Here is a 55,395-nt window from a genome sequence, read left to right as displayed (position 1 = left end):
TAGCACGTGGACAAGAAGTAAAACTTCACATTGATATGGATAAAATGACCCACTGGCAAAAAGTTGGGGCCAAGTTATCAGATCGAGTCAGTGCCTTGTTAAAAGAACATAGTAAAAACTCAGGAACAGCTGCTTAGTCAAAGTGAATAACAAGACAAATTGGGTGGTCATCGGTCGTTTTGGCAGACCGCATGGTATTAAAGGTTTTGTCACAGTACATTCCTTTACAGACCCTGCTGATAATATCTTGCGGTACAACGACTGGCACGTTTTTTTAAATAAACAGTGGCAGCCCGTTAAATTTTTGGCAATAGAAGTAAGAAGTAAAGCGATTATTGCTCAAATTGAAGGGTATCCTGAACGTGAATTAGTTTCTGCATTGACTAATTTAGATATTGCTGTGCAAAAATCACAGCTTGCTGCTTTGGCACCAGGTGAATACTACTGGTACCAGCTGATTGGCATGAGTGTCATAAACGCCAAAGGTGAATTTTTTGGAAAAGTTGTTGAAATCATGCCTACTGGCTCGAATGATGTGCTTGTTGTGGAAGGTGAAAAAAGACATTTAATTCCCTATCTTCCAGGCCAATTCGTAATTGATGTGGATGAAAGCCAGCAAGTAATCACTGTTGATTGGGATATGAATTTTTAAGTGGCATTACATCTTGGAGTCATCACGCTGTTGCCAGAAATAATGAAAGGTATTCATTATGGGGTAACCGGCCGAGCTATTGAACAAGGCTTGGTTAAAATTGATTGCTGGAATCCCAGGGATTGGTCATCAAAACCTTATAAACAAGTTGATGACAAACCCTATGGCGGTGGACCAGGAATGGTTATGATGTATGAGCCATTGCATGCCGCAATAAGGCATGCCCGTGCTGAAATGAAGGAAAACTGCAAGACAGTTTATTTAAGCCCTCAGGGCAAGGTAGTTAAACAAAACGATTTAAAACTAATAGCTACCCAAAAACAATCCCTGCTATTTGTTGCAGGAAGATATGAAGGAATTGATGAGCGAATCATTAGTCATCATATAGATGAAGAATGGTCGCTAGGAGATTTCGTGTTAAGTGGTGGTGAACTGGCTGCAATGGTATTTATTGACGCGATAATTCGCTTGATACCTGGCAGCCTTGGGCATTTGGGATCAGCTGAACAAGATTCATTTATGAATGGATTATTAGACTGCCCACATTATACCCGACCAGCAACTATAAATGGACTGGATGTACCTGATGTTTTATTAGGAGGAAACCATAAAGAAATAGAGCGCTGGCGTAGAAAACAATCCCTGGGTAAAACCTGGCTCAAGCGCCCGGATTTACTTGAGAAATTACAATTAAGTGAAACAGACAGGCAATTGCTTGCTGAGTTTAAATGCGAACACGGTGATTCCTACTGAGGATAAGCCAATTTGAGGAGTAGTCCATGACTAATATTATTGACCAAATAAATGCCGAACAAATGCAAGGCAAAGAAATTCCTGATTTCAACCCAGGCGATACTGTTCTGGTTCAAGTAAAAGTTATTGAAGGTAACCGTGAGCGTTTACAAGCATTTGAAGGAGTTGTGATTGCCAAGCGCAACCGTGGACTAAACTCTGCTTTCACTGTACGTAAAATTTCCCATAATGTTGGTGTAGAGCGTGTTTTCCAAACATACAGCCCTATTGTTGATAGCATTACGGTGAAAAGACGTGGGGACGTTCGTCGTGCCAAATTATACTACTTAAGAAATCTTGCCGGTCGCGCAGCTCGTATTAAAGAAAAATTATCTGGAAAGAAAGGCGATTAATTCTTGAATGGTGAAATGCTCCTCGTGTCTATTTTTAATACCCCTGTGGGTAACCTGGAAGTAGTCCATGATGAGCATTTTATTTTCAATGCCTCCTTCACAGACAAATCAGGCGCCCCAGCCCCAAACCAATTGGCTCATTTAATCGCCTGTGAATTAAAAGCCTATTTCGACAATCCCCATCACCGTTTTCTACTTCCGCTAAAACCTCAAGGAAGCCTCTTCCAGCAAAAAGTTTGGAATACGCTGTTAGTGATTCCCGTTGGCAGAACTGTCACTTATGGAGAACTCGCTATTAAACTGCAAAGTAGTCCAAGAGCAATTGGACAAGCCTGCAAATGCAACCCTCTGGCTTTATTTATCCCCTGTCATAGAGTAGTGGGCAAAAATGATCTGGGAGGATACATGGGCAATCCAAACGCTATTTCTTATAAAAAAAATCTGCTCACTCATGAAGCAAAAATCACCTGATTAATTGGGCTTACAATAATCAATATTACATTGAGACAGGACTTACGGCAAACCCCAAGGTCAAGGCAAACAATGTTTTTAATGAGTGAGTTTAGATAAACTAAATGACCGAATTAAAAACATTTTTAACAAAGAGATTGAGAATTTCTTAAGTCCTTTGAGATTACACTTTGGGATTCTTATCCACATCTGAATTGATATTCACAGGAGGAGCAGGAGCTTGTAATATACTAAAAAATCTGGCACTCAATCCCGTTAATATTCGCACAGTATTATCTATAAACGATAGCGGGGAAATTTTCTTTAAAAATTCTTCTTCAAACTCAGCAGGCTGCATTTCCCAGAGCTTTTTTACATACACTGCTATTTCATCGAGGACATCTTGAGTTAATTCAGTTTGCTCGTTGAAATACTTGGCTAATCGAATAATCAGGCTGATGCGAGAAGATTTTAATTGATCATTGGGCAAGTGTGCAGACTCTAACAAATTAAGATAATCTTCAATTAGATATTTCAGATAAGTGACTGAATAAATTTGATCAAACGCTTCATAAATCGCAGAAGGATCTGACTCTTTAACCCAAGTAAAAAATTTATCTTGCTCTTGCCCTAATAACTCAACAAATTGTCGCTTCTCAAGATAAGTATTATTCATGGTCATCAATTGGAGCACTTCCTTACTTGATAACTTTTTTGAATTAATATAGTGCTTTTGCAGATTATTTGTTAAATACACCATACATGGAAAAAGAGCGATGGAAATTGTAGTGAGCGCATAGGATAATCCCTCCCTTAAAGGCCTGGACTCCATTTCATGGACAGCATACAAAATAGCAAATTTTTTAATATCCTCCTCACAAAAACCATTATTTAACCATTCAAATATGATCAAATTCACCATTTCATCAGCTTCTTGATTCTTGTCGTTCTTACCATAATATTCTGCAATAAATTTTGGCCACTGCAGAAAAAGCAGGTATTTTCCATCACGTAGAGCTTGAAGATATTCCTTTGTTGATGAAAGCATAGTTATCCATTACCAAAATCTGATTATTCAATTTATAACATTAACAATACTAAAAATCTTGTGAAAATTTATTTCATGTTAAACAACATACGCTCATCAATTGTTATTCTATACTTAAAGAAAAACTACGACATCGGTGGGGAATTCTATGAAAAATAAATCAGTTATGAGTGTATTATTATTCCTGTTACCAACAGCTGCCGCCATGGCTAATTGTGATTTAACCAAGTTTCGATGGGATTGTGATATTCCAGTACAGGTTAAACCCACCTCAGGTGCCTCATCTCTAGTGTATTGCGGCAGTTCTTACGGCTATATCACAAAGCAGCAATATGATATTCTGGCCCGTTATCAACGCGCCAGTGTCAATATGGTTTTGGATATTAATGGTGAATACATTGATAGCCCATGTATAGGGGCTGAGCGTTAAACAATAGTCGAAATGCCATTCAAGAATTTCGATAAATTGCCATGAAGGCAATTATTGAATGCTCATAGTGAGCATTCAAATTATTGTGACAATAACTTAAAAACAAACAATGAGAAAAAGAATAGTATTATTTCTTGCAAATCGCTTATACAGATCCCGTGGATATTCAATGAACTCAATTATCAATATCATAAACATTGCTTCTTCTGTATAATCGAAAAACAAAACCAATAAGCTATTTTGCTATGCACATTCAAATTGATGGCATTCCCATAGAAATACTGAGAAAACCCATTAAAAATTTAAATTTGAGAATTTATCCTCCCGACGGCTTAGTCAAAGTGAGTGTGCCTTTAAAGTGCAGCGAACAGCTAATAAAACAACAGCTGCAGGAAAAAAGTGAATGGATTCGTGTCCAACGCGAACGAATTCGCACACGGTCTTTTTCCCGTGAACAATCACTTCAAACCGGTGCAACCATTCTATTTAAAGGTAAAAGTTATTTATTAATTGTTGAAGAGCATCACGGCCCTTCTCAAATCCTAATGAAAGATGAATTAATTTATTACTATACAAAACCCAATTTAACTCCACAGCAAAAGCAGATAGTTCTGGATCGCTGGTATAGAAAGGAAATGAATCTTGTCATTCCCAGGCTTATTCAACAATGGGAACCAATAATGGAAATCAAAATTAATCAATGGGGTACAAAAAAGATGAAAACCCGTTGGGGTTCATGTAATCCTCGCGCGCAAAGAATCTGGCTTAATCTTAATTTAATCAAAAAACCTTTGGAGTGCCTTGAATACGTTCTTGTTCATGAGATGGTACATATTTTGGAAGCCAGTCATAACAAACGATTTTATGCGCTCATGACACATTTCATGCCCAAATGGCAAGAATATCAAAGGATACTGGAAGGTACATCTAATACCAGTACGTTCGCAAGACAATAACCAAATTCATTTTCTCATTGTTTTCAAAAAATAATTCATGGCGTACAATACATTATCACTTTGCTTGATTGGTGTAGACAGGTTGTTTAATCCGGACTTAATCGCCCACAATATTGGCACTCAACGATTTCATATCATTGATGAATTTCTGGAAGAGGAGCACTACCACTCTTTACGAAATATGGCTAATGAATTGAAACAGCAAAATTTATTCAGAAATGCCAAAATTGGCCAGCATTTACAAGCTCAGCAAAATGACAAGATTAGAAGCGATCAAATTTTCTGGATAGATGCAGACTCTCCTTCTCCGTCCATTCAAGCTTACTTAAAAAAACTTGTCTGTTTGGGCAATATTCTGAATCAAACCATGTATCTTGGTTTAGTAGAATTTGAAACCCATTTTGCAATTTATCTCCCTGGAACCTTTTACAGAAAACATGTTGATCAATTTGAAAGCACGAAAACCCGGAAAATATCATTCGTCTATTATTTGAATGAAACTTGGCAAACAGAATTTGGCGGTGAATTGTTACTCTATAATATTGAAGACAAGCTCATTCAAAACATATCTCCAGTGGGAAATCGATTAGTCTGTTTTGATAGTGAATTACCGCACGAAGTCCATCCGACTCATCAAACGCGTTTCAGTATAACAGGGTGGATGAAAACGCGCTCAACCTCCGTACTGATCGACAATAAACTGACCCAAATAACTCAGTAGCACTTTGCACCCTGTATAAAACAAAAAATTAGTTTATAAGGTCACAAGAACTATTGAACTTTAAGTTAAGTTGATATTAAATGAAACACTATCAGGACTTAGGAAAAACCCAAGGTCAACGCAAAAATATTTTTTAACGAAGAGATTGGGAGGTTTCCCAAGTCCTGAAAATGGTTCCATGGATCAGGAGTTACCACCATGCCTATCAGTAATGCCTTTCTTAAGTTATTCAGTGAATTTGTTGATAATTATGCACGCAATGGCACCCCTTCATTTTATCATTGGGCAAAGGAACAAAATCATGAAGTAATTAACAAATTTTTCCATGAACTCTTGGAAATTATTAAATCAAACACAGAAACATTTCACGATGTCAGTATTATAGAGCACCTTAATGCTACAGTACTATTATCAGCAAAGACCAATCCCTACTTACTCGATTGTTGGATTTCATTTATTACCAAATACAATACTGAAACCAACAGCTTTACCCCAATAGGGGCTTCGATGCACATTAAAATCGGGCCAGAAGGCACCCCATCCGAGCGGATAATAAGGGAGCTCAAAGAAAGTCTGGCCATGACGCAACAAGCGTTTATTTTAGCTCAAAAGGCCAATGCTACGGAAGTTGACTCTTTAAAAAGACAACTTGAGCAAACAAAGCAAGAAAACGAGCGCTTAGTCACACAAAATCAGTTTCTAAAAGATCAAGTCAGGGCAGAAAAAACATTCACAGACCTTAACCCACAGATTAACAATGCCCGGCAACAACTCAGTGCTTTAACCGAATTAATACAAACTCTAAGCGAAATCACAAATGCCAAACCCAAAATAGAAACTGTATCTTCCTTATCCATTCCAGTTGTTACAGAAAATAAATCTGAACTTCTAAAGGAAAATTCATGCTCTGTCGCTTCTATATCCAAGGAAGTTACTCCTGCAATCAGTCAAGATCCGAAAAAAAGACCTGTTCCACCGCCCCCCAATGATATGGATGGTCAAGCATTATCCCCCAATATACCCCCTAAAGAAGATGTGTCTATAAAAGTTACAATACCGTCCATGCCCAAACCAAATTCAACCCAGCCTGTTACAAAAAATTCAGGTTTCTTTTCAGGCGATGGTTTTTTAAAAGAGTTAAATGCAAAAATTAAAGAAAGAAAGGAACGCCCAAAAGATGAGCCACATACCACTCCCGTCGAAAAAAAAAATCTCTAGTTAAGCCAACATCTGTTCCTCCTGAATATAGAGCGCTCTTAGCTAAAATGGAGGACATTAGAAAAGCAGTGACAGGCAAATACCCTCATACTGATGATTCATCACCAGAGTCAACTCCTCCCTCATCCCCGGAATTAACCCGTTGGAAATGAGGGATGAATTAAAATCCATAGGCTACTGTAGAATAAAAATTATGGTGTATAATAGCGTTTTTGCTTAAATAATAAATCATGCATGCCTTAGAAATTAAACAACTTTCAAAAACCTATTCAAATGGAGTTGAAGCGTTAAAAGGCATTGATTTAACAGTGAATACCGGTGATTTTTTTGCCCTGTTGGGGGCAAATGGCGCCGGCAAATCGACTACCATTGGTTTAATCACCTCTTTAGTCAATAAAACCTCAGGAAACATCAAAATTTACGGCTTCGACCTGGATACTTCTCCTGAAAAAGCCAAATCTTGTTTGGGATTGGTACCTCAAGAAGTCAATCTGAATATTTTTGAAAACTGCGAGCAAATTTTACTGAATCAAGCTGGCTATTATGGCATTTCACGGAAAAAGGCTTTGCCCAGAGCGGAATCCTTGCTAGTACAACTAGGACTTTGGGACAAGAGACGTTCTATAGTACGCCATTTATCAGGTGGAATGAAAAGAAGGCTTATGATTGCCAGAGCGCTGATTCATCAACCCAAATTACTGATTCTGGATGAACCCACCGCCGGTGTTGATATAGAAATAAGACACAGCATGTGGGATTTTCTAGCGAGAACTAATGCAGAAGGAACAACGATTATTCTGACGACTCATTACCTGGAAGAAGCGGAACAATTATGTAAAAACATCGCAATAATCGATAAAGGTCAAATTATTAAAAATACCTCGATGAAAGCTTTATTACAAACATTGCGCCATCAAACCTTTATCTTTAACACAGAAAACCCCATTGATTATTTACCAGATATACACCCTTTCAATGTGACACCTATTGATGCGACTACTTTTGAGTTGCGTGTAGACAATAACTTCAGTTTAAATGAAGTATTTGCGGTATTGACAAATCAGGGAATAAAGATTCACAGCATGCGCAATAAAACCAACCGCTTAGAAGAACTTTTTATGGATCTTATTAAAAATGGCGTTTAAATATCAACTCATTGCCCTTTATACTCTGGTAAGACGCGAACTGGTCCGTATGTTTCGCATTTCGAGCCAGGTGTTTTTACCACCAGTCATCACTACAACATTATATTTTCTAATTTTTGGCAGTTTGATTGGGCCTCGTATTGGTGATATTGAGGGCGTGGATTACCCACAGTTCATAGCACCCGGATTAATTATGATGTCTGTTATTATTAATTCCTATGGAAACGTCTCTAATTCACTATTCAGTGTAAGATTTCAAAAAAGCATAGAGGAAATGCTGATTAGTCCCATGCATCACGGGCTTTTATTATTAGGTTATGTGATAGGAGGTGTGCTTAGAGGCTTAATCGTCGCAATTCTGGTTTTTGTTATCTCTACCTTTTTTCTACCTGTTGAATTAGACCATTTACCGATGACCCTGGTAGTCGTCGTGCTTGTTGCAGCCATATTCTCTCTGGCTGGATTTACCAACGCCATGGTTGCTCGAAATTTTGATGACATCATGCTGATACCTACCTTTATCCTGACCCCTCTTACTTATCTGGGAGGAGTATTTTATAGTATTAATATGCTGCCTCCCTTTTGGCAAAAAATCTCTCTTTTCAATCCAATTTTATACATGGTAAACGCCTTAAGACACACCATGATTGATCAGGAAGAGGTTAGTATGACTCTGGCTATGATTATTATTTTCCTGATGTTAATTGCATTGACGGCAGGGAATATGATTCTTTTAAAAAAAGGGGTTGGATTTCGCGAATAAAAATATTTGGATTTCTTACAAAACCAATCTATTTGCGTTTAAAACCTAATGCTTCCAGACGCTGTTCTATACTAGGATGAGTTGAAAAGGCATTATTTAGCGATTTTACTGGGTCAATATGAGAAGGATCAAATAGATAGGAGGCTTGCCTTACCTGCTCATGAGGAGTATCCCCATAAGCTTTCGCATATTGTTCTGCATTCTCGACATGATCTTGATTAATTTTAAGCAAAGCCCTGGCCATAGGCTCGTTATCTCTCATTAATTCCACACAACCGGCGTCAGCCATGTATTCTCTGGTTCGACTTAGAAAGAGAGCTAACAAAACAGTAATAATGGGTAAGACATATCTTAAGATGATAATAATCATTAACAAACGGTTATCCCCTCTTCTGTCTCGTTTGAAAATTACGGAATAAAACAGGATATCGATGACTATCAATAAAATATTACTTAGCACGGCAACCATGAGAGTCAATTTAATATCATGATGTCTGATATGACTTAACTCATGAGCCATTACAGCCTGCATTTCAGCCCTGTCCAGCTTTTCCATCAAGCCACGCGTAATCGCAACCATCGCCGATTTCTCACTATAACCGCTGGCAAAAGCATTCATGTAATTGGCTTCGATAATGTAAACTTTGGGCATATATTGCAAGCCTGATGCTACTTTCATCTCTTCAACAACGTTGTATAATTGTTTTTCTTGTAAGGTCCGGGCCGTTTCTGGTGTTATTTCATAGTATTCCGTTCCCAATAACATAATGCGGTCATAAAGAGCATAAGTAATTAACAAAGAAATACCTGCGAATGCGATCATTAATAAAGTAGCAATAGGCACCACTTTAAAAGTGATTAAAGCATAGATAATCTTTTCCAAAGAGGCATGAGAATACATACCTTGTAAAACAAAAGCATCGACTATCAATCCCACAAGGATATAAACTAAAAAAAAGACCACAATCACACTTCGGGTCTTTTTCTCATTCCGCCTCAATTGTGCACGCCAATCTCCTGCGGTGGCATGATAATCTGCAATCCCCATGGCTTATGGCTCAAAGTTTCACAGTGTAATTTTCTTTTGCCTGAATTTGTTCTTCTGGAAGCCCCCAATAGATAAATTCTTTATCCAAAGCAGAAGAAAACATTGCCACAACCATGGATTCAAAAAATGATTTTTTCTTTGCGTTATAACGTTCTATTCCATCGTTATAAGCTTGTTTCGCATAAGCCAGTTTGTTTTCTGTATTAACAATTTCCTCTTGTAATTGCATGACATTTTGGCTTGCTTTCAAATCAGGATACTGTTCAAAAACCAAATTCAAATTGGATGCAATTTTTGAAATTCCATTTTCTGCAGCAATTCTTCCTTGCTCATCTCCGGCTTCTTTAGCGGCCTGTGCCTGATTACGTAATGCAACAACATCCTTGAGAGTGGTTTTTTCATAATCCATGTATTTTTTAACTGCTTCGATCAGTGATTCAAAAACTTTAAATCGCCTATCCAATTGAATATCTATTTGTTTTTTATTGTTATTAATTGCCTCAATTAATCCAATTAGAGTGTTATATATGCTAATTGCCCAAATAAAAGCAAGTGCAATAATAATTAAAATTGCGATAAAAAATGTTTTCATCTTCTTATCCTATGAAAGATCCTTTCCTTAATTTATAGCCTGAAATTTCAAAAAATAACAGGTAAGATAAGAAAAAAGAAACTACTGGATACAGTGTCTTTTGTCGAAAAATACATTCAGATTGTCTAAAAACAACCTGAATAAAACATCAAATATAAAGACAATTTGAGAATTAATGAATTATTTGACTTTTAGAAACTAATTTGATTTAGAGAGCATTTGTTTTAAAAACTGGCCTGTAAAAGATTGAGAAGTTTCGGCAACCATTTCGGGCGTCCCTGTTGCAATAACCTTTCCTCCTTTACTGCCTCCTTCTGGACCAAGATCAATGATCCAATCCGCCGTTTTTATCACATCCAAATTATGTTCAATAATGACGATGGTATTTCCTTGCTCGCGCAAGCGAGTCAACACCGTTAATAACTGTTTAGTGTCATGAAAATGTAACCCCGTTGTGGGTTCATCAAGAATATACAGTGTATTCCCAGTATCCCTTTTTGATAATTCTCTGGCCAATTTAATTCTTTGTGCCTCCCCTCCAGAGAGAGTAGTTGCACTTTGTCCAAGCTTTATATAAGACAAACCAACATCCATTAATGTTTGACATTTTCTGGCAATAACAGGAATGGCAGCAAAAAAAGTGCATGCGTCTTCCACTGTCATATCCAACACTTCATGAATATTTTTGCCTTTGTAGTGAATTTCCAAAGTTTCCCTATTGTACCTTTTGCCTTGACACACATCGCACGAAACGTATATATCAGGTAAAAAATGCATTTCAACCTTAATAAGACCATCGCCTTGGCAAGCTTCACATCGTCCACCTTTGACATTAAAACTAAAACGTCCAGGCTGATATCCTCGCGCTCGCGATTCGGGAGTCCCTGAGAACAAGTCTCTTATATGAGTAAATAAACCAGTATAAGTTGCAGGATTCGAACGCGGAGTTCTGCCAATTGGACTCTGATCAATGTCAATAACCTTATCACAAAGATGCAGTCCGGAAATGTCCTTAACCTCACCTGTAGTCATTAAGCTGGCTCTGTTTAGTGCATTGGCAGCAATAGGATATAAAGTATCATTAATCAAACTGGATTTACCTGAACCAGAAACACCAGTAATGCAAGTAAACAAGCCTAAAGGAATACTGACATCAACACTATGTAAATTGTTACAAGTCACTCCTTTTAAATGAATCATCCGATCATAGTTAACCGGGATTCGAGCTTTTGGAATTTCTATTGCCTCTTTACCAGACAAATATTGACCAGTGAGAGACGCCGGATTGTTCATGACTTCTTCTGGAGAACCGCTAGCAACTACTTCACCACCATGAACTCCAGCGCCAGGACCTATATCAAGAACAAAATCAGCACTTCGAATAGCATCTTCATCATGCTCCACAACGATTACAGTATTTCCCTGGTTACGTAAATGCATTAAAGTACTCAATAATCGATCATTGTCACGCTGGTGCAACCCTATTGAAGGCTCATCCAAAATATACATGACACCTACAAGTCCTGAACCTATTTGACTGGCCAGGCGAATACGCTGAGCTTCTCCTCCGGATAAAGTCTCCGCGCTTCGAGCCAGAGACAAATAATCCAAACCGACATTCACCAGAAATCCCAGTCGTTCTACAATTTCCTTATTTATCTTTGCTGCAATTTCACCTCTATACCCTGATAACTTCAGCTCTTTAAAAAACTGATACGCTTGTTCAATAGAGTAGCTGGTAATTTCTGGTAGATTTTTATCCTTAATAAATACATGTCGAGCTTCTTCACGTAATCTCGCCCCCTGACAAGATTGACAAGGGCGTGAGGATAAGTATCTGGCAAGTTCCTCCCTGACCATACCAGAGTCTGACTCGCGATAGCGGCGTTGCATGTTGGGAATTATTCCCTCAAAACTATGCCGCTTCACCATATATCCTCCATTGGGTCTATGATATTGAAACTCGATTATTTCACGGCCACTACCATACAAAACGATTTGTTGCATTGCTTCACTTAAATCACAAAAAGGCGTATTGGTATCAAAACCATAGTGCCGAGCAAGCGATTCAAGCATACTGAAATAATAAGTGGTTTTCTTATCCCACCCCCTGATTGCCCCTTCTGCCAAACTGGCGGTTGCATCGTGGACAACTCTTGCTGGATCAAAAAACTGATCCACACCAAGACCATCACAAGAAGAGCAAGCTCCCACAGGATTATTAAATGAAAACAGCCTTGGCTCCAGTTCACTTAAACTGTAACCGCATTCAGAGCAGGCAAACCGGGAAGAAAATAAAAGTTCCTTGAAACTCCCATCCATTGACGCAACGATGACAAGGCCATCTGCCAGATTGAGCGCATTTTCAAAAGACTCACTCAAACGTTGAGCCAAATCAGAGCGCACTTTAAAGCGATCAATAACTACTTCTATAGTGTGCTTGGTGCGTAATCCTAATTTAGGGGGAGAATCCAGCTCATAAAGCTCCCCATCAATACGGGCACGGACATAACCCTGGACTTGTAATTGTTGCAGAAGCTGGACATGCTCTCCCTTTCGTTCACGAACAACAGGCGCCAGAATCATCACTTTACTGTCTTCGGGTAAAGCCAACACCTGGTCAACCATTTGACTAATAGTCTGAGCATGTAAACTGGTATGGTGGGTAGGACACCTTGGCTCTCCTACTCGGGCATAAAGCAAACGCAAATAGTCATAAATTTCGGTAATGGTGCCTACAGTCGAACGCGGGTTATGGGAAGTTGCCTTTTGTTCTATAGAAATCGCAGGAGATAGCCCCTCTATTGAATCAACATCAGGTTTTTCCATCATGGATAAAAACTGCCGTGCATAGGCAGACAAAGACTCCACGTAACGGCGTTGTCCCTCGGCATAGAGAGTATCAAAGGCTAAAGACGATTTCCCAGAACCGGACAATCCAGTTATTACTATTAATTTATCTCGAGGAAGATCCAAGTCCAAATTCTTGAGATTATGGGTTCTTGCGCCGCGAATGGTAATGGTATGCATAAAATTCGTTAATTTGACTTAAAAATAGGTGAGTATATCTCTGCTATAATAATAAAACAAATTGCACACTATGATGAGAAATAGGGATTTTAATATGAAATCACTAATAAAAAACTTGCTTTTCATTGTGGTTCTCTCAATCAACTCGCCTGCTCTCTATGCCGCTAATGGTAATACCAGGGTGATTCAATGGGCTCAGCAAACCCTTATGGATACTTTATCTGTCAGTTATACTTCAAAACCACAAGATTTTGCCACTGTTCGTAAAAATTATTCACTTAATGCCTGGAGTGGAATAACCGGATTTTTAGGTGGGAATATGAAAGACATTCGTGAAAAGCAATTGACTCTTCATCCAGTTTTACTGTCCGACACTCAAATTCTCTCAACAGGTCTTTATTCAGGTATGAGTTATTGGATTATCAGACAATCCGTAGCCATAGACGAACTCAATATCAAGTTAACCTTTACCTTAACTATCCTGGGACGATCTGCAGCAGCGGGCTCCCCATACATAATTCAAAGCTTAAGTATTTTTCTAAATGCATTATAATTACGAATTAAACAGGAATCACCCGAAATATGGATTGTCCCCATAACCATACGTAATTCACTTGTAAATCTATACTCCCGCTTTAAATTCTGCTTCAATATAAACAGGACTTACGAAAAACCCAAGGTCAAGGCAAAAAATGTTGTTAATGAGAGAGTTTAGATACACTAAATGACCGAATTAAAAACTTTTTTTAACAAAGAGATTGGGGTTTTTCGTAAGTCCTGATAAAAGCAACAACAGGAGGACTCAACCATGCCTAAGTGTATGCATTTTATTTTGGCTACTGCATTAGTTTTTGTTACAAGTACATTTTATGCCAGCAATCTACAGGAAATAGAACAAGAAGTAAGTGATTCAGTGATTACTGCCAAAATTACTGCAAAGTTTGCCGAAAGCAGGCACTTGAATCCATTAAAAATTTCAATTGACACAGAAAAGGGAGTTGTGACCTTAAGCGGCTATGCTCCTGACAAACAGGCTTTCATCGATGCCTTGCAGATCGCGAAAAGCACGAAAGGTGTCAAGGCGGTTCATGCCAACGATCTTCACATAAAGAAAGTCAACACGGCATTCACAGATGCCTTCATCACAGCAGAAGTTGAAACAGCCGTTCTAAAAGCCAAAGTTCTTGATGATGAATCAATACCATTGGTTGGAATTAATGCCAGCACAACGAATGGCGAGGTTACCTTGTCTGGGCATGTAAAAAGTGCGCGCTCCATTGCAGCCATCATTAAACGAGTTAATGAGATACACGGCGTCAAAAAAATCGTTACCAATTTGGAAATTCAGGAAAATACATGAGCCCATTAACCCAATTTAAATTCTTTTTATGGTTTTTTAGCCACTTTAAAGTAGCCTTGATTGGCTATTTAAAGCCTAAATTAATTCAGCTGACCGATAATGAAATTGTTGTGCGACTACCATTGACAAGACGCAGTCGCAATCATCTGCATTCTATGTATTTTGGTGCCTTGGCAGTTGGTGCGGATATAGCTGGAGGATTACATGGTTTTTATCATGCCAAACAAGCAAAATGCAAAGTATCCCTCGCATTTAAAGCCTTTCAAGCGCAATTTCTGCGTAGACCTGAATCCGATGTTTATTTTATGTGCACAGAAGGAGAGGTAGTTAAAAAAATGATAGAAGAATCAAAAAAATCCGGTGAACGCATTAACAAACCAATTCATATCAAGGCCTATATCAATTATTTGAGCCATCCAGAAGAGATTGCTGATTTTATCCTTGAACTCTCTGTAAAAGTTTTAAAATAACAGGCTTCAATTCTTATATTAAAAATATTAACTCTGCAAATGATTATTATTTTTTCAACTTCATTTCCTTAAACATCATACCATGATCAGGCTCCTAAAATGACTTGTTATTGAATTGATTAGACCATTTGACAAAGAAGATACCCGTGTCTAATTTTAAATCATGAAGGCACTATTTTTACCGCAAGGACTTGCCTATGATTGACCTGATAATACAAACTCAACCTGATGATGAAACTTGCGGACCAACCAGCTTACACGCCATTTATTTATATTACGGTTTGGATTTACCATTAAACGAAATCATTCAAGGAGTGGATAAATCGCTTTCAGGTGGGACTTTAACACCCATGTTGGGAAAACATGCCCTGCTTCATGGATTTAGAACAACTGTTTATATCTATAACCTGAATATATTTGACCTGACCTGGTTTCATAATGGTGAAGTCAATAATTCCTTTTTAATGGATAAACTTGAAGCCCAGATGAAATATAAAAATGATCCCTATATTACCAAAGCGTCTCTAGCTTATTTAGACTACTTAAAACTGGGGGGGACTATCCGCTCCAAATCACTTAACGTGGACTTGTTAAAAAAATATTTTAATAAGAAAATCCCCATTTTAACTGGTTTAAGTGCTACCTACCTTTATCGCAGTGCAAGAGAATACTTTACTCCGGAAGGCAAATCAGTTTACGATGATATTCGTGGTGAGCCTTGTGGGCATTTTGTTGTACTGTGCGGTTATGACGTAAAAAAACGCCTTGTAATTGTTGCTGACCCCCATACAGAAAACCCACTGTCTCATAACAATTATTATAAAGTAAGCATCAATCGCTTGATTAACTCTATAATGCTTGGTGTGCTAACTTATGATGCGAATCTACTCATAATTGAACCTAAAGAGTAATAAATGCAAACAGTTATTGTTACCGATGATCTGGACAGCTGGTCTTTTTTAAGTGAACTTGCCCCGATAGTACATGCCTTGGAATATCTTAGTGGCGATGAGTATCATCAAAATAAATCATTTCGGGTCATTAACTTATGCCGATCTTATAATTACCAATCGATTGGCTATTATGTATCTTTACTTGCTCAAGCCCGTGATCACAAAGCATTACCCTCTGTACACAGTATTCAGGATGTTTTAAACGTCAGTTTATCCAAACTGATCTCTCAGGATACTCATGAAGAAATACAACACAGTCTCCACGATATCAAAGGCAATGAATTTGTTTTAAGCCTCTATTTTGGCCAAAATCTGGCAAAGCGATATGCAACATTGGCAAAACAACTCCATGGTCTTTTTCCTTTACCACTCATTCGTTTTTATTTGGAAAAGAAAAAACAATGGCGGATTAAGACAGTCGTTCCCTTATCTTTGTCAGATGTACCAGAGCATCATCTCGAGTTTATGCGTCAATCAGCCGACAATTACTTATCAAAAAAACGGGTTCATCAGTGGCGTAAAAAACAACGATTTCATGATTTGGCCATTCTTGTCGACCCATCCGAACCCAATGCGCCCTCCAATAAAAAAGCCCTTGAACTGTTTGTTTCTTGTGGCGAAGAATTGGGATTAAACGTTGACATCATAGATAAAAATGAAGCAAAAGCGATTGCTGAATACGACGCCCTTTTTATTAGAGCGACCACTTCAGTGAATCATTATACCTATCGTGTGTCACGACGCGCAGCCCAGGAGAATTTGGTCGTTATTGATGACCCACAATCCATTATTAAATGCTCGAATAAAGTTTATCTTGCAGAACTCTTAAGCAGTCACCAAATCATGACGCCAGAAACCTTATTTATCAGCAAATATGACAAGGAATTACCCAAGATTGAATTCCCCTGCGTTTTAAAAAAGCCGGACAGCGCTTTTTCTCATGGGGTGGTTAAAATAGATGATGAAAAATCTTTGCAGAAATCTCTAAACCAGTTTTTTAAAAATTCTGATTTGGTAGTGGTTCAACCTTTTATACCGACTGAATTTGATTGGCGCATCGGCATCCTTGATAATAAAGCACTTTTTGCCTGCCGCTATTTTATGGCAAAAGGCCACTGGCAAATCTATGATTGGCATTGCCAGGAAGAAAACAAAGAAGGGGATAGTGAAACGCTGCCCCTTCATGAAGTACCAGAGCAGATTATTAAAATAGCTCTGAAAAGTACGCGCTTGATTGGTGACGGGTTATATGGTGTCGATATAAAAAGTCATGGTAATAAATATTACGTCATCGAAGTGAATGATAATCCCAATATTGATCATGGCCTTGAAGATAAAATACTCGGCCAAAATCTGTATGAACAGATTATGAGCGTCTTTTTACAACGAATTCGCAGGAAACATGGTTATGTCTGATTTTCCTATTTTTTCTGTCTTAGGGATAGAAATAGAATACATGCTAGTGGATAAAGAGAGTTTGAATGTCCAACCGAAAAGCGATCTTATATTACGTGCTTTGGCTGGCCATCAGGTTAATGAAATAGAATTAGGAGATATTGCGATAAGCAATGAATTAGTATTGCATGTCCTTGAATTAAAAAATAATGGTCCCAAACCACTACATGCTCCAGTAGCCGAACATTTCCAGAAAACCATTAGAGATCTCCAGCCACTTCTCGCTCAACACAATTTGCTATTATTACCAACTGGAGCCCATCCCTGGATGGATCCAAATACCGAAACAATTCGCTGGCCTCATGGTAACCATGATATATATAATCAATTCGATTCGATTTTCAACTGCCAGGGGCATGGCTGGGCAAACCTGCAAAGTATGCATGTCAACCTGCCTTATTCCAATGAAGAAGAATTTGGTCAATTGCATAACGTCACTCGTTTGATTTTACCATTATTACCCGCCATTGCGGCAAGTACTCCATTCCTTGATGGTCAAGCGACAGGATTACTGGATTCCAGATTGTACTTTTATAGCCGAAATCAGCAACGGATTCCGTCTATCAGCGGCGATATTATTCCTGAGTTTATTAGAACAGAAAGGGAATACCAGGAACAAATTCTCGAACCCATGTATCGCGATATTAGCCCTTATGACCCCGAAGGAATATTACAATATCAATGGTTAAATTCTCGTGCTGCAATTCCCAAGTTTGACATGAAAGCTATTGAAATTCGGATTCTTGACAGTCAAGAATGTGTAGAAGCAGACATTGCCATAGCAAAAGCAATTAATGCCATTTTAAAATACTGGCAAAGCACTTCAAGTTTTTATCTTGATAAGCCATGCGATACCAAGAGTTTAAAGTACGTTTTTGATCAAACAATAAAGAATGGATTAAATTGTCATATCGATAACAAACAATTACTGGAACAATGGCAATTACCTCGCCAAGAAATGTCCGTCAATACCATATGGTCACTATTGATTGAAAGAATTAGTCATGAACTGGACAGGAAACAGCAACTGGCCCTGGAACTTATTTTAAAACAGGGAAATTTGAGTGAAAGAATACTCAAGGCTTGTAGTTCCCATCTCAATCATGATTCTTTAAAACAAGTGTATAAACAATTAACACATTGTTTGCTTCACAATGAACAATTTACCCCCTGATATAATGAAACATATAGCCCTTCTGATCAGTTGTGAACATGCTGTCAATACAGTCCCTTATGACTATCAAACGCTGTTCGAACGCCATAAAGAATTATTAGAGTCACACAGAGGAATTGATTTTGGGGCGCTTGAAATCGCACAGTCGATTCATAAAAAAAACCATTGCAGTTTGTTTCAGGCTACCTGTACAAGGCTCTTGGTTGATTGCAACAGGAGTATTAATCATCCCCATTGCTTTTCAGAGATTACAAACAATCTACCCTCAGATGAAAAGAAAAAAATACTGGATCAATTCTATTTTCCATTTCGCAATCAAGTCATGAACCATATTCACCAACTGATTAGTCAAGGACTGCAAGTTTGGCATCTGTCCACACACAGTTTTACGCCGGTAATGAACAACATCATTCGCACTACCGACATTGGCGTTCTATATGACCCACAGAGTCATTCAGAAAAAATCCTGGCCAGGCAATGGCAAAAAGAAATCAACATCCTCCACCCCCAGTTAAAGGTACGTATGAATTATCCTTATAAAGGAACCAGTGATGGGTTTACTACATCCTTGCGTAAAAAATACAGTCATCATGAATACGTAGGCATTGAACTGGAAGTCAATCAAAAACTTGTCTTTAACAATCACAGCCTGGACGCAGTCAAAAATACAGTATCATTGAGCGTATCAAACACGATTAAGGCATATCAAAAATCAGAGATGTGACCAACAATATTTTTTTCAAGTTGCAATTTAAACAAACTAAATGGCTTAATTAAATTTTTTTTTTACAAAAAAGATTGAGTTTTTACAAGCACTGATCATGTGTTAATATTTGCTTAAGTATTTTTCTTTATAATATCACAAGTTAATTTTTTTAATATTGAAATGATTTCAGAAAAGATCAAGCTTTTAGAATCCTTTAAGCAAAACCAATTCTCTAAATTAATTGAAAAAATTAATGCAAAAATTCTTGCGACTTTAAAAAGTAGACATTTCAATCCCAGACTGGCGCCCTACCTGGAAAAAATGAATAAAGAAGGGGTTCCATTCACTGATTTTGATCTTGACCCGGAAAATATTTCTCAAATCAAGAAACTGATTAACGCCCTTTACCATGCCCGTTTAGCTTTCCTGGATTTAGAGAATATTGATATACGGAACATCAAACGAACTATCCCCGATCTCAAATTACTTTATAGCAATACGATTCACCAGGCCTATCAAGCCGGTTATCTAATCACTAACCTCGATGTTGATTTGCAGGAAATGTTCAAGGAAGAGATTGATCTTATTCTCCCTGTCATTGGACAACTACAAGCCTTTGCTGGTGAACACCAGGAATGCACCAAGCGTTTGGCAGAGTCTTGGAAGGATTTTCCTATAAGCTATAAAGCAGGAGAAGTTACAGGCATTGCCTTAGAGCAAATGCAACCGAGAACAGGAGATTGGGATTACCAATTCCTCACTCAATTCAGTGCCGTATTACCTGGTTATATAGAAAAATTAACTCAATACATTCAACAATACTCTTCGCAAATCAAAGAAAAAGAGCCTACCCTAAATAATGAAAAGCTGGAAGAGTTACAAAACGCATCATTAAAATTACTAAATGACCTGGAACATCTGAAAGGGAATGACTTTTTTATATCCCTTAAAGTTTTAAAATACATTCACATTATCCGTAATATCATCACATTGGCGACAAGCTCTGTTGAGCAAATGGGACATTTCAGTGATTCATCCCAAGACGTCATTCGTGATAATTTGGCTCAATTAAAATACGTTGTATTACCTACTTTATTTGGGTTAGTGGATAAAATTGAAGACAATGCCATGCTGAAGCCTGGTACACTGTCTATTCCGTTAATGGAAAAAATTAAACCTCTATACCAACTTTTAATTTATTACGCATCCAAACCCGTCAATTTCAAAGAAAAGGGAGAAGAGTTACTCAGTATAGAGGACTCCCGTTTTCTCGCTTTAAGACTGGAAAGAACATATCAACGAATTGATGAAGCCAATAAAGCCCTTTTTAAAATACAAAAAGCGCAAGAAGCCTTGGATAATTTTTACAAGCTATTGGACACCCCCCCCTATAATAAGCAACCCATACATCAATTACCGAATGAAATTAAAAAACAACTGGTTACCCATTACAAAATAATCAGTCCTTATATGATGGATTTGGATCCCGATCTCAATATTTTGTTGATCGATAGCTTGCAAAGCCCGGAATCCTGGTCTTCTTATTTAACAAAGCCGTGGCGCTGGTTAAGAGGTACACTCCCGGCGGACCATGCCCGTTTTGTTTTGGCACAACAGGAAGCATTACAAACTTTAATTAGCAAAAAGAAAGCAACCCAGCAATTTCATATCGAGTTGAATAGAGACCTCATCGAATCGGTCCATAAACAAACAAATCTGGTTTTATTCCCTTATAGTGAAAAAACAAACGTCTTCCTCATTGATGAATCAAAGGCATTAAACCCTGCCAATGGCGCTACTGAGAAACTAAAATTCAGGTCGGAGAAAGGACATAATATACTGGTTAATCCTGAGGATTTAACATCTGAACAGGCTCTTGACCTCTATCAATGGTATAGAAACAAACGTGAAAAATTCAGAGTTGCCAGCAAAGCATATAACGAATTTATTACCTTATTAAAAAAACAAACTAAGACAATCGCTGAAACAGAAGGCAGGATTCTCCATTTAAATAATCTTGATAAAGAGACCAAAACTCGCTGCCGTAATTTATATAATATATTTCAACCTTATTTTATCGATGGGATACCCCCTGAACTCAGAGCGTCCGCAATAAGTTTTGACAAATTTTTGGTCCATTCCTTTTCTAATGAGTCATCCACCTATGATGCTCCGGCAGTTGATCTGTTTGAAAAACTGGATGAACATTTTCAAATTTATTTTACAGAAATTGATTTACAATGGGGTAAAAAGAGTAATCAATATTTAAAATGGGCCCAGGAAAAATTTGCCAGTGAAAATAACTCAACCGAGCTTGAACATGATGAAAAACTGGAAAGCAGAGCCCATCATTTAATAAAACATACCAATTTCTCTAAATATATACATGAGTTCAGAACCGAGTTAAATCAAATCATTTCATTATTTAATAATGCAATGAAAGCCCAACTTAAGCAGCAACCCAACGGAATTCCTTACCCTGAATTGCAAGATAAAAATAAAGAGCTTGCCCAGAGCGCGCAGGTTATCGCAATAAAACGCATATTCAACAGTCTTTATCATGTTGAAAAAATTGTTGTTGAACTGGAAAAGCTGGATACCAGAAGTTACGAAAGCGTCTATGTTTATCACTTAATACAAGCCTATGATCACATTAATGAAATTAAGAAGCTAGCGCTAAAACTTGCTGTGGATCCTCATTTTAAGCTCATCGCAAGCGAGTTACTGGAAAAAGCGCAAACGCTTATTGCAACAATACAAGAACACAGTGATGCGTATCAGGTGTCTCCGTTAGAAGTACCTTATAACCATGATATTAAATACAATGCCCTTTGGTATACACTCAATGCTTTTTATATTTCACCAAAACACATTAGAAGCTTAAGAAATACCAACTATCTCACGACAGAAGAACTCAACGACTTACACTTAAAGGCAAAGAAAGCAACTGTTACTGTAGAAAATATTATTAAGAGTTCAAACTCCTATTTCAAATTATTCTTACAAACGCCTGCCATGTATTCTCTCTATAGAGAAATGACTAATAAACTGAATGAATTTATTAGCACATCACATGACGCGGTAATGAATAATCTGGATCAATTCCGCTCCAAGATTTTCACCCCCATGCTGATGGAAGCTGATGCATGGGAAGATAAACTAGGCTTGGTACCAGGCACTATCTCAGGACCATTAAAAACAATAACGGATGAATATTATAAAGGCCTGTTACATCCTTTAGCTCTGCATTCCAAAGCCCATATTCGAATGATATGTGATAAAACGCCAATAGATCAAAGAATAAAAATAACACATAAAAAACTCGAAAATGCAACACAACATTTGGATAAAATAGAAAAAAACTATAAACATATCATCAAGTTATATGAAATTATTAAAACAAAAAGCGGTAAAACCACTGATGATGAATTAATCGAAACTTATAAAAAAGCTCTGTACAAATTGGCAAAATTACAAAAGCGATTACCAGAGAATACAGATCCTGATCCTAAAGATTATGAACTAGACACTCTTTTAAATTCAGAACTGAAAGAATATGAACCTAAATTAACGCTCATTAAGCCTCTCATTATCGCAAGTTACCACCATTACGAAGGCTTAAAAGCCACCTATCTTATGAAGGCAAACACTGCCAGAGAAAAGCTGAATTATCTTAAAGAGTTACGATCGACTCAGGAGCAAGAAGATCTCCTTTATATAGAAGAATACACTACAGAATCATTTAATAAACAATTAGATGCCTTCTGCAACCGTCATATAGGCTTACAATACACTGACAAGGAATATCGCACAAAACTTAGAGAATATTTACTGGCATTCAAAGACAGTATTATTCAACACTCAAAATTCGCAGAAGATATTAATTTAACTATAAAAAACTTGCTAAAGGAAAAAATTAAAAATTTTGAAAGGGATAATTTTGAGAAATATTATCACCTTGATGCCGTAAGAGTTGCTTTAGCCCAATTTAAAAATTACTTTAGTCTTTCCACCGCAGCCATCGAACAAAAGAATTCGACGTTTGAAAGCGAGGAAACACTGGCGAAAAAGACGGAACTCATCAATAAACTGGTTGATATCAGTGAAGATGGAACTCTTACGCCAAAAGAACGTGTCGACCAAATATCTTTTCATGTTAAAAATCCTAATTTTGAAAGAATCATCATGGATTACAAACAGGAAAGCTATTTTAGTTTTACCTATTTAAAACAATGCATCTTATCCTTATTGGAAGCGCTTTGCTTGTACACCCCGGAGAGAAGAAAACTATTTAATAATTTGGAAAGCTCTGTAAAAACTCAGCCCAAAATCAATGAGCTGACCAAACGATTTGGATTATTTGCTGGCAATGAGTCGGCCATGTCCACAAAATCCGAATCCAGGGCGCTTACGTCAGTTTCCTCTGTTGAAAACAATGAGACAATAGAATTAAACCCATTAGCGCCATCAGCATAAAAATATTTGACTTAATCTTTCAATCTATACCATAACCATGTCTAGGTATTGAATGCGATAGTTTCTTGTAATGCGACTCCAATAAATTTCTCTATTTCATCAAAATGCTCCAAACTCTCTGGATTTGCTAACAAAGTGTTGTAGCCTAGTTTTTGCACAGGATCGAGGTATTCTTGAATGTCATCGACCAGTAAAATCGATTCATTAGGTAAATAACTGTATTTTTCATGATGTACTGATTGAATAACCTGAGCCTTTGTCATCATTTCCTTTCGAACAAGTATTCCCTCTTCCATTATCATTTTACTGATAAAAAACAAAGAGTCCTTTTTAAACCCGCCAATACCAGGATGAAAGCCATCGACGCTTGCAATAAAATCAGTCATTAAATCAACACAAGATTGAAGATCAGGACGTCCGCTCAAAAAGTACAAAGGAATATCGGCGTGAATAGCAAACTTCACTAAACGTCTAAATTTTTCCTTATCCAGATGGGAAGCGCCAATTGACCCATCAGGCTGAATATCATATTCTCCATTTGCCTTCCTTGCAGGAAGAGCAACAGTGCCATCAAAATCAAGAAAAATAACTTTTTCAGGCAAATGCCCTAAGTCCTTCTTTAGAAATAATGATGAATACATTTTTTCCTCCTGACCATTCAATGTTTCTATCCATTCAAAATATTGTGGAGATTATCAATATCGACTTGTCAGCGTATCTGATTAGGTAAATCGAAACAAGGTCACTTATCATCTCTTCAACAGGAAATATTTTCTGCCTTTCCCAGAAATAATTTGTAGAACAAGTTTTTTCAAAAAAACAAAAGAACAAGGTGATTGTTTAATAATCATTGATTCCCTATAATTCGATTTCCTGAATAACAATAAGAAGGTATTTTCATATGAAAAAATGGACCGTACTGGCAGCAAGTAGCCTTTTAACGATGAATGCATACGCCAATGAATCATTCTGTGGATACAAAGATTTTTTCCATTTGAGTGATAAAACTCATCCCGGAATTTATGTAGTTAGTGGTTATAATGATTCAGATGTCGTATTACAAATAGTTGGCCCACGCAGTTTTGTAATCAGAGATGGTTTTGATTGTCGAGCAGGTTATGCTCATGTGACTGTAGCCTACGACAATGCCAATTGGTGCGTACTTGATATTAATGACGGTCCATTTATGAACCATCCTGTCGTCAGCGCTTCCTGCAATGGTCTTCGTTATATCAATACCACCTATGATGGTTTTGGAAGTTACTCCTATTCTATCAACCTTGAATAAAAGTAACGTGAGTTATGGATAAGGATTATATAAGAAGCAGCCGATATCCAGGGTCCGTTTGGGCTGAGGAGGCATTTATGCCGTCCCGAAGCCTTGTATGGAATTTAATGTTTCGTGCCAAGGCTTCGAGACGGTGCTGATGCATCTCCTCAGCCCAAACGATTCAAGATAACGACCTATCTTATCCATAACTCATTTAAAAGTAATTAGTCCAGAAGCTGCCCTTGAGACAAAAGAGAAATAAAATTGTATTCTCTTGTCATACTTACTGTAATCAAATCCAATAATTTTAATTGACTCTCAGCTCTTACTAGCCTAACGATTCTGATTTAATCTGATTTTTACCTGCTTTTTTTGCTTGATAAAGTGTTTTATCAGCAGCAGTGATGGCACTTTGTTGATCAATCATATGCAAAGAGTCAATGCTTATAACTCCCATGCTTAACGATACATTTTTATATTGATTTTTTTGGTTAAACCGCTTTTGAATAGTAATACAAAATGCCGTCACTTCATTTGGTGGCATATTAATAAGAATAGCAGCATATTCATCTCCACCAATTCGAAACATGCTATCGCCGGAGCGCCGTAATGTTTGTTTCAGGATGTTTGCCACATGAATTAAAAAACTGTCACCTACAGAATGTCCGAAGGTATCATTAATATACTTGAAATTGTCTATATCGATGAAAATCAGGCTGATAGGATATTTATTACGTTTCGCTCTGCTTAATTCATTACTGAACACCATATCAAAATGACGACGGTTAAATAAGCCGGTCAATGAATCGGTTATAGATAATGTCCTTACCTTGGAAAGCAATTTTGAATTTAATCCTGCAGTTAATAAAACTATAATCAAAAAAAGCGAATACATGACAGCAAGAATTGCTTTATCATACTGAAATAAATACAAATTGTAGGCAATAATTGGGAAATTCATTGGCAATACGTAAGCATAATAGGCTGGAAGATAAATCGATAAGGATGCGATAGCACCTGTCGATAAACCTCCCAGCATGAGTACAAAAATCAACTCATTTGTATTATTTAAATAAGGAGCAAAAATCAAGTAGCTCAAACCCCAAGCCAGCCCCATGAAAAAATTGAGTAGTAAAAAACCAATTAAAGACTGTTTTCCTTTTGTAATGTATCGCTCTTTACTGATTATAATTTTGCTGGCCATCCAGCGAATCACACTTAAAATTAAAATGAGAAAAAACCAGATTACAACCAGTTTGATTGGAGCCTCGTTCGTATAGATAAAATCCAAAGCCAGCACTATTACTGCCAGGATATTGAATGGGATAGTTCTTAAGGAGCTCTCCAATAATGACAAAAAGGCTTCAAGCTCCAATGAAGACCGCTTCTGTTGATGCATAATTAATTCAAAACCCAAGCACCTTCATTATAATTGCAAGTATAGCCTAGTTTATTTATTTACTCTTAGCCGGCAGCAAATAATCATGACCGACAAGCTGATCCAATTGCAATGTCCAGGTTAAAGACACTGTGGGCAAATACCATATATATTTAACGCATGATCTGTCATTTTAAAATGAGCACGCTCTGCAATAGCTTTTTGTCTTTGCTCTATTATTTCATCGACAAATTCTTCTACTCGTCCACACTTAACACAAACAAGATGGTCATGATGCTCGCCCTGGGACAACTCAAATACCGAATATCCACCTTCAAAATTGTGTCTCGATACTAATCCCGCTGCTTCAAATTGGGTAAGAACTCTATACACAGTAGCTAAACCAACATCTTCGCCTGATTCCAACAAGGCCTTATAGACTGCTTCTGCGCTCAAATGGTGATCCCTTGATTGCTCCAATATTTGTAATACCTTGATACGAGGTAATGTAATTTTTAATCCAGCGTCTTTTAACTGTTGACTTTCTTCCACTTGTGCTCCTTAACTGTAATGAATTCCGAATTTTAATCATTATTTCTTGAAAATTAGACTAATAATTGGCATCAGCGACTTTAAAACTTAGTCCAGCCCAACAATGACAAATACCAAATTCCACACGATGACAGGTGCCTTTCAATAAATGACATGTTATTATGGCGAAATTTTTCATGGTAGGCAAAAAAATGCGAATAATAACCTTTTTTATTTGTTTCATTTTAACATTAACCTTAACCCAATGTGCATCATATGACTTCTCAAGACGCATTACTCAGCAAGGTAATTTGTTGCCTCAATCAAAAATTGCCCGATTAAAAATAGGCATGAGTAAAAATGACGTTGCAATCTTGATGGGTACCAGCTTAATGAGTCCAACATTTAATAATGATCGGTGGGACTATGCATACACTTGGAGACGAGGAAAAGGTAACCTGGAAATTCGTAATGTTGTTTTATATTTTTCCAGAGGTTCTCTGACAAGAATAGAGCATAAGCCGTAAGTTAGTCTCTCTCCTTGTCTAATCGATTAGATAAGGGGAGAGTTAAGTGTAACTTAATATTCCTTTATTTTTTTAATTGAGCTAACTTACGCCGCTTTTCTTTAGGATCGAGTATCAATGGCCTATAAATCTCAATTCTGTCTCCTTCTTTCAATACCAAGTCCATAGAAACCTGCTTTCCGTAAACTCCTATAGGTAATCCCTTCGTTTCCGGACAGGTAGAATAAATATTTGATTCAATTAATGCCTCTTCAACCGTAGCACCTTGTTTTAAATCCATTTTGTAATGCAAGCAATTTTCAGAATTCGCTATATAGACTAATTCAACCTTTACCATAAATGACCTCGGCTCTTTCGCAAAATGCGTCAACCATTTTATCGGTTATCTGATCAAATATAGGACCAAGAAGCATGGAAAATATTTTCCCTGCAAACTCAAACTCCAAATCAAAAGAAATTCTGCACCCGTTTCCTTCCTCATCAAAACGCCAAAATCCTTCCAAATGACTAAATGGGCCATCAACCAGACGAATTTCAATCATTTTATTAGTTTGCAATCGATTACGAGTAGTGAATGACTTACTCATTCCAGCAGCTGCTATCACCAAGGTCGCCTGGACTTCATCATTGTCACGATGAAGTATTTTACTTTCTGCGCAATAAGGTAAAAACTCGGAATAATGTTCAACATCATTAACCAGTCCATACATTTGTTCACAAGAATAGGGTACTGTTCGTGACCTTTTTACTATTGTCATTGTAAAACTCCTTGAACCTGCTTATTAAGCCAAAGGCTAAGATCTTTAATTTCTTCAAAACATATAGAATGTTCCATAGGGTATTGATGAAAGGAGACTTCACTATACCCCTGAGCCAGGAGCCAATCCTTGCTTTGTTGCGTCCATTTTGGCAGAACTAAAGGATCAAATTGTCCTGATCCCATAAAAATGGGGGTATTCTTATCAAGTTGCGGCTTATTATGCTTAACCAAGGGCAAGTAAGCGGATAATGCAATAACCCCTCCTAATCGATCAGTTATATGAAGGGCTGTATGCAACGCCATAGCCCCTCCTTGAGAAAAGCCAGCTAAAAAAATTTGGTGTGGTCTAAAACCACAATTATATTGAGCGTCAATCACCTTACAGATTAATGATTCAGACTCTTCGATTCCTGCCTTATCTTCCTCATCGACCAAATCTAATCCATAAATATCATACCACGCGGGCATAACCATTCCTCCATTCAGAGTAACTGGTCTTCGAGGAGCATCAAGAAACACATGCCTTAAAACCACATCTTCTATCATTAGCTGATCAGCTAAACTCATCATATCAGAGGCATCAGCTCCCAATCCATGCATCCATATAACACAAGCTTGTGCTTTCTCTAAAGGTTCCTTCATATAAACGCTCAAAACAAATTCTCCGCAAAAAAACATAAATTATCGCCAATGCAATAAAGCAGTGCAAGTTTAGCATTCAAAAATATATTGAACAAATTATAAGCATACTGAGTGAAGAAAATAATAACTATTGATTTTTTTTGTATAAAATTTTATCATTATGTTTGTTTTATAAGTTGCATGTTGTATGAGTATTTTGTTTTTAGCAAGAAAGCTGGCTTCTGACTACGGATTCATTGAGCAAATCCAGCAAAGCCAAAATAGAAACCAAATAAATTATCGCTTCTATTCACCCCGGCCTGATCTGAATAGCTCGCATACAAACAGCTTATATGGAAGTGTTGGTCAAGGCGTCATTTCAAAAAATATGACTTTCATATACTGGTATAGGGATGGAAAAAATAGTTACGTCATTGAGTCTACAAAGAAAATACCTAAAAAAGAACTTGCTGTTTTGCATCAATCAGTCATGGATAATCAACACTCTTTGGAAGAGATACTCGAGGCATCCAATAATCTGGAGCTTTCTTTCCAGACACGTCATGCTTAAGAATTACCTCACAATAGACACAAAATAATAAAAAGAATGAATCATTGAGTTTCAAAACAAATCTCATATAATTAAAATTTAACTCTATAATAGTATTTGATGAGACACATTTATTTCGCTTTATTATTCATTGTTGTCACCATGGCTTCTTTATGTTTGTCAGCTTGTGGACAAAAGGGACCATTGTATTTGCCTGAACAAGAAAAGAAGGCAACCGCTAATCACTAGAGATATTCTATGGGAATAAGATTTACTAAAATGCATGGTTTAGGCAATGATTTCATTGTACTGGATGGGATCAACCAATCTATTCAATTAACTCCCGAGCATATACAAAAACTAGCCAATCGCCATACCGGTATTGGGTTTGACCAATGTTTATTAATTGAACCCAGTCAAAACGAAGAGATTGATTTTAATTATCGAATCTTTAACGCCGATGGACAAGAGGTAGGACAATGCGGCAATGGAGCGCGATGCATAGCCCTTTTTGCCAAGTATTATGGTTTAACAGCAAAAAATAAATTAACAGTAGCAACTAAAACCACGCTTATGGATTTAATCATCAATGATGATAACAGCGTGAGTGTCAATATGGGCGTTCCTAAACTAGCCCCAGATGAAATCCCTTTTCTTGCAGATGAACAATCACCCGAATATTCACTTGAATTAAATAACGACAATACAGTTAATCTTCATGCAATAAGTGTGGGTAACCCTCATGCTGTATTGTTGGTTAAAGATATACAAACAGCCCCTGTAAACAGTTTGGGACAACAGATTAGTCTTCACCAACAATTCCCAGAGCAAGTCAATGTTGGATTTATGCAAATAATTAATCCTGAAAAAATCAATTTACGCGTCTATGAAAGAGGCTGTGGTGAAACAATTGCTTGTGGTAGTGGTGCCGTTGCAGCAGCAGCAATAGGACGTTTGTTTTACAATCTGTCAGATAAAATCACTGTTCATTTGCCAGGAGGGGATTTGTTTATCCAATGGCCTTGCCGCACTGCTCCCATTATATTAACTGGACCTGCTGCTTTTGTGTATGAGGCCACATTACTTTCATAACAAAATTCACAAAATTAAAACAAGTATTGAATTTTTTTTTCAAACAGTTATTCTGAATTAATCCACAAGTATAAAACAGGACTTACGAAAAACACCAAGGTCAAGGCAAAAAATGTTTTTAATGAGGGAGTTTAGATAAACTAAATGACCGAATTAAAAATCAGTTTTTAACGAAGAGATTGGGGGGTGCGTAAGTCCTGTAAAAATTCCATCGGGAGAGTTTGTGAATATTATATTCCCTGGCTTAACATGAACGAAATGGGTAATAAAGTTGATAGAGTAGTTTTGACATTTCGGTCAAGGAGGATCAAGTGGTTGATTTTGATAAACCTATCTCAAAAAATGACATTCTCACCAGCTTATTAATAATCGCGGATTTAAACAAACCATCTCTAAATCAAACTATTTCCTGGGAGCAAGCTCTCGAATCATTTTTATCACTTAATGATCCACTTATTAAAACAGAAATATTTATAAAATGGCTCAGTCAATTAAATCCTGATGAACTTCAATCCTCCACAGAGATATCTCTCCTTTTGAAACACCTTGCCGAGCAAAAGTTGCTCCCCTACACTCTCAAAAAGATATTGATTCAACAAGAAAACTTCACTACCTCTCAAATCAATTGGCTTTGTGATCATTGTCTTATAGTTGCACCAGATCAAACGACTTTACCTGATATTATTAAACTCAGCTCATGGAGCTGGCTGGAGAATCATATGAAAAGAAATGAACTATTAAATTTTGATTTATTAAAAATAGCCATCTTAAATAAGGATTATTTAGCCAGCATCAACCATACCAAAGAAAGTCAGCTCGATTTTATCTATGCGTTAAACGCTAATAAATTTAACTACCAGCAAATACTGGAATTAATTGCTTTAGCACAGGACAGCCAGATTAAGTCATTATTAATTACCTGCCTATTAAGCAAAAAGGAGTACTTGGACAATTTAAAAGGCGAATCATTTCTAGCCCATTTAAGTCAAAGTGAATTTCACTCTCCCCCTCGGCTTAATGCCTTAATTCATCAATTAAACCTAAATTGTTTGACTGTGGGGCAAATAGAACTTCTCCAACCTGAGGCCTGCGTTACTCTGCTCTGTTCTATCCCTCATTTTCATCAATTGTCAGAAAAGCAAGTTGAAAAAATACTACTTAAATATCCAAAGCCTGACATGATTGCTTATTGGCTACATCATTATTCATCAAGGCCAAATGCACATTTTATTTTAGCCCATTTAATGAACCTGGTAGATGTTCATGTTGTAGACGAACTTAATAAAATGGATCCTACAAAAAAGGAATCCATTATTATGAATATGGTTGAACATCTCGAACTGTTTGATCCAACTCATCCTCTTTTGATCAACCAAAATGAAGAGAAACGACTAATTTCCGCTATTCAACGTTATCTCTATGGCCAACATCATGACGCTTATGTCACCTACATCAAGTTGTTGGTTTATAAATTATTAAGCCGTAATTACCAATTCTCACCTCAAGCGATGCAGCTCCTAATTTGTTTAAATAATCTCGAAGAATTTAAAGAGCTAAATAATAAAATTGCTTATCTGACCAATTACTACCTGCGGGCATCAGCACAATCCGGTGATTCAAGCTTGTTTTATAATGATTCTCGCATAAACATCACCAGCATGACGCAACTGGTCCAGTTAGCTGCAAAATTTCCAACTAAATCAAAAGAAAAAAGTCTTTTAAGCAGTCTCTTCTGTGGCATCAAATTAAGCGAAACCTCTGTAATTACACCCACCAATGATATACCTGAACATCCTTTAGTTAATAAATTAATAAAAAGCAAGAGAACAGTTAAATCGATAGATTATTTCTTAATGCATTTTAAAGGCGACAAGCAACTGCTTTCCAGGATCATTAATGATTATTTAGCTTACTATGTCCAAGAAGGATGCACTGAAATGCATCGACGTTCGATATACCATTTAATTGTTCTCATGTCTTTAAGCGATATATCCGCTTCTGTTAGAGAGGCTATATTTACCGCTTTTTTAAACTACCCTGAATTACATGATGAGCAAATTAATTTCTCGTTATTTGTCTATGATGCCAAAAAAACTATCCGGCATTTTGGGGCACAAGCTAGCGAAGACAGTTATACCAGAATTATTGATTTATGCGAGGGAGCTCTAAAAAAATTAAATCCCAATAGGCACAAGGAAATTATCAGTATAGCGACTCAAGCTTTAACTGAGGCAAAACTTGAGTTAAGTTTTGGTGAAAGTACCGGATTTATCGCTCAACTGATTACAAGAGTGAAACGATGTTGGTATTATGGCTGGACTGGATTTTTTTTCCCAAACCCACCTGCCTTTGTTGCAATAAGTGACACTCCAATAAAGCAAAACGAAAAAAAAGAACTCTCCTCTCTTCAACAAAGAAAATATTTCACTACCAAACTTGAAACAAATCTGTCGATTATCCTCGATGATATAAAATCAGGCTACACCCAACAAAAACTTAATGAATTAATTGAAGCATTGAATATCTTTTCCCTGCAACACAATCCAAAAAATGAGCTTAAAATCCGCCAAAAGCTTCATCGCTTATTCCACTATCTGTTATTAGAAAGCAAAAGCGACTTAACATTGGATGCCTGGCTTTTAAAAAATCAACCACTTTTAATCACGAATCGTTTTCGTTTATTAGAAATGCTATTAATGAAAGGAGCCCGCAATGAGGCGGAATCCTTACTTAAAGAATTCGATGAAGACTCTACTCATTTCAGCTCAATCAGCAAAGAGTTTACTCATTCTTTACCTGAGCAAAATCCGTTTAAGAGTGAATCGGTTTCTGCAAATCAAACTCCGGCGGCAACCATACTGGATACTGCAAATGAGTTGGCTACCAGCTTAAAAAGCACATTAGGCAACTTGGGAGTATTTTTTAGCAACAACATCATGGCAGCTATTTATCCAAATAATAAATCCACTCCCCAATCGACAACGACAATGATTTCACCTTGATTAATCTTCCGGCTGCGCATCTACAGCCGGATTGATTCATCTATCCTTTATAATAACCTGAAACAAACAACCGTTCTAAAATTTGGATCCTTCCTATTTAATCAACAGATATCACGCTCATCCGGTTGACCTATGAGGAATAATAGACCTAAAATTAAAAAGCATACTTAATTTATGGTTAAACAATGGACGAAAGGCGAAAATATTTTCGGCTAAAAAACCATGGCGAAATAAATGCCAGCTTAGACAATAATCCAATTGAGATTGTTGAAATCTCTTCCAATGGTGCTGTAGTAGTTAAGAAGAAAACTGATATTCCCAAAGAGGGAATTCTTAAATTACAAATCCATAACTTTATTGTGGAACTTAGCTATGAAGTAGTTCGAATTGAAGATAAAAACATAATTATTCATTTCACAAAGGAAGACGAGACTAATAGATTATTTTTGGTGCTCAAACGATTAAGAGACGAACGAAAAAATAAAATATAATGATTTGACAAAACCTCTCCATAAGAAGTCATTCCAATATACAAACATCTTCCTCATGATAGAGCGGTTTGGAGAAAGCATCTCTGTAAGAAAAGCAAGTATAAATCAAAAAGCATGAGCCCTGTTCATAAGAGTTTATTCTAAAGGTGAGTCATAGAGAGCCCTTTCATTTAAGAAAGCTTCCAGCGCTTGTGCATCCAATTCCACTGCTCCGGATGCGCCAAAATAATCTTTTCTAAAGCCTGATTATACGCCAAGGTATTTCGGTATAACGATTCTTGTGTGGTTTCATAATCTTTCCAGGGAATGGGATCATGAAACTCCAAAACATGCTTTCCATTGGGTAATCTATAGCTGGCCGCAGGTATAACTGGAATACCAGTGTGACGAGATATCGTTGCCAAACTTCTGTAGGTACCCGCTTTTTTGCCAAAAAACTCAACTGCTATCCCATCTCTGTTCACTAGAGATGCATGCTGATCCAATACGAAGATTACAGCATGATTTTGTTCTAGTGCAACACACACCTGTTCCAGAGAATTTTTTTTAGGAATAACATTTAGGCCAGCTTGATAGTAGTTTTTGAACATAATGCGTTCTATGAACTTAAATCGCAAAGTACGCCTGATAAAATGAAACTGTCCTTTGAATTCCTTGAAGTTTAATACACCTCCCAACGGCGCAAACTCCCAATTTCCAAAATGGCCGGTAACGACTAAAACTCCTTTTTTCTGTGCAACAACAGCCAACATTTTTTCATGGCCAAGTACTTCAACCTGATCTCGTAATTTTTTTTCACTCATGAAGCGTAACTGCAGTGCTTCTTTTAAAGATTTTGCAAGATGTGAGTAATAAGCTTTTGCCAAGCGTTTTTTTTGAGATTCATTCAATTGATCATTATAAACTTGGCTAATATTAGAAAAAATTAATCGACGCCTGTATGGCAAAAATCGATAAATAAAACGACCTGCCAGTGTAATGGGTAATGCTTCTATTTGCTGAGCTAAATTATTCACAAGCTTTGATCACCAAACATACATTCATACTGGCAAACCCTCTGTTGATCATCATGGCATAGGAATTAGATGTTATCTCTCTATGCTCACGACTTACCGATAAACCTTCACATGCTGGAGCAATTTGCTGAAAATTAGCGATCCCGGGAGCACATTTGGTTTCAAGGGCATAAGTAGTGAGAACCGCATCCAATACACCAGAGGCGCACAAAGTATGCCCCATAGACCATTTAAAAGCAGTCGCAGGAATTTCTTCTTGTTTGAATACTGATTTAATAGCCTGGGCTTCACTATCATCTGATTTACTGTTTCCGTTCCCATGGGTTACTATTATCCCTATTTCCTCGGAGTTTATTCCTGATGTGCTTAATGTCCGCCCCATCAATGAAGCCAAATGTTGCCCATCTGCTTCAATAGAAAATAATCCTGTTGCTTCAGTAGCGGATAAGCCACCAACTATCTCACCATAACAAGTCGCAGCTCTCGATTTGACGCTAGCTTCACTTTCCAATACAAGAGCAGCAGCACCTTCGGCAAGAATAGTCCCGTCATGCTCCTTATCAAAAGGCTTTAAATGACGATTGCTCACCACACCCAATTTTTCATAATAAAATAAACCCTGAGGTTCTGTGCCTATATCATAGGCAACAACGACTGCACGTTCTGCCTGCCCGCTACGTATGGCATGATACGCTTCCAAAATGGCTTGCGTACCGCCTACCGCATGATTCGTTACATTGTGATTTGGGCCTTTAAAACCATAGGTAATGCCTGTATAGGCAAGCACATTATTAGGCAAAATCCTCAATAACCACATGGGGTGCACTTCATCAAACAGCTGGTTTGCAAAGCTACGCATATCTCCATGGGTTTTAGCCAACAAAGGTATAAAGTCATATTGTTGAAAGTACTTATTTCCTGGAGAACCAACATAAATAGCGGTTTGTTCATTAAATGAGTCAACATCTGCAAGACTATCTCTATAAGCAATCATTTGGCTATGCTCTACAGCTTGCACTGCTGCGTTAATTCCCATTATATCCTGACGGGAAATCACTTTTATTAATTTTCTGTCAGGCAACATCCTGGAAGGTTGAAAATCCTTTATCTCCCCCCCCAATCGATGCGACCATTGAGATAATTCCCAAAAATTAATTTCAGCAATCCCCGATTGGCCTGAAATTATCGCATTCCAAGTTTCATCAGCAGTTGCACCAGAGGCAGTTAGAGCACTGCGACCCGTAATAAATACTCTATTCGCCTGACTCATTTATTTTGCCTCCTCGAATTCTGGATGCTTAAATAATAAGCAGCTATTAGAACCTCCAAAACCAAATGAATTGGATAAGACTACCCCTAAGGATTTTTCACGTGGGCCATCAACAACATAATCCAAATCACACTCCGGATCAGGTGTTTTTAAATTCGCTGTTTTAGGGATTTGCGCCTGCTCTATGGATTTAACAGACAACACCGCCTCTAGTGCGCCAGCGGCTGCGATTAAATGCCCTGTTTGACTCTTGGTAGAGCTAACAGGTAAATTGGCGATCCTGTCACCAAAGACCACTTTGATTGCATTCGTTTCACTTAAATCATTCATTTTAGTTGATGTGCCATGCGCATTAATATAATCGACATCTCGTGGCTGCACTCCGGCATCCTCCAACGCACGTTTAATCGCTTGAATAGCACCATCACCATTGGGATGTGAATCAGTTATTCGGTAGGAGCTCAAAGAATTCCCCTCCCCGGCCAATTCAGCATAGATTTTTGCCCCACGGGCTTTTGCTTTACTCCACTCCTCAAGAATCAAAAAGGCAGCCCCTTCACCCAGGACAAAACCATTGCGTGTCGCATCAAAGGGGCGACTTGCCGTTTGCGGAGTCTCATTATAAGTTGATAAGGCACCCAAAAGACAAAAGCTCGACAAACCCAAAGGATTAATCATGGAATCAAATCCACCTGCCAACATAAAATCTGCCTCGCCACGACGAATCACCTGCATTGCCAATCCCAATGCTTGGCCTCCTGAAGCACAGGCAGTATGGACAGAAGAGGCATAACCTGTAATCCCATATTGTTGTATTAATAAGGAAAGTCCAGAGTTTGAAGTAGTTTTACCAAAATCAACCAAATTATAAAAATCTCTGCTATTGGATTGCAGTTTTCCCCAATCAATTTCACCGTCTGTTGCACAGGTTTGTTGAAAACGCATTAAATATTCGAACTCGGCAGTCATCATTCCACTGCCAGTTACTATTCCCCACCGATCGGATGTCTGTCTGGTAGGAAATACAGAAGCATCCTCAAATGCTTGGCGTGCCGCCTCCAAGGCAAAATGAGTAAAAGACATGATAAACCGAGTATGTTTTCCCGAAATAGACGTATCAGGTGAAAAGTTTTTTACTTCCGCAGCAATAGTGGTAGGAAAAGCACTGGCATCAAACTGTTTGATATTATCTATGCCAGAATACCCGGCAATCAAATTGTTCCAGGTGGTGGATACATCATTCCCCAGAGGTGAAACAACCCCTAGACCTGTAATAGCAACGCGTCGTTTCATGACTTCATTTACCTTTTGGAATAAGCACTATGTCGACAACACAGACCCTCTTGCCATCAACCTCACACCTATATGACAGTATTAACTCATCATCCGTTTGTTCTTTTACTTTGACCTGGCAAACTACCACGTCTCCGGGATGAACAAATTCATTCATTTTAATTTTGCGTAATTCACTGATTTGATAGGGTCTATCATACTTTGCCCTAGCTATAAACTCTTTCGCCAAATTCAATTTACATTCGAGCAGTACCGTCATCGGTAGTACAGGCTTGTTTGGAAAATGATCCGGGAAATAAGATGCTGAACGAGTTATCCTTTTTTCAGCCATCAAGCTTATGCCTGGTTCACAAGCGAGGATTCTGTCAAATTGCATGGAAGAATTAATAGCTCCATAATTAAAGCAGCTTTCTTCTTTTAAAACAGGCAAATTCATGTCCACAATGGAAGACCAATCACCTGGTCGATAAATTTCTGCAAATTGCTGTATAACAGCCCCTGTGCTAATAAAATCAGTCATAGGCAACATGGGACCCAATGCGCCATCTATAGTAAAAATAATATCATTACCAACTTTAGCAATACTATGGTATTGAACTGCTCTTTCATCCAGCGCATCAATATTTGATTCAAGTAGTAAAGTTTCACCGACATAAGCAGGTCGATACAATCGAGCACTCGACACTACGCCAGCAACAGGCCTTGAAGTAAATTGATTATGTTGCATCACATTCCATGCTGCTAATTGCCCCAATGTTTCACCAATCAAAGAAGGCATAAAACAATGCCTTCCTTGATCATCAATGGTTAAATAAGCATCATCCCCTGTAACATGCTTTATCCCCTTAATCCATTCTCCTGGGGATAATTGTACAATGCGGTCAACAAATAAGAACCTCATCAGGCTACAGTTTCCATTGCTTGCTGCTGGGCTATAGCTGAAACAACCAGCTTGCAAAAAGTTTCTACGGTAAACAACATAGGAATTTCGTTCACTTTCATGTTTTGTTTAAACCGATCTGCCGGAACCTCACTCAAATAACTCTTTAAAGCCTGCAATCCTGATGCTGTTAAAATACCACCTTTCTCAAACTCATCTTCAGCCAGATCACCACGAGCATTTTTTTCCAACTGACCTCTGGGGATTTTAATCTTGAATTCTTTTTCCAATTGAAAAACCAAATCAAGAAAATCGATAGACTCGGCACCTAAATCCTCAATTAAACTACTATTTAAAGAAATTTCTTCTTCATCAATTACTAATACATCAGCAATAATTTCCCTAACCTTAGGGTAAACTTCAGCTACATTCATATTTTATCCTCTGAACCAACAAAGCTCGCAAAGCTTGAAATTATATCATAAAAATTACTTTTATCATCTACTACCCAACCTGACTATACCCTGCATCAACATATAAAGTATGTGCATTAATCATGGCTGCTTCAGGCAAACAAAGCAAATAGATAGCATTAGCCACATCGTCTGGTGTTAAAGCTCTGTCAGCCAAAGCATGAGCTTGATATTCATCCAATAACTGCTCTCTGTTTGGAAAATGCTTTAAAGCATCCGTATCGACTACACCGGCAGAAACAGTATTTACTGTAATACCATAAGTAGCCAGCTCCAAACTAAGCGAACGAACCAATGCTTCCAGAGCTGCTTTAGAGGCACCAATAAAAGCATAATTTGGAATTGCTCTTGATGCACCTAAACTGGATAACGCAATAACTCGACTATTTTTGGGCATTAAATCAAGACCTTCCGTAACCAGGTGATTCAAAGCCAGAGCATTCGTTTCCAAACACCAGCGCCAATGTTTAGTGGACATCTTCAAAGCGGGTTTTAATACTCCACTCGCTGCATTACTCACTAAAAAATTTAGGTGCTTAAAGTGCTCTCTGAATTGAGAGAACATTTCTTTAACAGATTGACAATCTGCTACATCAGCTTGTAAGGCAATTGCATTTCTGCCCATATCAGTTATTTCATCAATCAGGTTTTGTGCCTCATCAGAACTATTATAATAGACAATAGCAATATCACAGCCAGCACGCGCTAATTTTAATGCCGTCGCTTTTCCTATTCCCCGTGCCCCGCCCGTTATCAATCCTACCTTTCCTGAAAAAACTAATGAACTCATACAATAACCCTATAGTATAAAATCCCACCAAACTACCGTTAATCTGCTGTGCTGTCAATGGAAATATAAGTGGCCCATCAATCGGAATTTCATAATTTATCTTGTTTCCAAAGCACTTAATTTGTACCATCACCACACCGTATAATTTACACCTATAATGAATGAAGTATTCTTGGAACAAAACTGTTTTTCCTATAGCAGCAATATTCTCTTTTCGATTATTGGGATTGTTTTTACTTATCCCGGTATTCACTCTATATGCCAGTCACCTGAGAGGAGCTACTCCCACCCTAATTGGCTTGGCTTTGGGTAGCTATGGATTGGCTCAAGGATTACTGCAAATCCCTTTTGGCATGCTTTCAGATAAAATAGGCAGAAAACCTATGATTGCCATAGGTCTTTTGCTGTTCGCTGGTGGAAGTTTGTTAGGAGCAATAACCAATTCAATTGGCGGAATGATAGCTGCCAGAATTCTGCAGGGTGCTGGTGCCATAGGTAGCGTGTTAATTGCTCTTCTTGCTGATTTAACGCTGGATGAACAACGCACAAAGGCAATGGCTGTAGTAGGGATAACTATTGGAACATCATTTAGCCTCGCGATGATAATTAGCCCGGCTCTTACCCACTACTATGGATTATCAGGGGTATTCTATCTCACGGCAGTTTTAGCCGTTCTCGGGATTATGATACTTTATCTAATCATTCCTAACCCTTCAAAAGAGCAGTTTCATGCTGATAGCGAACCTAACTTATCTCTAATCAAACCTGTAGTAACAGATCAACATTTACAACGCCTTAATTTCGGTATTTTTTGTCAGCATTTCATTCTTACAGCAACTTTTTTTGCTATACCCATGCTTTTAAAGTATCAAATTGAGAATGGACAATTGCACCAGCAATGGCACTTTTATTTGCCGCTGATGGTATTCTCGTTTGTTTTAATGGTACCTTTTATCATTATTTCAGAAAGAAAGAAGCGCTTAAAGACTGTATTTATTGTATCTGTACTACTTAGCATGCTCTCACAGGGTTTATTGGTACTCACATCAAAAAACTGGTATTGGCTATGTGCCTTAATGTTTTTGTATTTCATTTCTTTCAACGTTCTTGAAGCAACATTACCCTCGTTAGTATCAAAACAGGCTAACCCTGCCAGTAAAGGGACTGCCATGGGTATTTATTCAACGAGTCAATTTCTAGGAATTTTTTTTGGAGGTTCTTTAGCCGGTATTCTTTATCAATGGCATGGTAACCAGGCTATTTTTTTACTTAACATGATGCTGGGCTTTCTATGGCTGATTGTTTCACTGAGCATGAAATCTAATGTTTATTTTTCTACCTTAATTTTGCCTTTTACTGCAAAAAATGAAGAATCAAAATTAATAGTTGAACAGCTTTTAAAAGTACCTGGCATTAAGGAAGTTATTTGGTCCAAAGGTGAAAATACACTATATGTTCGAGTGGATAATCAAGAATATTTTACAGGAAGCGCTGAAAAAATTCTTCACCAGTCTAAAATTTAACAATAACCCATTCGCATTGAGCCGCTACGAAATAACTTGTAAATTATGTATAATGCCAAACTAACTTTCGCATACAGGAGATCATTTCGATGGCAAGAGGTATTAATAAAGTTATACTGGTAGGTAATGTAGGCGCTGATCCTGAGGTACGTTATTTACCCAATGGAAATGCTGTAACTACACTTTCAGTTGCCACCAGTGAAACATGGAAGGACAAAACGACTGGTGAAAAGCAGGATAGAACCGAATGGCACAGGGTCGTATGCTTTAATCGTCTGGGAGAAATAGCCGGTGAATATATTCGCAAAGGTTCCAAGCTCTATGTTGAAGGAAGCTTAAGAACAAGAAAATGGCAGGATCAGCAGGGCCAAGATAGATATACAACTGAAATCATTGCATCTGATATTCAAATGCTTGATAGCAAAGGAAATAGTACCTCAAATTACGACGACATGCCTTCATTTCAGGGGACCTCCTCTCCTCAACAAGCCCCAACAAAAAATCACTCAGCATCCGCTGCATCTACCGCACAAGATGCTTTTGATGAACTAGACGATGACATACCTTTTTAAATGATTAAAATAAAAAGCCCGCATTAACGCGGGCTCAACATATACAGCGTATATATATAATCTATAATTTACTCTTCTGTATCATCACTAGCAACGGGTCTATCCATTAATTCAACTATAGCCATAGGGGCATTATCACCATCCCTATACCCACATTTAATAATACGGATATACCCACCAGGTCGCTTTGCAAAACGCGGACCTAAATCAGTAAATAATTTACCTACCGCTGATTTAGAGCGCAGAATGTTAAAAGCACGTCTACGTGATGCTACTGAATCAGATTTGCTAACTGTGATCAAAGGTTCGATATATCGACGTAAATCCTTTGCCTTGGGCAAAGTTGTTCTAATCAACTCATGCTCAATCAAAGAACAACACATGTTAGAAAACATGGCCTTACGGTGGCTACTTGTACGGCTAAAACTACGGCCGGAATTACGGTGACGCATAACAAAGACTCCTAAATATTACTCGCCAAGGTTTGCTGGCGGCCAATTCTCAAGTTTCATACCCAGCGATAATGATCGCGATGCTAAAACATCTTTAATTTCAGTTAGTGATTTCTTACCAAGATTAGGTGTCTTTAATAATTCACTTTCTGTTCTTTGAACCAAATCGCCTATATAATGAATATTTTCAGCTTTCAAACAATTAGCTGATCGAACTGTTAACTCCAAATCATCTACTGAACGTAATAAAACAGGATCAAAATCATTGCGTTCCTTATTGTCAGTACGTGATTCTTCAAATTTCATATCAACAAAGGCATGAAGTTGTCTTTGTAGTATACTAGCGGATATTCTTATTGCTTCTTCAGCATCAATTGTACCGTTAGTTTCCAATTCAATTGTAAGTTTATCTAAATCAGTCCTGTTTTCAACCCGTGCACTGTCAACAAAATAAGCCACTTTTTTCACAGGAGAAAAACTGTTATCAATCTTTAATTTTCCAACAGTTTTTTTCTCAATTTCATCATCATGATAGCGAACAAATGCATCGGTATTATGAAACCCAATCCCTCTTTCAACTTTTAGGGTCATGTTCAATTTACCCTTTTCATTGAGATTGGCAATAACAAGTTCAGGATTAATAATTTCCTGACCATGAGTCAGCTGAATATCTCCAGCTGTAACTTGACACGGCCCCTCTTTATTGAGTGTAACCTGTGCTTCATCTCCCACAGTCAATTTGATAGCAACTGATTTTAGGTTAAGTAACAAATCAACTACATCTTCTTGAACCCCTTCAATAGTACTATATTCATGCAATACACCATCGATAGAAGCTTCAGTAATGGCACTTCCAGGCATAGATGACAATAAGATTCTTCTCAAAGCATTGCCGAGGGTGTGACCAAAACCTCGCTCCAAAGGTTCTAAAACTATTCGAGCTTTATAGGGCGACTCGGCCTGTACCTTAAGAACCTTAGGCGTCAACATTTCATTGATTTCAGTATACATTCAGCTATCTCTCCGAGCTTACTTAGAGTAAAGTTCTACAACAAGGTTTACGTTGTAGTCTGAAGATAAGTCCATTAACGTTGGAGCTGTAGAAAATGTGCCTTTAAAAGAAGCAGTATCTACAGTAATCCAATCACAGGGGGCTCTTTGTTCAGATAAAGCTAAAGCAGCTTGAATACGACCTTGGTTTTTAGCCTTTTGCCGAACTGATACAGTATCCCCAGGATTAACCAGAAAAGAAGGAACGTTAACTACTTTATCATTTACAAGAATTGCCTTGTGTGCAACAAGCTGTCTAGCTTCAGCACGTGTGCTGGCAAAACCCATACGATATACAACATTATCTAAACGTCTTTCCAAAAGAGCCATTAAATTTTCACCAGTAGAGCCCTTTTGTCTAGCCGCCTTTTTATAATAATTACTGAATTGCTTTTCAAGAATTCCATAAAGTCTTCTAATCTTCTGTTTCTCTCTAAGCTGAATTCCATAGCTATTTAAACGAGGTTTTTTATCACCATGCTGTCCAGGTAACTTTTCAGATTTACACTTGGATTTATGATCACGAACCCCACTTTTAAGTAACAAATCACAACCTTCACGACGTGATAATTTACATTTAGGACCAAGATATCTAGCCATTAATTACTCCTGAGTCTTACACACGACGTTTTTTAGGTGGCTTACAACCATTATGTGGTATGCCAGTAACATCGGTAATTTCAACAATTTTAAAATCCTGGGTTATTAATTCACGAATAGTAGATTCACGACCAGGACCAGGACCATGCACAAATACTGCAACAGATTTCATACCATATTCTTTAGCAACAGCAGCAGCTCGCTCAGTTGCAACTTGCGCAGCATAAGGAGTACTTTTTCTAGAACCTCTGAATCCAGAACCACCAGAAGTTGCCCAACATAATGCATTACCTTGTCTATCTGTAAAGGTAACTATAGTATTATTGAAAGATGCATGTATGTGTACTATGCCATCAGACACTACACGTTTTACCTTTTTTCGTGTTTTTTGCTGCTTTGACTTTGTTATTGCCATCTTTTATTTTCCTACATGAAAAATCAACTACTAGTGCCTTTTCTACGGCCTTTTCTGGTACGAGCATTAGTTTTCGTACGCTGTCCGCGCAACGGCAATCCTCTTCTGTGCCTTAATCCTCTATAACAACCAAGGTCCATTAACCTTTTTATGTTCATCGTTACAACACGTCGAAGATCACCCTCTACAGTAATTTTTGCAATTTCAGTTCTCAATGCTTCCAGTTGAGCGTCTGACAATTGAGAAACTTTAACTGAAGGATCTATATCAACTGTTTGACATAACTTTAATGATGTTGTTTTACCAATACCATAAATTGCTGTTAAAGCGATTACCACATGTTTATGATCAGGTATATTAACTCCTGCAATACGAGCCATTAGTTTCTCCGAACGTTATTTGTTCTGTCGAAAGGGACAGAAGGATACTATTTTAATAAAATAAAATCAAGCTGATATTAACCTTGCTTTTGTTTATGACGGGCATCCTTACAAATTACTCGTATAGTGCCACTTCTTTTTATTATTTTACAATTGCGACAAATTCGCTTTACTGATGCTCTTACTTTCATTCCTAACTCCGATAAATCATAGCAGACCAGGTAACTTAGTACCTCTAAAATTCGCCTTTTTTAATAAAGAATCATATTGCTGGGTCATTAAATGAGCTTGTACCTGTGCTACAAAATCCATAATAACAACAACTATAATCAGCAATGAAGTTCCACCAAAATAAAATGGAACATGCCATGTATACATTAGAATTTGTGGTAACAAACACACCAATACTAAGTAAATAGCTCCAACCAATGTTAACCGAGTCATAACTGAATCAATATACTTAGTTGTTTGTTCTCCTGGTCGAATTCCAGGAATATATGCTCCTGATTTCTTCAGGTTATCCGCTGTATCCTTAGGATTAAATACTAAAGCAGCATAAAAGAAAGCAAAGAACAAAATAGCTGCAGCATACACTATCAAATACAAGGGTTGACCTGGCGATAGTGCCATTCCCACATCAGATAACCAACCCAGCCCTTTAGTTTGCGAAAAAAATTGCGCTAACGTTGCTGGTAATAAAATAATGCTAGATGCAAAAATTGGTGGAATTACACCTGACATATTTATTTTTAATGGTAAATGACTTGTTTGTGCTGCATATACCTTCCTACCTTGCGTTCTCTGTGCATAATTAACACGAATTCGCCGTTGAGCACGCTCCATAAATACTACAAAACCAGTAACTACTACTACTACTACTGCAATTACAACCAAAGTGAGGGCTTGCATCTGACCTTCTTTAACTTGTTGAAGAACAGACCCTATAGCATTTGGCATACTAGAAACAATTCCAGAAAAAATAATTAATGAAATTCCATTACCAACACCTTTTTCTGTAATTTGCTCACCCAACCACATTAAAAACATTGTACCTGTAACCAAAGTTACAACAGCAGTAAAATAGAATGAGAAATCCGGCTGCATCGCAATTTGCTGACTAGCCAGCCATCTCGCCATACCCATAGACTGGAATATAGACAATAGCAATGTTAAATATCTGGTATATTGATTTATTTTTCTGCGACCAGACTCCCCCTCTTTTTTTAGCTGCTCCAATTTAGGAGAAACTACAGAAAACAGTTGGATAATAATTGATGCAGAAATATAAGGCATAATACCGATAGCAAAGACTGTCACTCGGGACAATGCTCCACCAGAAAACATATTAAACAAGCCAAATATGGTGTTTTGTTGTTCACTAAAAAAATTAGCTAATTTTGCAGGATCTAATCCTGGAACAGGTATATGAGCACCTAATCTGTACACTAATATGCCCAGGACAACAAACATCAACCTTGACTTTAGTTCGGCTAATCCACCACGTGGTTTACTACCGTTATGCTTTTGGTTTTTCATAGTCACTCTTCTATACTACCGCCTAAACTCTCAATAGCAGAACGAGCTCCCTTTGTGACTCTTAAACCCTTAAGCTTAATAGCTGCTGTCAGCTCGCCAGATAAAATTATTTTTACATCTTTAATTGAGTTATTAATTAAGCCTGCTTTACGTAAAGCAAGTAAATCAATGACTTCATCATTCAATTTTGCAAGTTCGCCTAAACTCACTTCATCTATGGTTCGACCTACTCTAGACTTAAACCCCATCTTGGGTAATCGTCTTTGGATAGGCATTTGACCACCTTCGAAATTAATTTTGTGGTAACCACCTGCTCTTGATTTTTGACCTTTGTGACCTTTACCACATGTCTTGCCCAATCCAGAACCAATACCTCTGCCCACCCGCCTTCTTGAGGGCCTAGAGCCTGGATCTGGTGATAGTGTATTTAAATTCATTATGCACTCTCCTCAACCAACAACAGGTAATTAATTTCGTTCACAAGTCCACGAATTGCAGGAGTATCACTATGTACCACACTTGAATTTGTTTTACCTAAACCCAGCTGTTTGGCTATAGCAACATGCTTTGGTTTTCTGCCTATTGTGCTTTTAACCAAGGTTATTTTAATTTTTTTTCCCATAATTAGCCTGCCATTACTTCTTCAACTGTTTTTCCACGTTTGGCTGCTACATAGTCCGGTGTACCAACATGTGTCAATGCACCAATAGTTGCACGAACAATGTTACTTGGATTGGTAGAACCAATGCTCTTTGCAAGAATATTTTGCACACCCAATACTTCCAACACGGCACGCATAGCACCACCAGCAATAATTCCTGTACCTTCACTTGCTGGCTTCATAAATACCTTAGAAGCACCATAGTTCCATGTAATCTCGTGGAATATTGTAGTGCCTGAAAGAGGTATATAGACCATATTCTTCTTGGCTTGGTCCATAGCTTTTTGAATTGCTATTGGAACTTCTCTAGCCTTTCCTCTTCCAAACCCAACTTTACCCTTTCCGTCACCTACAACCACTAAAACAGCAAAACCAAAAACTCGCCCACCTTTTACAACTTTAGCCGTACGAGTTACCGATACCAACTTCTCTTGGTATCCATCTGACTTGGGTAATTCATCGAATGACATAATCGTTCCTTAAAAATCTAATCCGGCTTCGCGTGCACTCTCGGCAAGTGCTTTAACTCGGCCATGATATTTATAACCTGCTCGGTCAAATGCAACTTGAGTAATACCTGCTGCCTTAGCACGTTTACCCAATAGTTGACCAACTAAACTGGCTTGTTCAACTTTACTTTTTCCAGTCAAACTGGATCTTAATTCTTTATCTATAGAAGAGGATGCTACCAATACCTTATCGCCAAGTTGATCTGACTTGACAATCTGAGAATAAATATGCACACCACTTCGATACACAACTAATCTTGAGCGCCCTGATTTACGTATTAAGGCTTTGGCTTTTAATCCACGTCTATGTCGTGCGTTTTGCTTATTCATAGTTAACACCTTATTTCTTCTTAGCTTCTTTTCGAGCAATCTGCTCTCCAGCATATCTAACACCCTTTCCTTTATAGGGCTCTGGTGGTCTAAAAGCTCTAATTTCAGAAGCTATTTGTCCAAGAACTTGCTTATCAACGCCCTTTAGTAGAATTGTTGTATTATTAGGAGTTTCTACTGTTACACCCTTTGGTAATTCATATTCAATAGAGTGTGAATATCCTAATGACAAACTAATTGATTTGTCCTTAGACTGAGCTCTATATCCTACACCAACCAACTCTAGTGTGACCGTATATCCCTCAGTAACTCCTTGAACCATGTTTCTTACCAAGGCTCTAGCTGTACCGGCTTGTGCCCATCCCATTGGATCATTAGAAGCAGGTGAAAACTCTATTTTATTTGATTCCTTACTATGTTGAATATTAACCAATTTATTAATTTTTTGAGTTAATATTCCCTTTGGGCCCTTTACAGTGATTACTCCATCAACAAATGTTACATCAACATTTGGTGAATGAATTACTGGGGCCTTTGCTACTCTAGACATATCATTCCTCGCAAGTATTAAGCCACTTCACAAATGACTTCGCCACCAACACCTTTTACTTTTGCTGATACATGGGTCATTATACCTTTAGACGTAGAAAGAATAGCTACACCAAATCCAGGTATTGAATGCAAATCCTTGTATGATTTATATACCCTTAAACCTGGACGACTAATGCGCTTAATAAATTCAATTACTGGCCTTCCATGATAATACTTTAATTTTAAAGTAATGGATTTTAGACCATTTGGTAATGTTTCAATAAAAAAATCTTGTATATATCCTTCTTCTTTTAAAACTCGCGCTATTTCTTCCTTTAACTTAGAAGAAACCAAAGTTACTTGCTGATGTTTCGCTTGTTGACCATTTCTAATTCTAGTCAGCATATCAGCAATTGGATCATGCATACTCACAATTATTCTCCAATAAAATAGTTTACCAGCTTGATTTTCTACCGCCAGGGACATTGCCCACCATAAGCTGTTGTCTTAAACAAATTCTGCAAAGATTAAACTTGCGATAAACTGCGTGTGGTCTTCCACATTGCTTGCATCGAGTAACATAGCGAACAGGATTTGAATTAACTGGTAATTTTGCTAGTTTTGCCTGACTTTCCATTATTACCTGGAAATCATCAGATGATTTAATCAATTGTTTTAATTCGTTTCTGCGCTGTCTGTACTTTTCTACCAGCTTCGCACGCTTTGACTCTCGCATCAGCATTGATTTTTTAGCCACAATTTCACCCTTTTATTTTCTATCTTTGTCTTTCAGTGGAAGATTAAATGCTTCTAATAAAGCTTTAGCTTCTTCATTTGTTTTAGCACTTGTTGTAATACAAATATCTAAACCTCTTATTCCATCAGTTTTATCATAGTCAATCTCTGGAAACACGATTTGCTCATGTATTCCCATGCTGTAGTTTCCTGTTCCATCGAAAGATTTTGGATTTAAACCACGAAAATCTCTTACACGAGGTAAAGTAATAGATATTAATCTATCTAGAAACTCATACATGCGTTCTCGTCTGAGTGTTACTTTACAGCCAATTGGCCATCCTTCTCTGATTTTAAAGCCTGCTATTGATTTTCTTGCCTTTGTGATGACAGGTTTCTGACCAGAAATCAGCGTCATGTCTTCAATGGCATGATTCATAACTTTTTTGTCACCAACAGCTTCTCCAACTCCCATATTCAGAGTTATTTTAAGAATCCTGGGAACTTCCATCACACTCGAATAGTTGAACCGTTTCATCATCATAGTGACGACGTCTTTCTTATAAAATTCTTTAAGTCTCGCCATTTCAATCACCTAACTCTATATACGGTCAATTATTTCATTGTTAGATTTATAATATCTAACCTTTTTGCTAACGCCATTATTCTCAAGATATTTAAAGCCAACCTTATCAGCCTTTTTTGTAACAGGATTGTAGTGAGCAACATTTGAAACGTGCAATGGAGCTTCACGCGCAATGATTCCACCCTTATTTTCAGGCTTTTGTGGATTAGGTTTAATATGTTTTTTAATTAGATTTCCACCTTCCACTACTACGGCATCATCAATTACTCTTAGAACCTTACCTATATGACCTTTACTTTTACCGGCAATAATAATTACTTCATCGCCTGATTTAATACGTTTCATATCTAATCCTTCTCACAAAACCTCAGCGGCAAGAGAAATTATCTTCATAAATCTTTCTCTTAACTCACGTGTAACAGGGCCAAATATACGTGTACCTATCGGCTCGTTTTGGTTGTTTAAAAGAACTGCTGCATTATCATCAAATCGAATCAATGAACCATCATCTCTTCGAACACCTTGAGCAGTTCTAACCACTACCGCTCTCATTACAGCCCCTTTTTTTACTTTACTTCTTGGTATAGCATCTTTCACGCTTACTTTAATTACATCACCTACACGGGCATACCGTCTGTGTGATCCACCAAGTACTTTAATACACATTACTTTACGTGCTCCGCTATTATCAGCTACTTCAAGCACTGTCTGCATTTGGATCATTTTTCTCTCCAGATCTAATTTCGACCAGAAAAAGGCTGCTGATTATATCAGGCCTTTTAGGGTTTTAAAAGTAAAACAATTAAGTTACTTATGAAATTACTTCGACTAATACCCAGCTTTTCGTTTTAGAGAGTGGTCGTGACTCACGGATTTTTACGGTATTACCAACTCGGCAAACTTGATTTTCATCATGTGCATGTAGTTTAGTTCTTCGCTTCATGATTTTCCCATACTTTGGATGTTTCACAGTACGTTCAATCATAACTACAATAGTTTTATCCATTTTGTCGCTAACTACTTTTCCAATCATTGTTCTGGCATTTGATTCACTATTAGTAGACATTTCACTTACCTGCCTTTTCAGTCAAGATTGTTTTAACTTTTGCCACTGACTTACGCACCATAGTGATCAGATGTGTTTTATCTAGTGAGCCGCTTGCTTTTTTCATTCGTAAATTAAATTGATCTTTACGTAATGAAAGCAATTCATTTTGCAATTCTTCAACTGACATATTGCGCAATTCATCTATTTTTTTCATTACATTACCGTCCGCTCTTCAAACATCACTTTGAAAGGAAGTTTTGCTTTTGCAAGGTCAAATGCTTCCATTGCAAGTTCTTTACTAACACCTTCCATTTCAAATAAAACCTTACCTGGCTGTATTTGGGCCACCCAATACTCTACACTTCCCTTACCTTTACCTTGTCTTACTTCAAGTGGTTTTTGTGTGATTGGTTTGTCTGGAAATACCCTAATCCAGATTTTACCACCACGCTTTATATGTCTTGTCATAGCTCTTCGCGCTGCTTCAATTTGTCTAGCAGTTAAACGTCCACGCTCTATAGCCTTCAGACCGAACTCACCGAAACTAATTTTGCTACCACGAAGAGCCAATCCTCTATTACGACCCTTCATCTGCTTTCGGTACTTAGTACGCTTTGGTTGTAACATAATTTCAAATCCTCACTCACTGGGCGCTTTCTGTTGATCTTTTCTTTTGTGGGAGAATTTCACCCTTAAAGATCCAGACTTTTACACCAATAATTCCGTAGGTGGTTTTAGATTCAGCGGTACCATAATCAATATCAGCTCTAAAAGTATGTAAAGGTACCCTTCCTTCTCTGTACCATTCGCTTCTTGCAATTTCGGCACCACCCAACCTTCCACTTACACAAATTTTAATACCTTTTGCCCCAGCTTTTAGAGCAGAGGTAACAGCACGCTTCATAGCTCGTCTGAACATAACTCGTTGCTCTAACTGCTGAGCAATACCTTCAGCCACCAAAGTAGCATCCAATTCAGGCTTTTTCACTTCTTCAATATTCAGATGAACTGGCACACCAAGGTTATCTGAAATTTCCTTGCGCAGTGTTTCAATTCCACCGCCCTTTTTGCCAATAATAACTCCTGGCCTTGCTGTTAAGATAGTTACAACAGCATTATTAGCTGGTCGCTCTATAAGAATCTTGCTAACGGCAGCAGCCATTAATTTCTTTTTTAGATCGTTTCGAAGTTTTATATCCTGAATTAAAAATTCAGCATATCGCTTTCCTGCAAACCATTTAGAGTTCCAATCTTTAATTATTCCAAGGCGTATACCTATTGGGTTTACTTTTTGTCCCATTGCTATTCCTCGTCAGACACTTTAATAGTTATATGGCAGGTACGTTTGCAAATTCTATTTGCTCTACCCTTAGCTCTGGGACTAATACGTTTTAAAGTTGTTGCTTCATCAACGCATACCATGCCTACTTTTAGATCATCAATATCTGCACCATTATTATTTTCAGCATTGGCGATAGCTGACTCTAATAATTTAAGCATTAATTTAGCACCCTTTTTTGGTGTAAACTTGAGGACATCAAGCGCACCAGATACATTCATATTACGTATCATATCGGCTACTAATCTACCCTTTTGTGCGGATAAAGGAGCACCTTTTAATTTAGCTGTTACTTCCATCATATCCTCTTACTTACCTTTAGCCTTTCTGTCCCCAGAGTGGCCCTTGAATGTACGAGTCATGGCAAACTCACCTAATTTATGACCAACCATATTATCTGTAATAAACACAGGAACGTGGTCTTTGCCGTTATGTACAGCAATCGTTAAATCAATCATTTCAGGAACGATTGTAGAACGTCTAGACCATGTTTTAATTGGCTTTTTTGATTTTGATTCGATTGCAGCTTCTACCTTGCTGATCAAATGATGGTCAATGAATGGACCTTTTCTAATTGAACGAGCCACTTGATATCCTCTTATTAATTATTTCTTCTTACGCCCTCTGACAATAAAAGTGTCAGTACGCTTGTTACTTCTAGTTTTATAGCCTTTTGTAGGTAATCCCCATGGAGACACAGGATGACGCCCACCTGATGTTCGCCCTTCACCACCACCATGTGGATGATCAACAGGGTTCATAGCAACACCTCGAACAGTAGGTCGTATTCCTCTCCATCGTTTAGCACCAGCTTTACCTAATGCTCTTAAATTGTGCTCACTATTACTTACTTCTCCAATTACAGCTCGGCATAAAACATGGATCTTGCGCATCTCACCTGAGCGTAATCTTAAAGTTGCATAAACACCTTCTTTTGCAACAAGTTGCCCACTGCAACCAGCACTTCTAAGCATTTGTGCACCCTTACCAGGCTTCATTTCAACACAATGAATTGTTGTACCTACAGGTATATTTTTAAGTGGCAGACAGTTGCCAACACTAATGGGTGAATCAGCACCACTTTGAATTGTAGCTCCGACTTCTAAATTTGAAGGAGCTATGATGTAGCGCTTTTCACCATCCTTGTAGGATATCAGCGCAATTAGGGCAGTTCTGTTTGGATCATATTCCAATCTCTCAACACGACCTAATATACCATCCTTGTTGCGTTTAAAGTCTATGACTCGATACTTTTGACGCTGTCCACCACCAATATGTCGAACAGTTATTCGACCTTGATTATTTCTTCCACCTGTCTTTTTTAGTTTTTCAACTAATGCAGCATGTGGCTTTCCTTTATAGATATTGTGATGTACAACACGTATTTCACCTCGTTTTCCGGGTGAAGTCGGTTTAGATTTTAATAGTGCCATCTTTATCTGCCTTATTCAGTAACTGTAAAGTCAATATCTTGGTCTGCATGAAGAGAGACAAATGCCTTCTTCCAGTCACTTCGCTTTCCACTGGTTTGTTTAAAGCGTTTCGATTTACCCTTCACATTGACAACAGATACACTCTTAACTTTTACATTAAATATATGTTCAACTGCTAATTTAATTTCAGTCTTAGTCGCATTTTTCAGTACTTTGAAAGTGAACTGTTTAAACTTATCCGCCATGACAGTTGCTTTTTCAGAAGTATGTGGTTCTCTAAGAACCATCATCAATCTCTCAGCGTTCATTGTAACTGTTCCTCAATTTTTTTAATTGCAGCTTCTGTAACAACAACCTTTTCAAATCTTAGTAAGGAAACAGGATCTATAGTTGTAACATCACAGATATCATAATCAATTAGGTTTCTTGAACCAAGGTATTCATTTTCACCAACTTCACTCATTATAATCAGAGCATTGTTTATATCCATCTGATTCATTTTTTTGAGAAAATCCTTGGTTTTGTGATTATCGCATTGGAAATCACTAACAACTACCAAATTGCCAGTACGACAAAGTTCGGAGATTATACTACGTAATGCACGTTTGTACATTTTTTTATTAAGCTTTTGCGAATAATCTCTTTTTTTAGAAGCAAATGTTACCCCACCACTTCGCCATAAGGGGCTGCGGATTGTTCCTGCTCGAGCTCGACCTGTTCCTTTTTGGTTCCAGGGTTTTTTACCACCACCACTAACTTCAGAGCGAGTTTTCTGAGCACTATTACCGCTTCGCGCATTGTTCATGAAAGTAACTACTGCCTGATGAACTAAGCCTTCGTTGTAAGTATAAGCAAATACTTCTTTATTGAGCTTTAATTTTGACTTTGTATCTATTGTAGTAATTTCCATCACTCACCTCGTGCTTGCTTTTTGACTGCAGGCTTAATTTCTACTCTAGAACCTGGAGCACCAGGAATTGCACCTTTAATGAGCAGTAAATTTCTCTCAGAGTCGACTTTTACCAATTCCAGACTTTGAACTGTACATCGTGCATTACCCATGTGACCGGCCATCTTTTTTCCTTTAAAAACACGACCTGGAGTTTGGTTTTGTCCTATAGACCCAGGCACTCGATGTGATCTTGAGTTACCATGTGATGCATCTTGAGTTCTAAAATTATATCGTTTTACAGTTCCAGCAAAACCCTTACCTTTAGTCAAACCTGACACATCTACATATTGCCCGGCAGTGAAGACATCAGCAACAGATATAACTTGTCCTGGTGTAAATGCATCCTCTGAATCCACATGAAATTCAACTTGCATATCCCCAGCATCGATTTGTGCTTTAGCAAAATGACCAGCCATTGGCTTGCTCACTTTACTGGATTTTTTTGTTCCACCAGTTAATTGCACAGCTGAATAACCATCATTCGCTGCTGTTTTTACCTGAGAAACGCGATTCGGCTGAACCTCAACAACAGAAACAGGAACCGAAATTCCTTCTGGTGTGAAGACGCGCGTCATACCGATCTTACGGCCTAATAAACCGATCATCATTGTAACACCTCTTTAATATCCTTTGCCTTAATAATTAGTCATCAAGGCTTATCTGAACATCAACCCCGGCAGCCAAATCCAATTTCATTAAAGCATCTACAGTTTTTTCAGTTGGATGAACAATAACGACCAGGCGTTTATGAGTACGTAATTCATATTGATCTCTAGCATCTTTGTTTACATGCGGTGAAGTCAATACAGTAAATTTTTCTTTTCTGATAGGCAATGGAATTGGCCCACGTATTTGTGCGCCAGTTCTTTTTGCTGTATCAACGATTTCTCGAGTTGATAGATCAATCAACCGATGATCAAAGGATTTTAATCTTATTTTAATATTTTGATTGCTACTCATTTTTTTTACTCGATTATTTTAGCGACTACACCGGCGCCAACTGTTCG

The 55,395-nt window shown here is 37.7% G+C and carries 71 protein-coding genes and 1 pseudogene (1 of these 72 only partly in view); 28 read left to right on the top strand and 44 right to left on the bottom strand.

Going from position 1 to position 55,395, the window contains the following annotated elements:
* The 5 genes in view from rpsP to CC34_RS0106435 are tightly spaced (at most 26 nt apart) and all read left to right on the top strand, a layout consistent with a single transcriptional unit that may run on beyond the window.
* On the top strand, positions 1–137 hold the 3' portion of the coding sequence (gene rpsP, locus CC34_RS0106455; protein WP_027223476.1) for a 30S ribosomal protein S16. It extends 124 nt beyond the left edge of the window; 137 of the gene's 261 nt are visible here — the last part of the coding sequence; its start codon lies beyond the left edge, outside the window; it ends in the stop codon at positions 135–137.
* A 5-nt stretch (positions 138–142) separates the two neighbouring features.
* The gene (rimM, locus tag CC34_RS0106450) at positions 143–652 is read left to right on the top strand and encodes a ribosome maturation factor RimM (RefSeq protein ID WP_028379269.1); all 510 of its coding nucleotides are present in this window, start codon (positions 143–145) and stop codon (positions 650–652) included.
* Positions 653–1,405: a tRNA (guanosine(37)-N1)-methyltransferase TrmD gene (gene trmD, locus CC34_RS0106445; protein ID WP_028379268.1), complete on the top strand. Its 753-nt coding sequence runs from the start codon at positions 653–655 to the stop codon at positions 1,403–1,405. It abuts the gene before it with no gap.
* Positions 1,406–1,431: 26 nt separating this feature from the next.
* Entirely contained in the window at positions 1,432–1,797 is a 366-nt protein-coding gene (rplS, locus tag CC34_RS0106440) for a 50S ribosomal protein L19 (RefSeq protein WP_010946144.1), read from the top strand.
* 15 nt (positions 1,798–1,812) lie between these two features.
* Complete coding sequence (locus CC34_RS0106435) at positions 1,813–2,268, top strand: methylated-DNA--[protein]-cysteine S-methyltransferase (protein WP_028379267.1); 456 nt, start codon at positions 1,813–1,815, stop codon at positions 2,266–2,268.
* Between the two features lie 163 nt (positions 2,269–2,431).
* Here the strand turns inward: CC34_RS0106435 and CC34_RS0106430 are convergent, their stop codons facing one another.
* On the bottom strand, positions 2,432–3,295 hold the full coding sequence (locus CC34_RS0106430; RefSeq protein ID WP_028379266.1) for an Lpg0393 family guanine-nucleotide exchange effector: 864 nt from the start codon (positions 3,293–3,295) through the stop codon (positions 2,432–2,434).
* 148 nt (positions 3,296–3,443) lie between these two features.
* Here CC34_RS0106430 and CC34_RS0106425 point away from each other — a divergent pair, with 148 nt between their 5' ends.
* The 6 genes and pseudogenes from CC34_RS0106425 (at position 3,444) to CC34_RS0106400 (ending at position 8,528) form a co-directional block, all read left to right on the top strand.
* Positions 3,444–3,725 carry a hypothetical protein gene (locus CC34_RS0106425; RefSeq protein ID WP_028379265.1) on the top strand — a complete coding sequence of 94 codons (282 nt, stop codon included), beginning with the start codon at positions 3,444–3,446 and terminating at the stop codon, positions 3,723–3,725.
* Positions 3,726–3,970: 245 nt separating this feature from the next.
* Positions 3,971–4,681 carry a M48 family metallopeptidase gene (locus CC34_RS0106420; RefSeq protein WP_028379264.1) on the top strand — a complete coding sequence of 237 codons (711 nt, stop codon included), beginning with the start codon at positions 3,971–3,973 and terminating at the stop codon, positions 4,679–4,681.
* 82 nt (positions 4,682–4,763) lie between these two features.
* Positions 4,764–5,402 (top strand): 2OG-Fe(II) oxygenase, encoded by a 639-nt coding sequence (locus CC34_RS0106415; RefSeq protein ID WP_028379263.1) that lies wholly within the window; start codon positions 4,764–4,766, stop codon positions 5,400–5,402.
* A gap of 178 nt (positions 5,403–5,580) precedes the next feature.
* Positions 5,581–6,620: pseudogene (gene vipA / locus CC34_RS0106410) on the top strand (Dot/Icm T4SS effector VipA).
* Between the two features lie 230 nt (positions 6,621–6,850).
* Positions 6,851–7,765, top strand: coding sequence for an ABC transporter ATP-binding protein (locus CC34_RS0106405; RefSeq protein ID WP_027228945.1), 915 nt, complete (start codon positions 6,851–6,853; stop codon positions 7,763–7,765).
* Entirely contained in the window at positions 7,755–8,528 is a 774-nt protein-coding gene (locus CC34_RS0106400) for an ABC transporter permease (protein WP_027228946.1), read from the top strand. The genes CC34_RS0106405 and CC34_RS0106400 overlap by 11 nt, the downstream gene beginning before the upstream one ends.
* Positions 8,529–8,556: 28 nt before the next feature.
* Here CC34_RS0106400 and htpX read toward each other — a convergent pair whose 3' ends face one another.
* From htpX to uvrA, 3 genes are all read right to left on the bottom strand, one after another.
* On the bottom strand, positions 8,557–9,576 hold the full coding sequence (htpX, locus tag CC34_RS0106395) for a zinc metalloprotease HtpX (RefSeq protein WP_028379262.1): 1,020 nt from the start codon (positions 9,574–9,576) through the stop codon (positions 8,557–8,559).
* 10 nt (positions 9,577–9,586) lie between these two features.
* On the bottom strand, positions 9,587–10,168 hold the full coding sequence (locus CC34_RS0106390) for a LemA family protein (RefSeq protein WP_011945576.1): 582 nt from the start codon (positions 10,166–10,168) through the stop codon (positions 9,587–9,589).
* A 198-nt stretch (positions 10,169–10,366) separates the two neighbouring features.
* Positions 10,367–13,198: an excinuclease ABC subunit UvrA gene (uvrA, locus tag CC34_RS0106385; RefSeq protein ID WP_027228948.1), complete on the bottom strand. Its 2,832-nt coding sequence runs from the start codon at positions 13,196–13,198 to the stop codon at positions 10,367–10,369.
* Positions 13,199–13,292: 94 nt separating this feature from the next.
* Here uvrA and CC34_RS0106380 point away from each other — a divergent pair, with 94 nt between their 5' ends.
* The 8 genes from CC34_RS0106380 to sdhA all read left to right on the top strand — a co-directional run bounded on the left by CC34_RS0106380 (position 13,293) and on the right by sdhA (position 23,792).
* Complete coding sequence (locus tag CC34_RS0106380; RefSeq protein WP_027228949.1) at positions 13,293–13,751, top strand: hypothetical protein; 459 nt, start codon at positions 13,293–13,295, stop codon at positions 13,749–13,751.
* Positions 13,752–14,006: 255 nt separating this feature from the next.
* Positions 14,007–14,558: a BON domain-containing protein gene (locus CC34_RS0106375; RefSeq protein WP_027228950.1), complete on the top strand. Its 552-nt coding sequence runs from the start codon at positions 14,007–14,009 to the stop codon at positions 14,556–14,558.
* Positions 14,555–15,028: a hotdog family protein gene (locus CC34_RS0106370; protein WP_028379261.1), complete on the top strand. Its 474-nt coding sequence runs from the start codon at positions 14,555–14,557 to the stop codon at positions 15,026–15,028. The genes CC34_RS0106375 and CC34_RS0106370 overlap by 4 nt, the downstream gene beginning before the upstream one ends.
* 197 nt (positions 15,029–15,225) lie before the next feature.
* Complete coding sequence (locus CC34_RS0106365; protein ID WP_027228952.1) at positions 15,226–15,939, top strand: C39 family peptidase; 714 nt, start codon at positions 15,226–15,228, stop codon at positions 15,937–15,939.
* A gap of 3 nt (positions 15,940–15,942) precedes the next feature.
* Positions 15,943–17,397: a RimK family ATP-grasp domain-containing protein gene (locus tag CC34_RS0106360; RefSeq protein WP_027228953.1), complete on the top strand. Its 1,455-nt coding sequence runs from the start codon at positions 15,943–15,945 to the stop codon at positions 17,395–17,397.
* A complete protein-coding gene (locus tag CC34_RS0106355) occupies positions 17,390–18,610 on the top strand; it encodes a carboxylate-amine ligase (RefSeq protein ID WP_027228954.1) in 1,221 nt (406 codons plus the stop codon). The genes CC34_RS0106360 and CC34_RS0106355 overlap by 8 nt, the downstream gene beginning before the upstream one ends.
* Positions 18,591–19,334, top strand: coding sequence for an N-formylglutamate amidohydrolase (locus CC34_RS0106350; protein WP_032830455.1), 744 nt, complete (start codon positions 18,591–18,593; stop codon positions 19,332–19,334). Before CC34_RS0106355 ends, CC34_RS0106350 begins: the two co-directional genes overlap by 20 nt.
* A 162-nt stretch (positions 19,335–19,496) precedes the next feature.
* Positions 19,497–23,792 (top strand): Dot/Icm T4SS effector SdhA, encoded by a 4,296-nt coding sequence (gene sdhA, locus CC34_RS0106345; protein WP_028379260.1) that lies wholly within the window; start codon positions 19,497–19,499, stop codon positions 23,790–23,792.
* A gap of 41 nt (positions 23,793–23,833) precedes the next feature.
* Here sdhA and CC34_RS0106340 read toward each other — a convergent pair whose 3' ends face one another.
* Complete coding sequence (locus CC34_RS0106340; RefSeq protein ID WP_028379259.1) at positions 23,834–24,433, bottom strand: hypothetical protein; 600 nt, start codon at positions 24,431–24,433, stop codon at positions 23,834–23,836.
* Between the two features lie 260 nt (positions 24,434–24,693).
* On the opposite strand from CC34_RS0106340, the gene CC34_RS0106335 reads away from it, so the two are divergent.
* A complete protein-coding gene (locus tag CC34_RS0106335) occupies positions 24,694–25,080 on the top strand; it encodes a hypothetical protein (protein WP_027228958.1) in 387 nt (128 codons plus the stop codon).
* A gap of 310 nt (positions 25,081–25,390) precedes the next feature.
* On the opposite strand, the gene CC34_RS1000000117375 is transcribed toward CC34_RS0106335, so the two are convergent.
* The gene (locus CC34_RS1000000117375; protein WP_027228959.1) at positions 25,391–26,461 is read right to left on the bottom strand and encodes a GGDEF domain-containing protein; all 1,071 of its coding nucleotides are present in this window, start codon (positions 26,459–26,461) and stop codon (positions 25,391–25,393) included.
* Positions 26,462–26,581: 120 nt separating this feature from the next.
* Entirely contained in the window at positions 26,582–26,992 is a 411-nt protein-coding gene (gene fur, locus CC34_RS0106325) for a ferric iron uptake transcriptional regulator (RefSeq protein WP_027223452.1), read from the bottom strand.
* Positions 26,993–27,153: 161 nt separating this feature from the next.
* On the opposite strand from fur, the gene CC34_RS0106320 reads away from it, so the two are divergent.
* Positions 27,154–27,498: an outer membrane protein assembly factor BamE gene (locus CC34_RS0106320; protein ID WP_027228960.1), complete on the top strand. Its 345-nt coding sequence runs from the start codon at positions 27,154–27,156 to the stop codon at positions 27,496–27,498.
* Between the two features lie 64 nt (positions 27,499–27,562).
* Here the strand turns inward: CC34_RS0106320 and CC34_RS0106315 are convergent, their stop codons facing one another.
* The 3 genes from CC34_RS0106315 to CC34_RS0106305 are packed head-to-tail and all read right to left on the bottom strand — an operon-like array spanning position 27,563 to position 28,900.
* The gene (locus CC34_RS0106315; protein ID WP_027228961.1) at positions 27,563–27,835 is read right to left on the bottom strand and encodes an RnfH family protein; all 273 of its coding nucleotides are present in this window, start codon (positions 27,833–27,835) and stop codon (positions 27,563–27,565) included.
* The gene (locus CC34_RS0106310) at positions 27,822–28,256 is read right to left on the bottom strand and encodes a type II toxin-antitoxin system RatA family toxin (RefSeq protein WP_027223449.1); all 435 of its coding nucleotides are present in this window, start codon (positions 28,254–28,256) and stop codon (positions 27,822–27,824) included. Before CC34_RS0106310 ends, CC34_RS0106315 begins: the two co-directional genes overlap by 14 nt.
* Entirely contained in the window at positions 28,253–28,900 is a 648-nt protein-coding gene (locus CC34_RS0106305) for an alpha/beta hydrolase (protein ID WP_028379258.1), read from the bottom strand. Before CC34_RS0106305 ends, CC34_RS0106310 begins: the two co-directional genes overlap by 4 nt.
* A 187-nt stretch (positions 28,901–29,087) precedes the next feature.
* Here CC34_RS0106305 and CC34_RS0106300 point away from each other — a divergent pair, with 187 nt between their 5' ends.
* The 5 genes from CC34_RS0106300 to CC34_RS0106285 all read left to right on the top strand — a co-directional run bounded on the left by CC34_RS0106300 (position 29,088) and on the right by CC34_RS0106285 (position 34,014).
* Positions 29,088–29,450 carry a hypothetical protein gene (locus CC34_RS0106300; RefSeq protein ID WP_028379257.1) on the top strand — a complete coding sequence of 121 codons (363 nt, stop codon included), beginning with the start codon at positions 29,088–29,090 and terminating at the stop codon, positions 29,448–29,450.
* A 99-nt stretch (positions 29,451–29,549) separates the two neighbouring features.
* The gene (gene lptM, locus CC34_RS1000000116970) at positions 29,550–29,678 is read left to right on the top strand and encodes an LPS translocon maturation chaperone LptM (protein ID WP_071974619.1); all 129 of its coding nucleotides are present in this window, start codon (positions 29,550–29,552) and stop codon (positions 29,676–29,678) included.
* A gap of 9 nt (positions 29,679–29,687) precedes the next feature.
* Positions 29,688–30,521: a diaminopimelate epimerase gene (gene dapF / locus CC34_RS0106295; RefSeq protein ID WP_028379256.1), complete on the top strand. Its 834-nt coding sequence runs from the start codon at positions 29,688–29,690 to the stop codon at positions 30,519–30,521.
* A 311-nt stretch (positions 30,522–30,832) separates the two neighbouring features.
* Entirely contained in the window at positions 30,833–33,523 is a 2,691-nt protein-coding gene (locus CC34_RS0106290; RefSeq protein ID WP_028379255.1) for a hypothetical protein, read from the top strand.
* A 185-nt stretch (positions 33,524–33,708) separates the two neighbouring features.
* On the top strand, positions 33,709–34,014 hold the full coding sequence (locus CC34_RS0106285) for a PilZ domain-containing protein (protein WP_028379254.1): 306 nt from the start codon (positions 33,709–33,711) through the stop codon (positions 34,012–34,014).
* A 170-nt stretch (positions 34,015–34,184) separates the two neighbouring features.
* On the opposite strand, the gene CC34_RS0106280 is transcribed toward CC34_RS0106285, so the two are convergent.
* From CC34_RS0106280 to fabL, 6 genes are all read right to left on the bottom strand, one after another.
* Complete coding sequence (locus CC34_RS0106280; RefSeq protein WP_028379253.1) at positions 34,185–35,030, bottom strand: lysophospholipid acyltransferase family protein; 846 nt, start codon at positions 35,028–35,030, stop codon at positions 34,185–34,187.
* Positions 35,023–36,300, bottom strand: a complete 1,278-nt coding sequence (locus CC34_RS0106275; RefSeq protein WP_028379252.1) for a beta-ketoacyl-[acyl-carrier-protein] synthase family protein — start codon at positions 36,298–36,300, stop codon at positions 35,023–35,025. Before CC34_RS0106275 ends, CC34_RS0106280 begins: the two co-directional genes overlap by 8 nt.
* Positions 36,301–37,593, bottom strand: coding sequence for a beta-ketoacyl-[acyl-carrier-protein] synthase family protein (locus CC34_RS0106270; protein WP_028379251.1), 1,293 nt, complete (start codon positions 37,591–37,593; stop codon positions 36,301–36,303).
* Between the two features lie 4 nt (positions 37,594–37,597).
* Positions 37,598–38,494: a 3-hydroxyacyl-ACP dehydratase FabZ family protein gene (locus CC34_RS0106265; RefSeq protein WP_028379250.1), complete on the bottom strand. Its 897-nt coding sequence runs from the start codon at positions 38,492–38,494 to the stop codon at positions 37,598–37,600.
* A complete protein-coding gene (locus tag CC34_RS0106260; RefSeq protein WP_027223439.1) occupies positions 38,494–38,907 on the bottom strand; it encodes an acyl carrier protein in 414 nt (137 codons plus the stop codon). Before CC34_RS0106260 ends, CC34_RS0106265 begins: the two co-directional genes overlap by 1 nt.
* A gap of 70 nt (positions 38,908–38,977) precedes the next feature.
* A complete protein-coding gene (gene fabL / locus CC34_RS0106255; protein WP_028379249.1) occupies positions 38,978–39,736 on the bottom strand; it encodes an enoyl-[acyl-carrier-protein] reductase FabL in 759 nt (252 codons plus the stop codon).
* A 161-nt stretch (positions 39,737–39,897) separates the two neighbouring features.
* Between fabL and CC34_RS0106250 the strand changes: the two genes are divergently transcribed.
* Positions 39,898–41,259 carry an MFS transporter gene (locus tag CC34_RS0106250; protein ID WP_028379248.1) on the top strand — a complete coding sequence of 454 codons (1,362 nt, stop codon included), beginning with the start codon at positions 39,898–39,900 and terminating at the stop codon, positions 41,257–41,259.
* Between the two features lie 89 nt (positions 41,260–41,348).
* Positions 41,349–41,831: a single-stranded DNA-binding protein gene (gene ssb, locus CC34_RS0106245; protein WP_027228973.1), complete on the top strand. Its 483-nt coding sequence runs from the start codon at positions 41,349–41,351 to the stop codon at positions 41,829–41,831.
* 68 nt (positions 41,832–41,899) lie between these two features.
* Here the strand turns inward: ssb and rplQ are convergent, their stop codons facing one another.
* From rplQ to rpsJ, 28 genes are all read right to left on the bottom strand, one after another.
* Entirely contained in the window at positions 41,900–42,283 is a 384-nt protein-coding gene (gene rplQ, locus CC34_RS0106240; RefSeq protein WP_027223435.1) for a 50S ribosomal protein L17, read from the bottom strand.
* 18 nt (positions 42,284–42,301) lie between these two features.
* Positions 42,302–43,294, bottom strand: a complete 993-nt coding sequence (locus tag CC34_RS0106235) for a DNA-directed RNA polymerase subunit alpha (protein WP_027228975.1) — start codon at positions 43,292–43,294, stop codon at positions 42,302–42,304.
* A gap of 18 nt (positions 43,295–43,312) precedes the next feature.
* On the bottom strand, positions 43,313–43,933 hold the full coding sequence (gene rpsD / locus CC34_RS0106230; RefSeq protein ID WP_027228976.1) for a 30S ribosomal protein S4: 621 nt from the start codon (positions 43,931–43,933) through the stop codon (positions 43,313–43,315).
* Positions 43,934–43,949: 16 nt separating this feature from the next.
* Positions 43,950–44,348 (bottom strand): 30S ribosomal protein S11, encoded by a 399-nt coding sequence (gene rpsK / locus CC34_RS0106225; RefSeq protein WP_010946101.1) that lies wholly within the window; start codon positions 44,346–44,348, stop codon positions 43,950–43,952.
* A 23-nt stretch (positions 44,349–44,371) separates the two neighbouring features.
* Entirely contained in the window at positions 44,372–44,728 is a 357-nt protein-coding gene (rpsM, locus tag CC34_RS0106220) for a 30S ribosomal protein S13 (protein WP_027228977.1), read from the bottom strand.
* Between the two features lie 77 nt (positions 44,729–44,805).
* Positions 44,806–44,919 (bottom strand): 50S ribosomal protein L36, encoded by a 114-nt coding sequence (rpmJ, locus tag CC34_RS1000000116965; protein ID WP_010946099.1) that lies wholly within the window; start codon positions 44,917–44,919, stop codon positions 44,806–44,808.
* Between the two features lie 16 nt (positions 44,920–44,935).
* The gene (gene secY, locus CC34_RS0106215; RefSeq protein ID WP_027223431.1) at positions 44,936–46,264 is read right to left on the bottom strand and encodes a preprotein translocase subunit SecY; all 1,329 of its coding nucleotides are present in this window, start codon (positions 46,262–46,264) and stop codon (positions 44,936–44,938) included.
* A gap of 2 nt (positions 46,265–46,266) precedes the next feature.
* The gene (gene rplO / locus CC34_RS0106210) at positions 46,267–46,701 is read right to left on the bottom strand and encodes a 50S ribosomal protein L15 (RefSeq protein ID WP_027228978.1); all 435 of its coding nucleotides are present in this window, start codon (positions 46,699–46,701) and stop codon (positions 46,267–46,269) included.
* A complete protein-coding gene (gene rpmD, locus CC34_RS0106205) occupies positions 46,701–46,886 on the bottom strand; it encodes a 50S ribosomal protein L30 (protein ID WP_010946096.1) in 186 nt (61 codons plus the stop codon). Before rpmD ends, rplO begins: the two co-directional genes overlap by 1 nt.
* Positions 46,887–46,888: 2 nt before the next feature.
* On the bottom strand, positions 46,889–47,395 hold the full coding sequence (gene rpsE, locus CC34_RS0106200; protein WP_027228979.1) for a 30S ribosomal protein S5: 507 nt from the start codon (positions 47,393–47,395) through the stop codon (positions 46,889–46,891).
* Positions 47,396–47,404: 9 nt separating this feature from the next.
* Complete coding sequence (rplR, locus tag CC34_RS0106195; protein WP_027228980.1) at positions 47,405–47,764, bottom strand: 50S ribosomal protein L18; 360 nt, start codon at positions 47,762–47,764, stop codon at positions 47,405–47,407.
* A 10-nt stretch (positions 47,765–47,774) separates the two neighbouring features.
* Positions 47,775–48,314: a 50S ribosomal protein L6 gene (gene rplF, locus CC34_RS0106190; protein WP_027228981.1), complete on the bottom strand. Its 540-nt coding sequence runs from the start codon at positions 48,312–48,314 to the stop codon at positions 47,775–47,777.
* A 17-nt stretch (positions 48,315–48,331) separates the two neighbouring features.
* Entirely contained in the window at positions 48,332–48,721 is a 390-nt protein-coding gene (gene rpsH / locus CC34_RS0106185; protein ID WP_014326634.1) for a 30S ribosomal protein S8, read from the bottom strand.
* Between the two features lie 28 nt (positions 48,722–48,749).
* Positions 48,750–49,052 carry a 30S ribosomal protein S14 gene (rpsN, locus tag CC34_RS0106180; protein WP_027223425.1) on the bottom strand — a complete coding sequence of 101 codons (303 nt, stop codon included), beginning with the start codon at positions 49,050–49,052 and terminating at the stop codon, positions 48,750–48,752.
* 12 nt (positions 49,053–49,064) lie between these two features.
* A complete protein-coding gene (gene rplE, locus CC34_RS0106175; RefSeq protein ID WP_027228982.1) occupies positions 49,065–49,616 on the bottom strand; it encodes a 50S ribosomal protein L5 in 552 nt (183 codons plus the stop codon).
* Positions 49,617–49,631: 15 nt separating this feature from the next.
* Entirely contained in the window at positions 49,632–49,961 is a 330-nt protein-coding gene (gene rplX / locus CC34_RS0106170; RefSeq protein ID WP_027228983.1) for a 50S ribosomal protein L24, read from the bottom strand.
* Between the two features lie 12 nt (positions 49,962–49,973).
* Positions 49,974–50,339: a 50S ribosomal protein L14 gene (rplN, locus tag CC34_RS0106165; RefSeq protein ID WP_010946088.1), complete on the bottom strand. Its 366-nt coding sequence runs from the start codon at positions 50,337–50,339 to the stop codon at positions 49,974–49,976.
* Between the two features lie 88 nt (positions 50,340–50,427).
* Positions 50,428–50,682 (bottom strand): 30S ribosomal protein S17, encoded by a 255-nt coding sequence (gene rpsQ / locus CC34_RS0106160; protein ID WP_010946087.1) that lies wholly within the window; start codon positions 50,680–50,682, stop codon positions 50,428–50,430.
* Position 50,683: 1 nt separating this feature from the next.
* Complete coding sequence (gene rpmC, locus CC34_RS0106155) at positions 50,684–50,878, bottom strand: 50S ribosomal protein L29 (RefSeq protein WP_010946086.1); 195 nt, start codon at positions 50,876–50,878, stop codon at positions 50,684–50,686.
* Positions 50,878–51,291, bottom strand: a complete 414-nt coding sequence (rplP, locus tag CC34_RS0106150) for a 50S ribosomal protein L16 (protein ID WP_027228984.1) — start codon at positions 51,289–51,291, stop codon at positions 50,878–50,880. Before rplP ends, rpmC begins: the two co-directional genes overlap by 1 nt.
* A 16-nt stretch (positions 51,292–51,307) precedes the next feature.
* Positions 51,308–51,964: a 30S ribosomal protein S3 gene (gene rpsC / locus CC34_RS0106145; RefSeq protein ID WP_010946084.1), complete on the bottom strand. Its 657-nt coding sequence runs from the start codon at positions 51,962–51,964 to the stop codon at positions 51,308–51,310.
* A gap of 2 nt (positions 51,965–51,966) precedes the next feature.
* Positions 51,967–52,302 carry a 50S ribosomal protein L22 gene (gene rplV / locus CC34_RS0106140; protein ID WP_010946083.1) on the bottom strand — a complete coding sequence of 112 codons (336 nt, stop codon included), beginning with the start codon at positions 52,300–52,302 and terminating at the stop codon, positions 51,967–51,969.
* 9 nt (positions 52,303–52,311) lie between these two features.
* Positions 52,312–52,590 carry a 30S ribosomal protein S19 gene (rpsS, locus tag CC34_RS0106135; RefSeq protein WP_010946728.1) on the bottom strand — a complete coding sequence of 93 codons (279 nt, stop codon included), beginning with the start codon at positions 52,588–52,590 and terminating at the stop codon, positions 52,312–52,314.
* Positions 52,591–52,608: 18 nt separating this feature from the next.
* Positions 52,609–53,436, bottom strand: a complete 828-nt coding sequence (rplB, locus tag CC34_RS0106130; protein WP_027228985.1) for a 50S ribosomal protein L2 — start codon at positions 53,434–53,436, stop codon at positions 52,609–52,611.
* A gap of 11 nt (positions 53,437–53,447) precedes the next feature.
* Positions 53,448–53,744: a 50S ribosomal protein L23 gene (rplW, locus tag CC34_RS0106125; RefSeq protein WP_011213009.1), complete on the bottom strand. Its 297-nt coding sequence runs from the start codon at positions 53,742–53,744 to the stop codon at positions 53,448–53,450.
* Complete coding sequence (rplD, locus tag CC34_RS0106120) at positions 53,741–54,346, bottom strand: 50S ribosomal protein L4 (protein WP_027223419.1); 606 nt, start codon at positions 54,344–54,346, stop codon at positions 53,741–53,743. The genes rplW and rplD overlap by 4 nt, the downstream gene beginning before the upstream one ends.
* Positions 54,346–54,996, bottom strand: a complete 651-nt coding sequence (gene rplC / locus CC34_RS0106115) for a 50S ribosomal protein L3 (protein ID WP_161513089.1) — start codon at positions 54,994–54,996, stop codon at positions 54,346–54,348. The genes rplD and rplC overlap by 1 nt, the downstream gene beginning before the upstream one ends.
* A gap of 34 nt (positions 54,997–55,030) precedes the next feature.
* Entirely contained in the window at positions 55,031–55,348 is a 318-nt protein-coding gene (gene rpsJ, locus CC34_RS0106110; protein WP_010946077.1) for a 30S ribosomal protein S10, read from the bottom strand.
* Between the last annotated feature and the right edge of the window lie 47 nt (positions 55,349–55,395).

It is taken from the genome of Legionella pneumophila subsp. fraseri (genome assembly GCF_000586315.1).
Lineage (GTDB): Bacteria > Pseudomonadota > Gammaproteobacteria > Legionellales > Legionellaceae > Legionella > Legionella pneumophila_B.
This window is presented reverse-complemented; position numbering and strand designations above follow the sequence as displayed.

Excerpts from the sequence above, each read along its gene's own strand:
- CC34_RS0106315 (WP_027228961.1), bottom strand. The coding sequence starts at position 27,835 with ATGGTAAAGGTTGAATTAGTCTATATAGCGAATTCTGAAAATTGCTTG.
- rplB (WP_027228985.1), bottom strand. The coding sequence starts at position 53,436 with ATGGCACTATTAAAATCTAAACCGACTTCACCCGGAAAACGAGGTGAA.
- CC34_RS0106235 (WP_027228975.1), bottom strand. The coding sequence starts at position 43,294 with ATGTATACTGAAATCAATGAAATGTTGACGCCTAAGGTTCTTAAGGTA.
- CC34_RS0106305 (WP_028379258.1), bottom strand. The coding sequence starts at position 28,900 with ATGAAGGAACCTTTAGAGAAAGCACAAGCTTGTGTTATATGGATGCAT.
- CC34_RS0106270 (WP_028379251.1), bottom strand. The coding sequence starts at position 37,593 with ATGAAACGACGCGTTGCTATTACAGGTCTAGGGGTTGTTTCACCTCTG.
- rpsQ (WP_010946087.1), bottom strand. The coding sequence starts at position 50,682 with ATGTCTACTAATAGTGAATCAAATGCCAGAACAATGATTGGAAAAGTA.
- uvrA (WP_027228948.1), bottom strand. The coding sequence starts at position 13,198 with ATGCATACCATTACCATTCGCGGCGCAAGAACCCATAATCTCAAGAAT.
- CC34_RS0106390 (WP_011945576.1), bottom strand. The coding sequence starts at position 10,168 with ATGAAAACATTTTTTATCGCAATTTTAATTATTATTGCACTTGCTTTT.
- fabL (WP_028379249.1), bottom strand. The coding sequence starts at position 39,736 with ATGAGTTCATTAGTTTTTTCAGGAAAGGTAGGATTGATAACGGGCGGG.
- CC34_RS0106425 (WP_028379265.1), top strand. The coding sequence starts at position 3,444 with ATGAAAAATAAATCAGTTATGAGTGTATTATTATTCCTGTTACCAACA.
- CC34_RS0106285 (WP_028379254.1), top strand. The coding sequence starts at position 33,709 with ATGGACGAAAGGCGAAAATATTTTCGGCTAAAAAACCATGGCGAAATA.
- rplQ (WP_027223435.1), bottom strand. The coding sequence starts at position 42,283 with ATGCGTCACCGTAATTCCGGCCGTAGTTTTAGCCGTACAAGTAGCCAC.
- rplC (WP_161513089.1), bottom strand. The coding sequence starts at position 54,996 with ATGATGATCGGTTTATTAGGCCGTAAGATCGGTATGACGCGCGTCTTC.
- CC34_RS0106375 (WP_027228950.1), top strand. The coding sequence starts at position 14,007 with ATGCCTAAGTGTATGCATTTTATTTTGGCTACTGCATTAGTTTTTGTT.
- htpX (WP_028379262.1), bottom strand. The coding sequence starts at position 9,576 with ATGGGGATTGCAGATTATCATGCCACCGCAGGAGATTGGCGTGCACAA.
- rplX (WP_027228983.1), bottom strand. The coding sequence starts at position 49,961 with ATGAAACGTATTAAATCAGGCGATGAAGTAATTATTATTGCCGGTAAA.
- CC34_RS0106405 (WP_027228945.1), top strand. The coding sequence starts at position 6,851 with ATGCATGCCTTAGAAATTAAACAACTTTCAAAAACCTATTCAAATGGA.
- CC34_RS0106360 (WP_027228953.1), top strand. The coding sequence starts at position 15,943 with ATGCAAACAGTTATTGTTACCGATGATCTGGACAGCTGGTCTTTTTTA.
- CC34_RS0106320 (WP_027228960.1), top strand. The coding sequence starts at position 27,154 with ATGGCGAAATTTTTCATGGTAGGCAAAAAAATGCGAATAATAACCTTT.
- sdhA (WP_028379260.1), top strand. The coding sequence starts at position 19,497 with ATGATTTCAGAAAAGATCAAGCTTTTAGAATCCTTTAAGCAAAACCAA.
- CC34_RS0106340 (WP_028379259.1), bottom strand. The coding sequence starts at position 24,433 with ATGTATTCATCATTATTTCTAAAGAAGGACTTAGGGCATTTGCCTGAA.
- dapF (WP_028379256.1), top strand. The coding sequence starts at position 29,688 with ATGGGAATAAGATTTACTAAAATGCATGGTTTAGGCAATGATTTCATT.
- CC34_RS0106350 (WP_032830455.1), top strand. The coding sequence starts at position 18,591 with ATGAACAATTTACCCCCTGATATAATGAAACATATAGCCCTTCTGATC.
- lptM (WP_071974619.1), top strand. The coding sequence starts at position 29,550 with ATGAGACACATTTATTTCGCTTTATTATTCATTGTTGTCACCATGGCT.
- CC34_RS0106400 (WP_027228946.1), top strand. The coding sequence starts at position 7,755 with ATGGCGTTTAAATATCAACTCATTGCCCTTTATACTCTGGTAAGACGC.
- CC34_RS0106430 (WP_028379266.1), bottom strand. The coding sequence starts at position 3,295 with ATGCTTTCATCAACAAAGGAATATCTTCAAGCTCTACGTGATGGAAAA.
- rpsK (WP_010946101.1), bottom strand. The coding sequence starts at position 44,348 with ATGGCAATAACAAAGTCAAAGCAGCAAAAAACACGAAAAAAGGTAAAA.
- CC34_RS0106370 (WP_028379261.1), top strand. The coding sequence starts at position 14,555 with ATGAGCCCATTAACCCAATTTAAATTCTTTTTATGGTTTTTTAGCCAC.
- CC34_RS0106250 (WP_028379248.1), top strand. The coding sequence starts at position 39,898 with ATGAAGTATTCTTGGAACAAAACTGTTTTTCCTATAGCAGCAATATTC.
- rplD (WP_027223419.1), bottom strand. The coding sequence starts at position 54,346 with ATGGAAATTACTACAATAGATACAAAGTCAAAATTAAAGCTCAATAAA.
- CC34_RS0106310 (WP_027223449.1), bottom strand. The coding sequence starts at position 28,256 with ATGACAATAGTAAAAAGGTCACGAACAGTACCCTATTCTTGTGAACAA.
- CC34_RS0106300 (WP_028379257.1), top strand. The coding sequence starts at position 29,088 with ATGAGTATTTTGTTTTTAGCAAGAAAGCTGGCTTCTGACTACGGATTC.
- rpsM (WP_027228977.1), bottom strand. The coding sequence starts at position 44,728 with ATGGCTCGTATTGCAGGAGTTAATATACCTGATCATAAACATGTGGTA.
- CC34_RS0106365 (WP_027228952.1), top strand. The coding sequence starts at position 15,226 with ATGATTGACCTGATAATACAAACTCAACCTGATGATGAAACTTGCGGA.
- CC34_RS0106265 (WP_028379250.1), bottom strand. The coding sequence starts at position 38,494 with ATGAGGTTCTTATTTGTTGACCGCATTGTACAATTATCCCCAGGAGAA.
- rplS (WP_010946144.1), top strand. The coding sequence starts at position 1,432 with ATGACTAATATTATTGACCAAATAAATGCCGAACAAATGCAAGGCAAA.
- CC34_RS0106275 (WP_028379252.1), bottom strand. The coding sequence starts at position 36,300 with ATGAGTCAGGCGAATAGAGTATTTATTACGGGTCGCAGTGCTCTAACT.
- rplO (WP_027228978.1), bottom strand. The coding sequence starts at position 46,701 with ATGAATTTAAATACACTATCACCAGATCCAGGCTCTAGGCCCTCAAGA.
- CC34_RS0106260 (WP_027223439.1), bottom strand. The coding sequence starts at position 38,907 with ATGAATGTAGCTGAAGTTTACCCTAAGGTTAGGGAAATTATTGCTGAT.
- rpsH (WP_014326634.1), bottom strand. The coding sequence starts at position 48,721 with ATGCATGATCCAATTGCTGATATGCTGACTAGAATTAGAAATGGTCAA.
- rpmJ (WP_010946099.1), bottom strand. The coding sequence starts at position 44,919 with ATGAAAGTAAGAGCATCAGTAAAGCGAATTTGTCGCAATTGTAAAATA.
- rplE (WP_027228982.1), bottom strand. The coding sequence starts at position 49,616 with ATGGCGAGACTTAAAGAATTTTATAAGAAAGACGTCGTCACTATGATG.
- CC34_RS0106435 (WP_028379267.1), top strand. The coding sequence starts at position 1,813 with ATGCTCCTCGTGTCTATTTTTAATACCCCTGTGGGTAACCTGGAAGTA.
- CC34_RS0106380 (WP_027228949.1), top strand. The coding sequence starts at position 13,293 with ATGAAATCACTAATAAAAAACTTGCTTTTCATTGTGGTTCTCTCAATC.
- CC34_RS0106355 (WP_027228954.1), top strand. The coding sequence starts at position 17,390 with ATGTCTGATTTTCCTATTTTTTCTGTCTTAGGGATAGAAATAGAATAC.
- rpsJ (WP_010946077.1), bottom strand. The coding sequence starts at position 55,348 with ATGAGTAGCAATCAAAATATTAAAATAAGATTAAAATCCTTTGATCAT.
- rpmC (WP_010946086.1), bottom strand. The coding sequence starts at position 50,878 with ATGAAAAAAATAGATGAATTGCGCAATATGTCAGTTGAAGAATTGCAA.
- rpsE (WP_027228979.1), bottom strand. The coding sequence starts at position 47,395 with ATGTCATTCGATGAATTACCCAAGTCAGATGGATACCAAGAGAAGTTG.
- rpsD (WP_027228976.1), bottom strand. The coding sequence starts at position 43,933 with ATGGCTAGATATCTTGGTCCTAAATGTAAATTATCACGTCGTGAAGGT.
- rplN (WP_010946088.1), bottom strand. The coding sequence starts at position 50,339 with ATGATCCAAATGCAGACAGTGCTTGAAGTAGCTGATAATAGCGGAGCA.
- rplW (WP_011213009.1), bottom strand. The coding sequence starts at position 53,744 with ATGAACGCTGAGAGATTGATGATGGTTCTTAGAGAACCACATACTTCT.
- rplF (WP_027228981.1), bottom strand. The coding sequence starts at position 48,314 with ATGTCTAGAGTAGCAAAGGCCCCAGTAATTCATTCACCAAATGTTGAT.
- CC34_RS1000000117375 (WP_027228959.1), bottom strand. The coding sequence starts at position 26,461 with ATGCATCAACAGAAGCGGTCTTCATTGGAGCTTGAAGCCTTTTTGTCA.
- CC34_RS0106335 (WP_027228958.1), top strand. The coding sequence starts at position 24,694 with ATGAAAAAATGGACCGTACTGGCAGCAAGTAGCCTTTTAACGATGAAT.
- rpmD (WP_010946096.1), bottom strand. The coding sequence starts at position 46,886 with ATGGGAAAAAAAATTAAAATAACCTTGGTTAAAAGCACAATAGGCAGA.
- CC34_RS0106420 (WP_028379264.1), top strand. The coding sequence starts at position 3,971 with ATGCACATTCAAATTGATGGCATTCCCATAGAAATACTGAGAAAACCC.
- rplV (WP_010946083.1), bottom strand. The coding sequence starts at position 52,302 with ATGGAAGTAACAGCTAAATTAAAAGGTGCTCCTTTATCCGCACAAAAG.
- secY (WP_027223431.1), bottom strand. The coding sequence starts at position 46,264 with ATGAAAAACCAAAAGCATAACGGTAGTAAACCACGTGGTGGATTAGCC.
- rplP (WP_027228984.1), bottom strand. The coding sequence starts at position 51,291 with ATGTTACAACCAAAGCGTACTAAGTACCGAAAGCAGATGAAGGGTCGT.
- rpsC (WP_010946084.1), bottom strand. The coding sequence starts at position 51,964 with ATGGGACAAAAAGTAAACCCAATAGGTATACGCCTTGGAATAATTAAA.
- ssb (WP_027228973.1), top strand. The coding sequence starts at position 41,349 with ATGGCAAGAGGTATTAATAAAGTTATACTGGTAGGTAATGTAGGCGCT.
- rplR (WP_027228980.1), bottom strand. The coding sequence starts at position 47,764 with ATGAATAAGCAAAACGCACGACATAGACGTGGATTAAAAGCCAAAGCC.